Here is a 53,775-nt window from a genome sequence, read left to right on the forward strand (position 1 = left end):
GACCCGTCGGTGCTGCTGCTCGACGAGCCGTCAGCCGGCCTCTCCCCCGTGCGCCAGGACGAGACCTTCCTGCGCGTGCACCAGATCAACCGGGCCGGCGTGTCCGTGATCATGGTGGAGCAGAACGCGCGCCGCTGCCTGCAGATCTGCGACCGCGCCTACGTGCTCGACCAGGGCCGCGACGCCTACACGGGCACCGGCCGCGAGCTGCTCAACGACCCGAAGGTGACGGAGCTGTACCTCGGCACCCTCGCCGCGGACGTCGACGCGGAGACGAAGGCGCGCTCCACCGACACCGGTGCGACGGGAGTCGTCGGCACCGTGGGCACCGGCACCCCGGCCTCGGGCGCGGGAACGGGCTCGGGTCCGGCGACCGGCAGGTCGCACCGCGCCGTGCCGATCGATCCCACCGAGTAGCGAGCAGGACACGACGAAGCGCCCGGACGGCCACCCGCCGCCCGGGCGCTTCCTCGTTCCCGTCGGCTCAGGGCAGGCGCGGGATGGCGTCGATGAGGCGCCGCGTGTACGGGTCCGCAGGAGACCGGAGCACCACGTCCGTCGCCCCCTGCTCGACGACCCGCCCGTCGTGCAGCACGGCGATGTTCTCGCACAGCGCCGCGACGACAGAGAGGTCGTGCGAGACGAGCACGAGGCTCAGCCCGCGCGCCGCCGCCAGGTCGCGCAGGAGGTCGACGATCTGGATCCGCACCGACATGTCGAGCGCGCTGACCGGCTCGTCGGCGATGAGCACGGCGGGATCCGGCGCCAGGGCCCGGGCGATGGCGATGCGCTGCCGCTGACCCCCGGAGAACGCCGACGGGTAGCGCGTGGCGGCGTCGGCGGGCAGGCCGACGGACTCGAGCAGCGCGCCGACGCGGGCACGGCGGTCCTCGGCGCTGCGCTGCGCCGTGCCCAGCGAGACGAGCGGCTCGGCGATGGACCGGCCGACGGTCATGCGCGGGTCGAGCGAGGAGTACGGGTCCTGGAACACCGTCTGCACGGACCGCCGGAACGCGAGGCGCGCGGAGCGGTCGTCAAGCCGAAGCGGCTCGCCGCGGAACAGGATGCGGCCCGCCGTCGGCACGTGCAGCCCGAGGAGCAGCTGCGCGAGCGTCGACTTGCCCGCGCCCGACTCCCCCACCAGACCGAGGCTCGCGCCGGGACCCACGGCAACATCGACGCCGACGAGCACGTCATGGCCCGCGCGCCGGTAGCGGTACGAGACGCTCTCCGCGGCGAGCAGCGCGGGAGCCGATGCGGGCGCCGGAGCGCCGAATGCGGATGCGGGTGCGCTCATGCGGGCCCCTCGCCGGACGGGCTGCCGGCCGGGGCCGGGGGCAGGTGCGCCTCGAGCGCCCGCGCCGACGCGACCAGCTGCTCGGTGTACGGGTCGGCGGGTGCGGTCAGGATGCGCGCGACCGGTCCCTGCTCGATCCCGCGGCCGTTCCTCATCACGAGGACCCTGTCGGTGATGCGCGACACCACGGCGAGGTCGTGGCTGATGAGCACGAGGGCCATGCCGCGCTCCCGCACGGCCGTGTCGAGCAGGTCGAGGATGCCGGCCTGCACGGTCACGTCGAGGGCGGTGGTCGGCTCGTCGGCGAGGAGCACCCGCGGCCGGCAGGCGAGCGCGATCGCGATCGCGACGCGCTGGCGCTGACCGCCGGAGATCTCGTGGATGTAGGAGCGCGCGACGCGCTCTGGGTCGGGCAGCCGCACGTCGCTCAGGGCGTCGAGCACGGCCGTGCGGAGCTCGCGGCCGCGGAGCCCGCGGTGGCGGGTGAGGGGCCAGGCGATCTGGCGTCCCACGCTCATCAGCGGGTCGAGCGAGGTGAGCGGCTCCTGGAACACGGCCGTCACCGTCGAGCCGCGGACGCGGTCTCCGGCGCGTCCCGCCCCGGAGACCATGTCGGTGCCGCCGACCAGAACGGTCCCGCTGGCGCGGAGGGGGTGCGGCAGCAGGCCGAGCATGCTGAGCGCGGTGAGGCTCTTGCCGGATCCGGACTCCCCGATGATGCCGACGCGGTCGCCGGGCTCGACGCGGAGGTCCACCGCCCCGACGAGCTCCCGGTCGCCGTCGTGCACGCGCAGCCCGGACACCTCGACCAGGGGCGCCGCCCCCTGCACCCGGCTCATCGTCCGCTCCGGGACGACGGGTCGACGACGTCGCGCAGGCCGTCGGCCAGCAGGTTGATGCCCACGATCGTGACGACGAGCAGCACGCCGGGCAGCACGGCGCCGAGGGGCGCCACGAGCACCGTGGACTGCGCCTCCTGCAGCAGACGGCCCCAGGAGGCGTTGGGCGGCGGGGAGCCGAGCCCCAGGTAGGAGAGGGAGGCCTCCGCCACGACCGCGCCGCCGAACTGCAGCGCGAACGGCACCACGAGCGTGGGCCATACGTTGGGCAGCACGTGCAGCACGAGCATCCGTGCCGTTGTCGTGCCCGCGGTGCGGGAAGCCGTAATGTACGCCTCCGACAGCACGCGGGTGCCGACGATACGGGTGAGGCGGGCGACGACGGCGGACCCCGCGAGGCCGATGGCGAGGATGGCGGACTCGAGCGACGCACCCCGCCAGGCGACGATGAGCATGGCGAGCAGCACCGTGGGGAACGCGATCGCGATGTCGAGCAGGCTGCTGACGGCGTCGTCCACCCAGCGCGAGGCGAACGCGGCGACGAGGCCGATGGTGACTCCGAGGACGGCTGAGATCGCGACCGACCCGATGCCGACGGCAATGGCCAGCCGGGCGCCGATCATGAGGAAGGTCAGCAGGTCGCGCCCCAGCACGTCCGTGCCCGCGGGGTGCTCCGCGGAGGGCGGTGACAGCCTCCCGCCGGTGGTCTCCGCGGGGTCGTACGGCGTGTAGACGAGGGAGACGAGCGCGGTGAGCACGATGACGCCGAAGAGCACGGCACCGGCGACGAGGTTGATCGACCGGACTCCACGCGGGCGCGGGGGCCGCTGCGCCTCGCGCACGGCCGTGCCCGCGTCGGCGCCGAGGATGCGGGGGTCGCTCATGCGGCCGCCCTCGAGCGGTGGTTGCCGGAGAGGGTGCCGCGGATGCGCGGATCGAGGATGCGCTGCAGCACGTCCGCGACGAAGCCCAGCAGCAGCACGAGCGCGGTCGAGAACAGGAGGACGCCCTGCACGCTCGGGAAGTCCTGCTCCCGGATGCCGACGAGCAGCATGTCGCCGAGGCCCGGCAGGGCGAACACGTTCTCGACGATGACCGCACCGACGAACGTGGTGGACAACTGGATGGCGAGCACGGAGATGACGGGCACGATGCCGTTGCGGAGCCCGTGGCGCAGCAGCGCGCCCGCGAAGCTCTGACCGGTGGCCCGCGCGGTGCGCAGATAGGTCTGGCCGAGCACGTCGAGACTCGCGCTGCGCACGTAGCGCGCGAGCTCGCTGCCGGAGACGATGGCGATGGTCAGCACCGGCAGCACGAGCGCGCGCAGCGCGGCCTGCGGGTCCTCCCAGTCGGTGCGCGGGAAGCCGCCCGCGGGCAGGATGCGCGCGCGCAGCGCGAAGACGGTCACGAGGAGGATGCCGACCCAGAACACGGGGATCGCGCCGGCCAGCTGCGTGAGGGCGGAGAACGCCGTGCCGTACCAGGTGCGCGCCTTCCACGCGGCGAGGAAGCCGGCGGGGATCGCGATCAGCACGGACAGCGCGAACGACAGCAGGGTCAGCGGCAGCGTCACGTTCAGCCGCCGCAGCACCTCGTCCCCGACGGAGAGGTTGCTCGTGAACGACCGGCCGAGGTCGAGGCGCAGCAGCTGTCCGACGTAGTCGAGGAACTGCACGGGAAGGGGCCGGTCCACGCCGAGCCGCGCGGCGGCGGCCGCGATGTCCTCCTCGGTCGCCCCGACGGAAATGAGCGCGTACACGGGGTTGCCGAGCACGCGCAGCACGACGAACAGGACCGTGATCGCGAGCAGCAGGCTCAGGATCAGCAGTCCTGTTCGTCGGACCAGGTATGCGGCTATGAGGCCACCTTTTCGATGCCCGACACGTAGAACAGCGAGTTCAGGCCGTTCTGCGGCACGCCGGTGATCTCCGCCGTGCTGATGCGCAGCTGCGGCTCGAGGTACAGCCACGCGCTCGCGGCGTCCTCGGCGATCTTCTGGTTGGCCTTCTTCACGAGCTCGGTCTGCTCGTCCGTGCTTGCCGCGGCCTCCGCCTCGGCGAGCCAGGTCTGCACGTCCGCGTTGTCGTAGCCCCAGTAGAAGTCGGGGTTGGCGTAGAAGTTGATGTCGCGGTCGTTGACGTGGGTCTGCAGCGTCGCCTGGAAGTCGTGCTCCGTGTACACCTTCTGGTACCACTCGTCGTCGGTGATGATCCGGATGTCCACCGTGATGCCGACCTTCGCGAGCTCGCTCTTCAGGAACTCGGCCACCGTCGACTGCACGCCGCTGTCCGGGGTGTCGATGGTGAAGGAGAAGCCGTCGGCGTAGCCCGCCTCGGCGAGCAGCGACTCGGCGAGCTCGGGATCGTAGGGGTTCTCGTCGACGAGGTCGATGTACCAGGGCTCCGACGGCGGCACCATCGAGCCGACGAGCTCGCCGCGGCCGTCCCAGATCGAGTCGAGGAGCTTCTCGCGGTCGATGGCGGAGTAGATGGCCTTGCGCACGCTCACGTTGTCGAACGGCGCGACGCGGTCGTTGAACGCGAGCAGGTTCTTGGTCGTCGAGGTGCCCTCGATGATGGTGAAGCTGTTCTCGTCCGAGAACTGGGGCAGGGCGTCGGGGGTCGACTGGCCGGTCACGAGGTCGACGGCGCCGGTGAGCAGCGCATTGTCGAGCGCGGTGGGGTCGGCGTAGTACTGGTAGACGACGCCGCCGTTCGCGGGCGCGTCGCCCCAGTAGCCGTCGAAGGGTTCGAGGCTGATGGAGTCGCCCTTGCGGTAGTCCGTCAGCGTGTACGGGCCGGAACCGTCCTCGGCAGCGGTCAGATCGCCCGCGGTGTCGTTGACGATCCAGACGTAGCCGAGGTTGTAGGTGAAGCTGATCGACGGGCTCTTCAGGCGCACGGCGACGGTGCTGTCGTCCACGGCGGTGACCGACTCGATGACGCTCAGCTGGCGCTTGCGCGCCGCGATCGACTGCTCGCTGATGAAGCGATCAAGGCTGTACTTCACGTCCTGGGCGGTGACCGGGTCGCCGGAGTGGAACTCGGCGTCCTGCAGCGTGAACGTGTAGTCCAGGCCGTCCTCGGACACGTCGGTCGTCGCGGCCAGCAGCGGCTCGACCTCGGCGTCGTCGGTGATGCGGAAGAGGCCCTCGTACACGTTGCCGGTGAAGGCCTCGGTCACGCCCGAGCTGCCGCCGAAGATCTGGTCGAGGCTCGTCGGCTCGTTCTCCGAGCCGATCGTGATGACCGCGTCGGGGTCGGCGGAGCCGGCTCCCGCGGATCCCGCCGACGGCGCGGCGGACTGGCCCCCCGCGCACGCGGTGAGCGCGGCGATGGCGATCAGGGAGGGGACGGCGAGGGCGAGTGACCTCGGGGACGTTCGTCGTGGCATGGCGGATCCTGGTTCGTTCGTGATTCGTGAGGGGGAAGCGGTGGTCAGAGGGTGAAGCCGTCGCGGAACACGACCCGCTTCTCGCCGGCCCGCACGGGCTCGGTGAAGCGGTTCTGCCGCGGAGGGAGCGGGCAGTTCATGCCGGTGGAGAATCCACAGGGCGGCACGAAGGCCCGGTTGAAGTCGATGCGGAGCGGGATGACCGTGCCGGGCACGCGGTCCGCCGCATCGCCGGGCAGGTCGACGTAGAGGAAGCGGCCCGCGCCGTAGGTCTCGGAGCCGTTGGTGGGGTCGCCGAATACGAGCTGCAGGCGGCCCGCCGTGTCGAAGGCGCTCATGCGGTACGTGGTGTCGCCCCGGGAGAACACCAGGTCCCCGGACACGGGCAGGGCGCGGGACGCGCCGGCGTCGCGGATGTGCTCGAACGGGATCGTCCGCCCGTCGTCGACGTGCTCGAAGGTGGCGTCGAGCACCCAGGACGGGTCGTAGTCGTAGGACTCGATGCGCTCGAAGGCCTCGTTCGCCGGCGAGTCCTGCAGCCAGATGCGGTAGCCGTGCTCGGTCTCGCCCGAGTCGATGTTCGTGCGGCTGAGACGCGTGAGGGCGGCGTGCGCGGGCCAGCCGACTCGGGCCTCCTCCTCCGGCACCTCGGGGTCGCCGGGGCCGGACCAGACGGTCTGCACCAGCGCGAGGTTCCCGAGGGGGGACGTGACGAAGGCCTCGCGGTCGGCGTGCCAGGCGTCCAGGGCCTGCCGCGCGTCCACGGAGAGGTCCTCCCGGTTCGGCGCCTCTGTCGTCATGGCATTCATCCTCTCGTGGCGGCTTTCCTTCGCCGGTCGGCCGCGACACGCGGCGTAGCAATGCGGTGCACAGGCGATGCCGTGCGTTGCGGAGCTATCCGTGCGCAGCAATTCGTGGCCACAACACCCAAGACCGCGCGGGAGCTCGATATTCCCGTGTTGCTTGTACTTCACCATTGACACAAGCGGTCTCCGCACGCTTGTATTGCTCGCACGGTACAAGCCGTCGAGAAGGGACACCCCGTGGGATCAGCGTCGGGCCTTGTGGCGATCGGCGCCGTGGCGCTCCTGGCGATCGCACTGTGGGCGCTGCTGCGGAGGGCGTTCGGTGAACCTCGACCGGAGGCGCCCACCGGCGCGGACGCCGTCCCGGCCGGGGCCGCGGGTCGGGAGGCGACGCAGCGGGCATTCCGGGCCGAGGCTCGCGCCGCGCTCGTGGCGTTGCTCGTCGGCGTCGCGGTCGCCGGCCTCCTGATCGCCATCGGCGCCACGTGGGGTCGCGGCTACGGCCTCCCCTACGCGCTCGCGGGCAGCGTGGGTGCCGTCGCGGGCCTCGCCGCGTACACACTCCTGCCCCGCCCCTCCTGGCACGTCGGCGGCGACGGTCCCGTTGTCGCCGAGCTGTCCCCGCGCGGGCCGATGTCGTTCGCGCGTCAGTGGGTCTTCGCCCTCCCCGCGGCGGCCGCCTGCGCGCTCGTCGCGGGCCTCCTGCTCGCCGGCGTCTTCTCTGCCACCGACGAGAAGGGCCTGCACCGCGTGTTCCAACGGCGGTCGCTCTCGGGCTGGAGCACCGAGGGGGGCCGAGTCGTCGACGTGCAGTACGGCCTCTCGTCGTCGGGCCCCTTCCCGGGCTGGTACTACGGCGTCCCCGTGATCATCAGCACGGCCCTGCTGGTGGCGGCGGTGTACTGGGCACTGTTCCGCGCGGCCCGCGCCGCCCGGCCGGCGAGCGCCGACCTGTTCGCGGTCGACACCGCGCTGCGCGGGCTGCGCACCCGCTTCATCATGGCCGCGTCGAGCGCCGCCCTGGCCTTTCAGATCGCTGGGCTGGCGCTGATCAGCGGAACCGTGCTCCGGGCGTCGCACCTGGACACCGTGCCGACGGCGGATCCGAACGCCGTGCCGGGCACCGTGCCGGTGGAGCCGGGGCACACCCTCGCCCTGGCGCTGATCCTCCTCGCGCTCGTCGTCGCGGTCGCCGCCGTGGTGCTGCTCGTGAAATCGGTCGCCGTCGTCGGCCGGCTCTCGGCCGCGAGACGGGCGCCGCGCGAGCGTCTCGACCTCGCGCAGGCGCGATGATCAGCGTCGACCCCGCATCCCCGACCTCACCGGTCGAGCAGATCCGCTCGCAGCTGGCGGCGCAGATCCGGGCCGGCCAGCTTCCCGCGGACACGCGCCTGCCGCCCGTGCGACAGCTCGCCGCGGACCTCCGGGTCGCCGCGGGATCGGTCGCGAAGGCGTACAGGGATCTCGAGTCGGCCGGCCTCGTCCGCACGGCACGGGCGGCGGGCACGCGCGTGAATCCCGGCCAGGCGACCACGCGGCCCCTGCTCGGCGCGGCCGAGGAGCTCGCCCGCACCGCCCAGCGGGAGGGGCTGAGCCTGTCCGAGGCGCAGGGCCTCCTGGCCCACGCCTGGCCGCGGGCGCACGCCGGGGGCGGCTCCGCCTGAGGCCGCCGGCCACCTCGGTGCCGCGTCGGCCGCCACCCCGTGTCCACCTTGGTGCCGCGTCCGCCTTGGTGCCGCGTCGGCCGCGGTTCAGCGTCGACTGTGTTCCCGCTTCAGCCGCGACCCCGCGCCCTAGGAGGCGAGTCGCCCCGGGGTGCGGCGGCCGGACGCGCTCTGCTCGGCTGCACCCTCCGCCGGCCGGATCTCGGCCCAGACCTCGTCGAGCGAGAGGCCGAGCACGTCGGCGATCGCGGCGATGGTGGGGAACGCGGGGGTCGCCACTCGCCCCGACTCGATTTTCCGAAGCGTCTCCGGTGAGACGCCGGCGTCGAGCGCCGTATCGAGCATCGAGCGCTCGCCACGGGCGCGGCGCAACAGGGCACCGAGGCGCTGACCGCGCTCGACCTCCGCGGGAGTGAGGGGCAACCGGACCATGCGACCAATAGTAGTACCGGGATGATATGGCCGGTATAGTTATTGGGTAAGCAACGGAAGGTGCAGCATGATCGAGATCCTGGGACCCACCGAGGTAGGCACCGCACGCGAGACGGGCGCGGTCGTCGCCACCATTCTGCAGGCCCTGAAGAGCCGCAGCACGGTCGGCACGAGCCTGCTGGAGATCGACGACTGGGCCCGGAGCATGATCCTCGAGGCCGGTGCGGAGTCCTGCTACGTCGACTACGCGCCCTCCTTCGGGCGCGGTCCGTTCGGCCACTACATCTGCACGGCCGTGAATGACGCCGTGCTGCACGGGCGGCCGAACGACTACCGGCTGGCGGACGGCGACCTGCTCACGCTCGACCTGGCCGTCTCCACGGGCGGGATGGCCGCGGACTCCGCGATCAGCTTCCTCGTCGGAGAGTCGCGGCCCGCGGAGAGCGTCGCGATGATCGACGCGACCGAGCGAGCGCTCGCGGCGGGCATCGCCGCCGCGGGCCCCGGCGCTCGCGTGGGCGATCTCTCGCATGCCATCGGGTCGGTGCTGAGCGAGGCCGGCTACTCCATCAACACCGAGTTCGGCGGCCACGGCATCGGATCGACCATGCACCAGGATCCGCACGTGACCAACACCGGACGGCCCGGTCGCGGGTACAGGCTGCGCCCCGGGCTCCTGCTGGCACTCGAGCCGTGGGTCATGGCGGACACCGCCGAACTCGTCACGGACCCCGACGGCTGGACGCTCCGCAGCGCGACGGGCTGCCGCACGGCGCACAGCGAGCACACGATCGCGATCACGGAGCACGGAGCGGAGATCCTCACCCTCCCCCGGTGATGCGGTGATGCGGCGGTGATGCGGTGAGGTGACGGGGTGCTGCGATGGGCGGATGCGGGGACGGATCGTTCCGAGCGTCCGACAGCCGGCCTCACGGTCGCTGAGCCCGTCGAAGCGACGCGACCCACCCGCCGACACAACCGGAACGTCCCTTCGACAAGCTCAGGGACCGTATGGCGGCCCCGAGCGCGCCGAAGCGACCCCACGGTCGCTGAGCCTGTCGAAGCGACGTGACGCTCCCCGGAAGGCCCTGAGGCACAGCCCGACCGGGAACGTCCCTTCGACAAGCTCAGGGACCGCATGGTCGTGCCGTGCGCGCAGGGGGCGGCCCCACGGTCGCTGAGCCCGTCGAAGCGACGTGCGGTGCCTCCTGAACAGAACCGCGTACTAGAACGGCGGCTCGTCCGGGACCGGTGCCGGACTCCCCTGCCGCAGCTTCCGGTCCCGCTTCGGTGTTGGGATTTGCGTCGCCGATTGCGTCTCGTACTCGTGTCCGCTCGGGGAGAGCCAGCGCACCCTCCCGCCGCTGGCTGACCTCGACGACCAGGCGGTGTGGTGCTTCACCCGGTGGTGCGATCGGCAGAGGTGCACGAGATTGCCGTGGTCGGTCCCTCCTCCGTACTGCCAGTCGGTGACGTGGTCGACGTCCGCCCGACCGGCATTCCGGTTGCAGCCCGGGAAGCGGCACGTCTCATCCCGAACCCGCAACCAGGTCCGCAGGTCCTTCGGCACTGCGTATCGGTCGCGCCCGACGGAGAGCACGGTGCCGGTCTCGGGGTGGGTGAGGATGCGGGTGAAGCTCGGCGCCCTCGCCGCGATTCTCCGGGCGGTGTCCGCGTCGATCGGTCCGTAGCCCTCGAGGGTGCCGGGCTCCTCGCTCTTCCCGAGAAGGGTGAGCACCGGCACCGTCACGAGCACGCGGGGCCGGATGCCGACTCCGATGGGCGCGTCGATTCGGCGGGTCGACTTCTCCTCCACAACGTCGGAGGCTGCAGGGGTGGTGATGCCGCCTAAGAGGAGGTCGGTGAACGCGTCGGCCATCAACTGGGTGCGCGTCCTCTCCTCCCCAGGCTCGGCCTTGAGCTGCTCCGCGATATCGCGCAGCCGGTTGGCGATGCCGAGCACCTCCGGTGCCGGGAGGTAGGCGTTGAGCCAGGCCATCCCGTCCTTTGCCGGGCAGGTTTCGATGTGCCGGTCGGCGACTGACGCGATGTGCCGCTCCTGGATCGACTCGGGGTGCAGCCGCTCCCGTAGCTCCCGGGTCGCCTTGTCCAGCTTCGGCACCGTCAGGTGCTCCGCCTTGGCCAGCACGGCCTCCTCCACGGCGGCCACTCCGGCCGGCGGGAGCGTGGTGGTGTGGTCGATGAGGACCTGGGCCTGCCGGTAGCCGATCCGGCCCTGACGCAGCGCCTCCTGGGTCGCGGGCAGGTCGTGCAGCAGCGCCTCGCTCTCGGCGATGAGACGCTCCGCGGCGCGCTCGGAGATGCGCAGGGCAGCAGCGACCTCGGTCGTCAGGACCCGACGTCCGGCCACCGTGGGCAACCACCGCGGGCCGCCCGTCGTGGGAACGGAGAGGTCCGTGGTTTCGGTCCAGAGGCGGGCGCGGTCGATGGCCTCGGCCCTCAGGGAGTGGCCGAGCCGGATGATGCGCTCGGCCGCGGTGATGGCGTCGATCATCGCCAGGAACGTGTCGGTTGCCACCTGCTGAGGTGGTGGTTCGTCGCGTGGGATCGGGTCGGGGAGAGCGGTTCGTTCGGTCATGCGTCCAGGGAAAACCCGGCCACCGACACCGACCTCCCCGTTCCTGTGGACAATGTGGAGAAATACGGGCGAGCGTCCATGGCGTCCCTTCGACAGGCTCAGGGACCGTGTGGGGACAGCCCGAGGCAGGGCATCTCGCGTCCCTTCGACAAGCTCAGGGACCGTGTCCGGGACGACCCGAGGTGTCTCCCGGTGCGTCCCTTCGACAAGCTCAGGGACCGTGTCGCACCCACTGCATTGTGCGGCGGGCGCGCAAAAGGGGCCCGACCGAAGCCGGGCCCCCTTCGGGTCGCACCTTTCGGACTACTCCGCGAGGCTGCCGAACTCGGCGTTCAGCGGCGCGTACTTGTTGTCCGCGGCGTACTGGTAGATGCCGATGTACGCCTCGGTGGGGTCACCGTTGTCGTCGAACGTGATGGGACCGGAGGGGCCGTCGTAGTCGATGTCCTCCCCGTTCTTCACCAGCTCGAGGCAGTCGGCGAAGGTCTCGCACTTGGTGCCCTCAGCCGAGACGTCCTTGAGGTTGTCGCGGATGGTGGTCGGGTCGTCGGAACCGCCCTGCGCCGCGGCGAGCGCGGACAGGATCACGGCGTCGTACGACTCGGCCGAGTAGCTGAAGTCAGTCAGCGCCGGGTCGACCTCGAGCAGGCGAGCGCGGAACTCCTCCGTGGCGAAGTTGCCGGGAAGGGTTCCCTTCGCGCCCTCGAGCGTTCCGGGCTGGAACTCGTAGGTGTTCGAGAGGTTGCCGTCCACGAAGTAGACGCCGCTGCCCGGGAAGCCCTGGGTGTTGACGAGCTCCGGGATGATCGACGACGTCTCGGCGAACGCGATGACGGCGACGGCGTCGGGGTCGCTCGCGAGCACCTCGTCCACGATGGCCGCGAACTGCGTGTCACCCGTGTTGTAGGGGACCGCGGCGGTGACGGTGCCGCCCGCGTCCTCGATCGCCGTGGTGGCGTTCTCCTGCAGACCGATGCCGTACGGGTCGTTGATGTAGATGATGCCGACGTTCTCAGCACCGTCACCGACCATCAGGTTGCCGAGCACGCGGCCCTGCAGCACGTCGCTCGGAGCGGTGCGCCAGTAGAACCCGTTGTCGTCGTAGTCCGTGAAGTCGGGCGACGTGTTGGCCGGGGAGATCTGCACGACGCCGGCGTCGACCAGCTGGTCGACGAAGGTGAACGAGACACCGGACGACGCTGCTCCGACGACCACGTCGGCGCCCAGGTCGATCAGCTCGCCCGCGGACTGCGTGGCGATGTCGGTGTCCGCGTCACCGGAGTCGCGGTCGACGACATTGACGTCGAACTCGAAGTCGGTGGCGCTGATCTCAGCGGCGGCGAGGTCGACACCCGCGAACTCGGGCGGGCCGAGGAACGAGAGGTTCCCGGTCTGGGGCAGGATCGTGCCGACGGTCAGGACGCCGTCCGCCTCGCGAGCGGGCGACGAGGGGGCCGAGGACTCCTCGGGCTCGGCGCTGTCGTCCGCCGCCGGGCTGCTGGAACAGGACGCCAGCAGCAGCAGTCCGGCCGAAGCGGCGGCGATTTTCGCGATGGTGGATGATTTCGAGCGGGACGGCAGCGAGGCCTTCGGGAATACGCTCACGGTGCTCCTCTGGTAAGGGATGGAGATAGGCGCGGGAGAACCCGCACATGGTGGTTCACCGTATAGAGCGAATGGACCCGGCACAATACAACGTTGTTACGCGCGTGTAACGCGGTCGGATCGTTACCTGGCCGTGACCGAAGCGGCCTCCGGCGGCGCCGCCGCCGTTCGCCTGCGCGACTGCGCCGAGACGAACATGTCGACCGTGAGCAGCAGCAGCGCGAGCCAGACCAGCCCGAAGCCGATCCAGCGCTCCGCCGGCATCTCCTCCCGCACGATGAAGACGCCGAACAGGAACTGCAGCACAGGGGCGAGGTACTGAGTCAGCCCCATGTACGTCAGCGGCAGGCGACGGGCGCCGGATGCGAACAGCAGCAGCGGCACGGCCGTCACGACGCCCGCGCTCAGGATGGCGATCGTGTGCAGCGGGCTCACCGTGCCGAACGTGATGCCCGCCGTTCCTGAGACGATGAACAGCATGAGCACGGCGGCGGGCACGAGCCACGCGGTCTCCAGGGTGAGCCCGGTCAGGGCGTCCACCCGGTCCCCCACCTGCTTCTTGATGAGGCCGTAGAGGCCGAAGCTCGCCGCGAGCACGAGCGCGATCCAGGGCAGGGCCCCGTAGGCGATGGTGAGCACGAGCACCGCGACGGCGCTGAGGCCCACGGCGGCCCACTGCATCGGGCGCAGCCTCTCGCGCAGCAGGACGACCCCGAGCAGCACGGTCACGATCGGGTTGATGAAGTACCCGAGCGCCGTCTCGATGACGTGGCCGCTCAGCGTCCCGTAGACGTAGACGGTCCAGTTGACGAGCACGAGGTGCCCGGCGAGCCCCATGGTCAGCAGCACGCGCGGCTGCCGGACCACGGCGGCGAGCGCCCGCCATGCCCGCGTGACGGTCATCAGGAGGGCGCAGAAGACGAGGGAGAACAGCACGCGCCAGCCGACCACCTCGAATGCCGTGGCGGGCGCCATCAGCAGGAAGTAGCCGGGCAGGATTCCCCAGAGCGTGTATGCGGAGACCGCGTACAGGAGGCCTGTGCGGGTGCGGGTCTGGGTCACCTCACGATGCTAGCCGCGGCCGTCGACGACATCCTGCCGCCGACGGGCGGGCGACCGCCAGAATGCCGCGGCGGTGGACCCGAGCGCCGGGATGCGGGCCGCACGGGCGGGAAGGGCCGGCAGGGCTGCACGGGCCGGAAGAACCGCCGTCCGAGACAACCGGCCGGAACGACGAAGAACCCGGCCGACGAGTCGACCGGGTTCCTCGAGAAGCGTGGAAGCTAGCGCACCACGACCGCGAGCACGTCGCGAGCGGAGAGAACGAGCAGCTCCTCGCCGCCGTACTTCACCTCGGTGCCGCCGTACTTGGAGTAGATCACCTTGTCGCCGACCGAGATGTCGAGCGGGATGCGGTTGCCGTTGTCGTCGATGCGGCCCGGTCCGACTGCCACGACCTCGCCCTCCTGGGGCTTCTCCTTGGCGGTGTCAGGGATGACCAGCCCAGACGCGGTGGTCTGCTCTGCCTCGACCTGCTTGATGACGATGCGATCCTCGAGCGGCTTGATGGAGACCGACACGTTTGACCTCTTCTTTCTTACGACGGAAATCTTGGGTTAGCAGACTCGTATGGAGAGTGCTAACACGAGTGTAGGGGGTGGCCTTGCACTCTTGCAACGCGAGTGCCAGCGGTGGCGCCTTGCTAGCGTGGCCCCATGGACAAGGGTGATCTCGTCGAGCTGCTCTCGCCGGACGGGCTCCGGCTGCTCGACTCCCTCCCCGACTACGGGGACGGGAAGGACGCCCTCTCCACGGTGACGAAGCTGCGCGCCCTCGGACACTCCCCCGGCCTCGTCGCCACCGTACTGACTCAGGCGCGGCTCCGCGCGCGCGCCGTTCCGAAGTTCGGCGCGTTCGCCGCCCGGATGCTCTTCACCGAGGCCGGGCTCGAGCAGGCCACCCGGCTCCCCGTGGCGGCCCTGCATGCCCGGCGTTTCCGGGACGCGGCGGTGCACCGGGTCGCCGATCTGGGCTGCGGACTCGGTGGCGACGCGATGGCGCTCGCCGCGCTCGACCTCGACGTGCTCGCGGTCGACGCGGACGAGGTGACCGCCGTCCTCGCGAGCTACAACCTCGCCCCCTTCCCCAACGCAACCGTCGAGCACGGCCGGGCCGAGGACGTCGACCTGTCCCGCGTCGACGGGCTCTACCTCGACCCCGCGCGGCGCACGAGCGGGCACGGGCAGACGGCACGCCTTACCGATCCAAACTCCTACAGCCCGTCCCTCGACTTCGCGTTCGATCGCGCCCGCGACCGGCCCACCGGCGTGAAGCTCGGGCCGGGCCTCGACCGGGACCTGATCCCGGCGGACGCGGAGGCACAGTGGGTCTCGGTCGACGGTCAGCTCGTCGAGATGGGGCTGTGGTTCGGCGCCGTCGCGCGGCCGGGCGTGCGCCGGGCCGCCCTGGTGCTGGCCGGGGGAACGGCCGCCGAACTCGTGGCCGGCGCGGACAGCGAGGACGCGGACGTGCGCCCGCTCGGCGAGTACGTGTACGAGCCCGACGGCGCGGTCATCCGCTCGCGCCTGATCGGTGACCTCGCCCGCTCGACGGGCGCCGGGATGCTGAGCGAGGGCATCGCCTGGCTCACGTCGGACCAGCCGGTGCGCTCGCCCTTCCTCAGGGGGTTCCGGGTGCGGGAGACCATGCCTTTCGACGAGGCGAAGCTGCGCCGCCTGCTGCGCGACCGCGGCATCGGCACGCTCGAGATCAAGAAGCGCGGGATCGACCTCGACCCGGCCGCCCTGCGCAAGCGGCTCGCCCTCAAGGGCACGGCGAGCGCGACGCTCATCGCCACCCGCGTCGCCGGGCGGCACACCGCGATCCTCGCCGACCGCCTCGACGCGCTCGCGGGCTGAGCACGAGCCGGAGCTCGAGCCCTAGAGCGAACCGGAGCGCGCGCCGGGCGCACCGCCCGAGCCGACGGCCCAAACGCGACGAGCGGGTGACCACCCGAAGGTGATCACCCGCTCGATCCGGTCGCCGATCCGTTACGGATTGACGGTGCTGAACTCCGGGTTGCTCTGGAACGCAGCGATCGCGATGGCGCCGAGGATCACGATCAGCAGCGACAGCGCGATGCCGACGATGCCGGTGATGAGACCGGTGAGCCAGAAGCCCTTGGCGTTGCGTTCCTTCCGCTTCCCGAGCACCGCGAGCACGATGGCGGCGATGCCGAGCGGGATCGAGAGGAACCACAGCACGAGCAGGAAGCTGAGGGCGGTGCTCGCGATGCCGAGCGCCATGGACGTGATGCTCAGAGGCTTCTTGTCCGGTACGCCGGCGGGACCGGAACCGTAGGGCGTCGTGTACGGGGACTGGCCGGGAGCCCCCGCCCCGGCGGAGTAGGAGGGCGCAGGCGGGGCCGGCGGGATGTAGGGCTGGTCGTGCGACGGCCCGCTGGGGTTGTTGGGGTCGGTCATGGGTGTTCCTTTCCTCAGGGCGAATCTACAGTCGCGGAGCCGTCGGCGCGGCTACCCGCTCCGGCCCGGCGCGGCGCACGGCCGCACGAGGGAAGGGCGCGAGGCGCCGCCCGATCACCCGACCGGGATGCCGTTGACGGTGCCGACCGTGCCGAGGATGAAGAGGGGGATGATGATGGCGAGCACGATCATCAGCACGATCAGCGCGGTGAGCACGTACCCGATGATGAGGCCCGCGAGCGCGAGTCCCCTGCCGTTCTCGCCCGTGCGCTTGATCTGGCCGAGCGCGAGGTGCCCGCAGACGATGCCGGCGACGGGGATGAAGAACGCGCTCACGAGGGCGACGATGGCGAGCACGTTGGTGGGGGCGGTCTGCTGCCCGTACGAGTACTGCTGGGCGCCGTAGGACGACGAGGAGTACGGCGACTGCGCGTACGGATCCTGCGAGCCCGAACCGGAGCCCGGCGTCTGCGAGGAGGAGTCCTGCGAGTAGGGGTTCTGCGAGTACGGGTCCGACTGGGACTGCGGGTACGGGGGCTGGCCGGGCTGCTGGGGGTCCTGCGGATCGTAGGGGTGACTCATGGGCGTGCCTCCTGTGGTTGCGGTGCCATAGTGACACCGGCCGGAAAGGGGTGTCAATCGGCCACGACGCCCGCAGGTCCGCGGTCAGGCGACCTGGATGTCCGTGACGGGGAGCGTGGAGTCCGCGCCGAAGTCGAGCCCGGACGGCGCGTGACCGGCCCGGATCAGCTGAGCGCCGAGCGCCGCGATCATGGCGCCGTTGTCCGTGCAGAGCGAGAGCGCCGGCACGCGCAGGGTGATGCCCGCCGAGCGGCACCTGTCCTCGGCGAGCTGTCGCAGCCGCGCGTTCGCGACGACGCCGCCGCCGAGCAGCAGACGGGGCATGCCGTGATCGATGCACGCTGCCACGGCCTTCGCCGTGAGCACGTCGACGACGGACTCGCGGAAGCTTGCGGCGACGTCCGCAACGGGCACGGGCTCGCCCGCGTCCTGGCGCGCCTCGACCCACCGCGCCACCGCGGTCTTCACGCCGGAGAAGGAGAAGTCGTAGCGGTGCCTCGCGAGATCCTTCGGCTGGGTGAGGCCGCGGGGGAACCGGATGGCGCGCGGATCGCCCTGCGCGGCCGCCCGGTCGATCTCCGGTCCGCCGGGATAGGGCAGGCCGAGCACCCGCGCGACCTTGTCAAACGCCTCGCCCGCGGCATCGTCGATCGTCTCGCCCAGGAGCTCGACGTCCGACACGAGGTCGCGCACGAGCAGCAGGGACGTGTGTCCGCCCGACACGAGCAGCGCGATGGTGGGCAGCTCGAGCTCCGCGCCCTCGGTTCCGTCGGCCCGGAGCAGGTCGGCGCCCACGTGGCCCACGAGGTGGTTCACGGCGTACAGCGGCCGGTCGAGGGCCACGGCGAGCGCCTTCGCGGCCCCGACGCCGACCATGAGCGCACCCGCGAGCCCGGGTCCGCTCGTCACGGCGACGGCGTCGATGTCCTCGAGTCGCACGTCGGCCTCGGCGAGGGCCGCGCGGATGGTGGGCTCGATGGCCTCGAGGTGCGCCCGCGCCGCGACCTCGGGCACGACCCCGCCGTACCGGGCGTGCTCGTCCATGGACGACGAGATGACGTTGGCCAGAAGGGCGGTGCCGCGCACGATGCCGACCCCGGTCTCGTCGCACGAGGTCTCGATGCCGAGCACGAGCGGGTCGCGCGGGGCGGCGTCCGGTGTACCCGGAGCTTCCGGGGACGGGACGGCGTCCGCCGGGAGCCCAAGGCGCATCACGAGGGCGTCGACGCCGTCCGGCTGGTAGTACCGGGGCCGCGTCGCGATCTGTTCGAAGCCGAGCGAGCGGTAGAGGCCCTGCGCGGCGGGGTTGTCCGCGCGCACCTCGAGGAAGACCTCGGTCGCCCCGCGGCGGTCCGCCTCGGCGATGAGGTCGCGCATCAGCGCCCGGCCCAGACCGGTGCCGCGCGCCTCCTCCACGACGGCGATGGTCTGGATGTCGGCCTCGGACGCGCCCTGCGGCGCGAGCAGGCCGGCGTAGGCGACCACGGCATCCGGGCGGGCGTCGTCCTCGACGACCAGGTAGTGGGTGTGCGGGCTGTCGAGCTCGCCCGCCATGGTGGCGGCGGACCACGCGTCGGTGGCGAAGGTGGCGCGCTCGATGGCCATGATCGCGGCGAGGTCGGCGCTGGTCGCGCGGCGGAACCGCGCGCTCACGCCGTCACCCGCTTCGGGCCCTTGGCCGGGGTGACGTCGGGGGTGCGCAGGTAGAGCGCCTGATCCGCGGGGAAGGCGGCGCCCGCGGCGCGCATCCGCTCGGCGAGGCGCCCCAGGGCGGCGGCGGAGACCCGGGCCGCGTCGATGCGGGTGGTCCCGCTCGCGCCCGGAGGAACGTCCGCCGGCACCGCGAGCCCCGGACCGTCGACGAGGGCGGGGACGCCCGTCGCACCCGGGGCGTCGAAGATCGACCAGTACAGCTCGCGGCGGCGCGCATCCGTCACGACGAGCACGGGCCCGCCGGTCCCGCCGGCGCTCGCCCCGCTGCCGGCGTAGTGGTCGAGGGCGATCGCGGCGGAGCTGATCACCGGCAGCAGCGGGACTCCCCGGGCGAAGGCGAAGACGCGGGCGGCGGCGATGCCGACGCGGAGCCCGGTGAAGGGTCCGGGGCCCATGCCCGCCACCACGGCGTCGAGGTCGCCCGGCCTCACGCCCGCCTCCTGCAGGCAGTCGCGGACGAGTGCGCCGATCACCTCGGCGTGCCGCATGGTGTCGTCGACGCTCCGCTCGACGGCGATGCCCGTCGCGACGTCCACGACGGCGACACTCGTGCCAGCGGAGGTGTCGATGGCGAGGAGCACCGGTCAAGTTTACGGCCCGGCCGCGCGTGGTCCGTTCAGCCCCCGGACGAGGCCCCGAGCGCCGACGCGATCCCCGCCCAGCGCTCCCCAACGGCGGCGATCAGCACGGTGCGCTGCTCGACGAGGTCGTCGCCCTCCTCGCTCAGCGGCGTCTCCGCGTGCGCGCCCTCGGGACGCTCGATGCGGATATCCAGCCAGGAGTCCGCGAGGCCCTCCACGAGCCCGGCGCCCCACTCCATGACCACGACGGACCGGGCGAAGTCGATGTCGAGGTCGTCGAGCTCGACGGCGCTGCCGAGCCGGTAGGCGTCCACGTGCACGAGCGGCGGGCCACCGGCGGTGCTCGGGTGCGTGCGGGCGAGCACGAAGGTGGGGCTCGTCACCGGCCCGCGCACGCCGAGCCCCTCACCGATGCCGCGGGTCAGCGTGGTCTTGCCCGCGCCGAGCCGGCCGGTCAGCAGGATCAGGTCTCCGGGGCGCAGGACGGCGGCCAGACGGCGCCCCAGGTCCTCCATGTCGTCCGGGGTGGGCACCGCGAGGCGGAGGTCGACCGGCTCGGTCACGACGGCAGCTCGTTCCGGTAGACGCGCTGGACGCGGTGGCCGACACGGGCGATGATCTCGTCGCCGATCGTCTTCGCCCAGTCCGCCCACTCCTCCGCGGTCGGCTCGCCCGCCGTGCCGGGGCCGAACATGACGACCCGGTCACCGACCGCGACCGGGTGGTCGCCGACGTCGAGCACGACCTGATCCATGGCGACGCGGCCCGCGATCGGGAAGCGGCGCCCGTTCAGCAACAGGGAGGCGCGGGGGCCGGCGACACGCGGCACGCCGTCCGCGTAGCCGAGCGGCACGAGGGCGAGCGTGCTCTCCCCCTCGGTGCGGTAGGTGAGCCCGTAGGAGACGCCGTGACCGGCGGGCACCCGCTTGATCGACGCCACCTCGCTCTCCACCGTCATGGCGGGGACGAGGCCGAGGTCCGCACCCGTCGCGTCGTCGAAGGGCGAGATGCCGTACGCGGCGATGCCGAAGCGCACCATGCCGAAGCGCGCCGCCGGCATGCGCAGCCCGGCCGAGCTGGCGGCGAGGTGCAGCAGCGGGAAGCGCGCGCCCTCGTCCTCGGCGACCGCCACGGCCTCGAGGAATCGCGCGAGGGCGGCCTCGTCGTCCTCCACCGACGCATCGGCGAGGTGGGACCATGCGGCGTGCAGGTGCAGCTCGCCGGCGGCATCCGCCTCGACGGCGCGTCGCACGAGCCCGGGCCAGTCCTGGACGCTCGCGCCGTTGCGGCTGAGGCCGGTGTCCACCTTGAGGTGCACCCGCGGCCGGGCACTGCCGCGCGCGGCGAGGATCGCCTCGAGCTGCCAGAGCGCGGAGACACCGAGGTCGACCCGCGCGGCGACGGCCGCCGCGAAGTCGCTGTCCGGGCCGTGCAGCCAGGCGAACAGCGGCGCCTCGATCCCCGCGTCGCGCAGCGTGAGCGCCGCCGGGATGTCGAGCACCGCGAGAGAGGTCGCCCCGCCCTGCAGCGCGGCGCGGGCCATGGGCACCATCCCGTGCCCGTAGGCGTCGGCCTTGACGGCGATCATCGTCTCGGCCGGGGCCGCCGCCTCGGCGAGGGTCCGCACGTTGCTGCGGAATGCCTCGAGGTCGATGACCGCGCGTCTCGCCGGGGACAGGGCGCTCACGACACGTACCTCCGCTCGATGCGCCCACCCAGCCGGGTGACGATCTCGTAGTTGATGGTCTCCGCCGCCTCCGCCCACTCGTCCGCGGAGGGCACGCCCGTCTCCGGGTCGCCGAACAGCACGACGTCGTCGCCGACCTCGCAGGTGTCCGCGCCCATGTCGACGACGAACTGGTCCATGGCGATCCGGCCGGTGACCGTGTACCGCCGGCCGTTGATGCTCACGGGAGCGCGGTTCGAGGCGAGCCGCGGGATGCCGTCGGCGTAGCCGAGGGACACGAGCGCGAGGTTCGCCTCCGCGGTCGTGCGGTAGCTGTAGCCGTAGGAGACGCCGGTGCCCGCGGGCACCCGCTTGACGGACACGACGCCGCCGACGAGGGTGAGGGCCGGCGTCAGTCCGAGGTTCGCGCTCGTCGCGTCGTCGAAGGGCGACAGCCCGTAGACGCCGATGCCGAGGCGCACCATGTCGTAGCGGCTCTCGGGCACGCGCACGGCGCCCGCCGTGGACGCCAGGTGGCGGAGCTCGGGGCGCACGCCCGCGACCTCGGCCGTGGCCAGGGCGAGCTCGAACGCGGCCACCTGCCGGGCGTCCTCCTCCGCTCCGGCGTTCGCGAGGTGGCTGAAGAGGCCGCGGATGCGCACGACCCCCTCCAGCTCGAGGGCGGCGGCGTGCTCGAAGACCGCGCGCCACTCGTTCTCGGCGACGCCGTTGCGGCCGAGGCCCGTGTCCACCTTGACGTGCACGGCGCCGACGAGGCCCCGGTCGCGGGCAGCGGCGGCGACCGCGCGCAGCTGCTCCGCCGAGCTCACCCCGACGTCGATGCGGGCGTCGAGCGCCGACCCGAAGTCGGCGTCGGCGGCGTGCAGCCAGCAGAGCAGGGGCGCCTCGATGCCGGCGTCGCGCAGCTGGAGCGCCTCCGCGATGTCGACGACCCCCAGCCAGGTGGCGCCGCCGGCGAGCGCGGCGCGGGCGACCGGCACGCTGCCGTGCCCGTAGCCGTTCGCCTTCACGACCACCATGGCGTCGGGCGTGCCCGCGATCTCCCGGAGGCGCCGGACGTTGCCGCTGATGGCGGCGAGGTCGATGCGCGCCTCGCGGCGCAGCATGGCGGGCGGCCCCCCTGCCCCGTCGCCCAGGGGCTCGGCGTCGGCCACGGCATCACCGAGCGTCATGGTGCGCTCCTCTCCGTGACGACGAACGCGAACGCGACCCCGCCGTCGTGACTCATGGACAGGTGCACGGTCGTGATCCCGCGGGCGGCCACGAGGTCGGCGATCGCGTTGCGCAACGTGAACGACGGGTCCCCGTGCTCGTCCCGCACCACCTCGACGTCGAGCCAGCGGAAGCCGGGCACGTCGCCGAGGGACTTGATGAGCGCCTCCTTGGCGGCGAAACGCGCGGCGAGCGAGTGGGCGCCGAGGGCGCGCTCCTCGGGCGCGAAGAGGCGCTCGCGCAGCGCGGGCGTGCGCTCGAGCGCGCGCTCAAACCGCGCGAGGTCGACCACGTCGACGCCGATTCCGGCGATCATCCTGTACCCGCGTCCTGGCGGCGTCCGCCGCTACTCGACCGTGACCGACTTGGCGAGGTTCCGCGGCTGGTCGACGTCGAGGCCCTTGGCCGTCGCGAGCTCCATGGCGAAGATCTGCAGCGGCGCCACGGCCAGCAGCGGCTCGAAGAATGGCGCGGCCAGCGGGATGGGGAGCACGACGTCGGCGAGCGGCGGGACGAACGCGTCGCCCGCCTCGGCGATCGCGAGCACGCGGGCGCCGCGGGCCTCGATCTCCTTGATGTTGGAGATGACCTTCTTGTGCAGCTCGGGCTGCCCGATGGGGCTGGGCACGATGACGAAGACGGGCTGGCCCGGCTCGATGAGCGCGATCGGGCCGTGCTTGAGCTCGCCCGCGGCGAATCCCTCGGCGTGGATGTAGGCCAGCTCCTTGAGCTTCAGCGCGCCCTCGAGCGCGACCGGGTAGCCGACGTGCCGACCGAGGAACAGCACGGCGCGCGTGTCGGCCATCCAGCCGGCCAGCTGGGCGATCGAGTCGGTGGACTCGAGCACGCGGGTGAGCTTCTCGGGGATCGCGACGAGCTCGGCGCAGTTCTCGGCGATGACCTGGTCCGAGAGCGTGCCGCGCACGCGGGCGAGGTGCAGGCCGAAGAGGTAGAGCGCCGCGACCTGCGCCAGGAAGGCCTTGGTCGACGCGACGGCGACCTCCGGTCCGGCGTGCGTGTAGATGACCGCCTCGGACTCCCGGGGGATGGTCGCACCCTGCGTGTTGCAGATGGAGAGGACGCGGGCGCCGTGCTCGCTGGCGTACTGCACCGCCATGCGCGTGTCCATGGTCTCGCCGGACTGGCTGATCGAGATGACGAGCGTCGTGGAGTCCAGCACCGGCTCGCGGTACCGGAACTCGTGCGCGAGCTCCACCTCGACCGGGACGCGCGACCAGCTCTCGATCGCGTACTTGCCGAGGATGCCGGAGTACGACGCCGTGCCGCAGGCGACGATGACGATGCGGGTGATGCCGGCGAGCGCCGCGTCCCCGATGCCGTCGAGGTCCGGCAGCTGCACGAGGCCGTCGACGATGCGCCCGCGGATGGTGTTGGCCACCGCATCCGGGCCCTCGGTGATCTCCTTGGCCATGAAGCTGGACCAGCCGCCCTTCTCGGACGCCGACGCGTCCCAGGCGACCTCGAACTCGTCGGCCTGCACGGGGGCGCCGAGGAAGTCGGTGACCGTGACGGAGTCGGGGCGGATGGCGACCATCTGGTCCTGCCCGATCGCGACCGCACGGCGGGTGAACTCGACGAAGGCGGCGACGTCCGAGCCGAGGAAGTTCTCGCCGTCGCCGAGGCCGATGACCAGCGGCGAGTTGCGGCGGGCCCCGACGACGAGCCCGGGCTCGTCGCGGTGCACCGCGAGCAGGGTGAACGCGCCCTCGAGGCGCTGCACGGTGTTGCGGAACGCCTGCTCGAGGCTCTTCGTGCGGCCGTACTCGCGGCCGAGCAACTTCGCGGCGACCTCGGTGTCGGTCTCGCTGTCGAAGACGTAGCCGTCGGAGAGCAGCTCCTGCTTCAGCTCCGAGAAGTTCTCGATGATGCCGTTGTGAATGAGGGCGAGCTTGCCGTCGTCGCCCAGGTGCGGGTGCGCGTTCCCGTCCGTCGGGCCACCGTGGGTGGCCCAGCGGGTGTGCCCGATGCCGGTGGCGCCGTTGGCCAGCGGGTTGCTCTCGAGGTCGCCGAGGAGGGTGGCGAGCTTGCCCGCGCGCTTACGGGTCTGCAGGTCGCCGTTCTCGTCGATCACCGCGATGCCCGCGGAGTCGTACCCCCGGTACTCGAGGCGACGCAGCCCGCCCAGGAGCACCTCGATGCTCTTGCTCGTTCCGACGTAGCCCACGATTCCACACATGGGCTCGATTTTAGTTCACGGCCGCTGGGCGACCGACGCGCTACTAGGCTGTGTCTCTATGTCTCAGGCCGGGTCCTCCGCACCGTCGACCGGATCCCGCCAGAACGGGGAGTCGCACGGCGCCTCGCCGTTCGTCGAGATCGACCGGGCGGACTGGGCCGCCCTCGCCGCGACCACGCCGCTCCCCCTGCGCGAGACGGAGGTCGTGCAGCTGCGCGGCCTCGGGGATCCGCTCGACATGCGCGAGGTGCAGGAGGTCTACCTGCCGCTCAGCCGCCTGCTCATGCTCTACGCGACGGGCAAGCGCCAGCTGCACGCGAGCACGAGCGCGTTCCTCGGCGAGCGGGCCCGCAGCACGCCGTTCGTCATCGGCGTCGCGGGATCCGTCGCCGTGGGCAAGTCAACGATCGCGCGCCTGCTGCGCGAGCTGCTCGCGCGGTGGGAGGACACCCCCCGGGTCGAGCTGCTCACGACCGATGGCTTCCTCTACCCCAACGCCGAGCTGGAGCGCCGCGGGCTGATGCAGCGCAAGGGCTTCCCCGAGTCGTACGACCGGCGCTCGCTGCTGCGCTTCGTGAGCAACGTGAAGGGCGGCGCCGAGGAGGTGCGCGCCCCGTTCTACTCGCACCTGAGCTACGACATCGTGCCCGGCGCCGAGATCGTGGTGCGCCAGCCGGACGTGCTCATCGTCGAGGGCCTGAACGTGCTGCAGCCGCCCGCCCCGGGCCACCGCCTGGCTGTGAGCGACCTGTTCGACTTCACGATCTACGTCGACGCCCGGACGAGCGACATCGCCCGCTGGTACGAGGAGCGCTTCCTCACCCTCCAGCGCGGCGCGTTCGCGAACCCGCGGTCGTACTTCCACCGGTTCGCGAGCCTCACCGAGGACGAGGCCCGGACGCGGGCGAGAGACATCTGGACCGCGATCAACGAGCCGAACCTGCGGCAGAACGTGCGGCCGACCCGGTCCCGCGCGACCCTCGTGCTGCGCAAGGACGCGGACCACTCCGTCGCGAAGGTGCTCCTCCGCAAGCTGTGACGCGTGCCGCGAGTGAGCCTGCCTGAGCGGGGCGGGCGGCGATCGGGGCAGGATGCGGCGCCGGGCGCGCGGTGGGAACATGGGCGGATGGCCCCGACACTGTCGATCACCGGCGACGCCGCCGCGGACGAGCTGCTCTCCACCGATCCCCTCGCGCTGCTCCTCGGCATGCTGCTCGATCAGCAGGTTGCGATGGAGACCGCGTTCGCCGGGCCCGAGAAGCTCCGCCAGCGCCTCGGGAAGCTCGACGCCGGCGAGATCGCCCACCACGACGCGGACGCCCTCGTCGAGGTCTTCAAGCAGACGCCGGCCGTGCACCGCTTCCCGGGCTCGATGGCCGCGCGGGCGCAGGCGCTCTGTGCCGCGATCGAGCAGGACTGGGGCGGGGACGCCGCCGCGATCTGGACCCGCGACGCGCCGACCGGCGCGGAGGTCCTGCGCAGGCTGAAGGGGCTGCCCGGCTTCGGCGAGCAGAAGGCGAAGATCTTCCTCGCCCTCCTCGGCAAGCAGTACGGGCTGGATGCGGAGGGCTGGCGCGAGGCCGCCGGCGCCTACGGGGCCGAGGGGACCTACCTCTCGGTCGCGGACATCGTCGACCCGGAGTCGCTCACCCGCGTGCGCGAGGCCAAGCGCGCCGCGAAGGCGGCCGCGAAGAAGGCCTGACCCGAGCGGACACGACGGGGCTGGCTCCCCCTGCAGGTTCCGTCGCTTCGACAGGCTCAGCGACCGTACGGGACGACCCGCAGGAACGACTCACCCACACGGTCCCTGAGCTCGTCGAAGGGATGCAGCCGAAGGGACGCAGTCGAACGGAGGCGATCGATCGGCGGGGCGAGCCCTAGACGGCGAGGCGCTGCTTCACGACGTCGGCGAGCGAGTGCGCCATGCGGTGCGCCGTGGGGTGGTCCGCGGCCTCGACCATGACCCGCACCATCGGTTCGGTGCCGGAGGCGCGCAGCAGGATGCGGCCCGTGTCCCCCAGCTCGTGCTCGAGCTCGGCGACGGCGGCCGCGACCACCTCGTCGTCGTTCACGCGGTGCTGGTCGACGCCGCGCACGTTGACCATGATCTGCGGGAAGACCGTCATCACGCTCACGAGCTCCTTGAGCGACTTGCCCGTGCCCGCCATCTCGGCGAGGAGCTGCAGCCCGGTGAGGATGCCGTCGCCGGTCGTGGCGTAGTCCGCCATGATCAGGTGGCCCGACTGCTCGCCGCCGAGGGAGTATCCCGCCTCGTTCATGGCCTCGAGCACGTACCGGTCCCCCACGCGCGTCTGCAGCACGTGGATGTCGTTCGCCGCCATGGCGAGGCGCAGGCCGAGGTTGCTCATCACGGTCGCGACGAGAGTTCGCCGGTTCAGCATGCCGCGCTTCGCCATCGAGAGGGCGAGGACGGCCATGATCTGGTCGCCGTCGACGATGGTGCCCTCGTGATCCACCGCGAGGCAGCGGTCGGCGTCGCCGTCGTGGGCGATGCCGACGTCCGCGCCGTGCTCAAGCACGGCCTTGGCGAGCAGGTCGAGATGCGTCGAGCCGACTCCGTCGTTGATGTTGATGCCGTTGGGGTCGTTGCCGATGACGGTGACCGTGGCGCCCGCGTCGGTGAAGACCTCGGGCGAGATGCCCGCGGCGGCGCCGTGGGCGCAGTCCAGCACGACGTGGATGCCCTCGAGGCGGTGCGGGAGCGTGCCGAGGAGGTGCACGATGTAGCGGTCCTCAGCGTCGGCGAAGCGGCGCACGCGGCCGACGTCGGATCCGGTCGGGGCGAGCTTCTCACCGTTGAGAAGGGCCTCGATGCGGTCCTCGAGATCGTCGGCGAGCTTCTTGCCGCCCGCCGCGAAGAACTTGATGCCGTTGTCCGGCGCCGGGTTGTGCGACGCCGAGATCATCACGCCGAAGTCGGCGCCGATGTCCGCGATGAGGAACGCGGCAGCCGGCGTCGGGATGACTCCGGCGTCGAGCACGTCGACGCCGGAGCTCGCCAGCCCGGCCGCAACGGCGGCCGCAATGAATTCGCCCGAGATGCGGGGGTCGCGGGCGACGACCGCAGTCGGTCGTCGCCCCGCTTCCCACGCATCCGAGCCGAGTACCTGCGCGGCGGCCTGCGCGAGCCCGAGCGCCAACTCGACCGTGAGGTCGCGATTGGCGAGGCCGCGCACGCCGTCCGTGCCGAACAAGCGAGGCATGGAGCCCGGTGCTCTAGCGCTTTAGCGCTTCGAGAACTGGGGCGCCTTGCGGGCCTTCTTGAGACCGGCCTTCTTGCGCTCCTTGACGCGCGCGTCGCGGCTGAGGAAGCCCGCCTTCTTGAGCGTCGCGCGGTTGTTCTCCTCGTCCACCTGGTTCAGCGAGCGGGCGATGCCGAGGCGCAGGGCGCCGGCCTGGCCGGAGGGGCCACCGCCGGTGATGCGCGCGATCACGTCGTAGCTGCCGAGCAGGTCGAGCACCTTGAACGGGTCGTTGATCAGCTGCTGGTGCAGCTTGTTCGGGAAGTAGTCCGCGAGCTCGCGCCCGTTGACCGTGATGGTGCCGGAGCCCGGAACGATGCGCACGCGCGCGATCGCCTGCTTGCGGCGGCCGACAGCGGCGCCGGGGACGCTGAGGACGGCGCGGGGTGCGCGGGCCGCCTCGGCGGGGGTTTCGGTCGAGTAGCTCTCAGGAGCCGCGTCGATGGAGTCTGCGATCTTCGCCACGATGTAAGTGATTCCTTCTATTTGAGTCTGGAAGAGGTGTCAGCGCCGTCGCGGCGTTACTGAGCGACCTGGTCGAGGGTGTAGGTCTTGGGCTGCTGAGCGGCGTGCGGGTGCTCGGAGCCGGTGTAGACCTTGAGCTTGGTCAGCTGGGCGCGGCCGATGGAGTTCTTCGGCAGCATGCCACGGATGGCCTTCTCGACGGTGCGGGTCGGGTGCTTCTCCAGCATCTCGGAGTAGCTGGTGGCCGTGAGGCCGCCCGGGTAACCGGAGTGGCGGTACGCCTTCTTCTGCTCGAGCTTGGATCCCGTCAGCGCCACCTTGTCGGCGTTGATGATGATCACGAAGTCGCCGGTGTCCAGGTGGGGGGCGAAGGTCGGCTTGTGCTTGCCGCGGAGCAGGGCGGCGGCGTGGCTGGCCAGACGGCCGAGCACGACGTCGGTGGCGTCGATGATGAGCCACTCGCGCTTGATCTCGCTGGCCTTGGGTGAATACGTGCGCGTCACAGGGAAGCTACTTTCTCGTTCGAAATGAGTTGTTCGTGAATCCCGCTCCGTGATGCGTTCCGTCCGCGCGTCAGCGCGGTTTCCGACGATGTCGGGGAACTCACCGGTGGAGGGCTCAATCTCGCGTGCCGCGCGCAGGGGCGCAAACACCAACACCCCAGACTAGACCAGGGCGCGCCCCCGGGTCAAACCGCGCTCGCGCCCGCTACGCTGTCCGGCTCGCGCTTGGCCCGGGTGAGCAGCGTGCGCGCCAGAAGCTGATCGACCGGCGGGTAGCCGACGCGCATGAGGGTGAGCCCCCGAGCGGGCAGCACGACGAATTCGTTCGTGCGGGCCCGGACCGCGAGCAGCTCGGCGAGGCGGTCCGGCTCGAGCTTGCCCTCCCCCACCGCGACGCAGCCGCCGGCGAGGGCGCGCACCATGCTGTGGCAGAAGGCGTCCGCCCGGATGCGCCCGACGAGCACGCCGTCCGCGTCGCGCGTCCAGCGGAACTCCTGGAGCGTGCGGATGGTCGTGGCGCCCTCCCGCGGCTTGCAGTACGCGGCGAAGTCGTGGAGGCCGAGCAGGCCGAGCGCCGCGGTGTCCATCGCCCGGTTGTCGAGCGTGCCGGGCAGCCAGAGGGTGCGGTGCCGCTGCAGCGGATCCTTGAGCGCCGCGGAGTCGGCGATGCGGTACTCGTAGCTCCGCCACTCCGCCGCGAACCGCGCGTCGAAGCCCTCGGGCGCGTCGGCGCACGCGGTCACGACCACGTCGGACGACGCGCCGAGGATGCCGTTCACGCGGCGGGCGAGCGCCTCCGCGGGTGCCGGCTCCACGTAGGAGGCGGGTCGCTTGCCGCGCGTCGGCCGGGTCAGCCTGGCCACCTGCTGCGCCGTGAGGTCCAGGTGCGCGACCTGGCCTACAGCGTGCACCCCGGCGTCGGTCCGCCCGGCGACCGCCAGCATCGGCGGGGGCGGCGTGCTCTTGAAGATGCTCGCCAGCGCCGCCTCGAGCTCGCCCTGCACCGTGCGCTGCCCCGGCTGCCTGCTCCAGCCGTTGAAGCGGGTGCCGTCGTAGGCGATGTCGAGGCGGAACCGTCGCGATCCCGCGTCCGGCGTCTCGTTCTCCCCGCTCACCCCGAAAGTCTAGGGGAGCCGGTCAGAACGCCTTGAGCAGGGCCACCGACTGGGTCGCCCGCCGGAATCCCATGCTCGTGTACAGGCCGAGCGCCCCGGACGGGTTGTCGGAGTCGACGTCGAGGTTCACGCGCTCGTAACCCAGGTCCTTGCTGGCGGCGAGCACCCGGGACAGCAGGGCCTGGGCGATCCGGCGCCCCCGCCACTCCCGCACGACGCCCACGAGCCCCACGTAGGCGTGCGGGTAGCCCTGGGCGGCCCAGTCCTGCTCGTTCACGTCCGTGCGCACGAGCCCCACCACCCGTTCGGTCCCGTCCTCGCCCGTGGCGAGCGCGAGGTAGCTGAGGTCGGCCCGGAAGATCGCGAGCCGCTGGTGGTTCTCCCAGTGCTCGCGCGACTCGGGCTGCGAGCCCCAGTGGTCCCGGAACGACGCGTTCTTCGCCTCGAGCGCGCCGGCCGACCAGTCGCCGTGCCACGGCACGATGCGCACGCCGTCGCCGGGGACCACCTCGGGGATGGGCTCGCCAAGGTCCCTGCGCAGTTCGAGGAAGTAGCGCTCCCGGTCGAAGCCACGGCGCTCGAAGAGCCGGATGGCTGCGCCGCCGTGCTCGGTGTCGGCGTAGATGAGCAGCCAGCCGGGCAATGCCTCCTCGGCGGCGGCCAGCTGCTGCGTGCCGCGCGCCTCCTGCCACGCCGCGATTCGGCGGCCGAGTCCCTCGCCCCGGCGGTCCGGGCGCACGCCGCCGAGGAACACGACACGCACGATCGACTCCCGGCTCTCCAGCGGCAGGGCCATCCCGTACGCGGCGATGCCCTTCTCGTCCTCGGCAAGAAGCGAGTCCGCAACGGGGTCGAAGCGTGGCTCGGCGAAGTCCTCGGCGATCTCCTCCTCGTTCACCACGAAGTGCGGGTGGTCGAGGGGGTCCATCGCGCTGTGCAGCCGCGCGAGGCCGGCGGCATCGGCCCGGGTCGCGGGGCGCCAGCGCAGCCCGTCGGCGTCGACGGGGACGGGCAGGGTCGCGGGTGCGTCTACTCGAGTCCGGAGCGGCTGATCCACCATCGGACCAGCATAGGGACACGCGAAGGAGCCCCGGCAGCCGAGTGGCTGCCGGGGCTCCTGTCGTGAAGGGGTGTTACGCGTCGTCCGACTTCTTGGCGGCGTCCGCCTCGACCTCGGCCGCGACCTCGTCCGTGGACTCGGCGGGCGTGGGCTCCGACTGCTCGATCGTGTCGGTCGACTCGACGGGGACCTCGGACTCGGCCGCAGCCTGGTCCGCGGTGGACTCGTCGGCGGTCGACTCGTCGGCGACGGGCGCCTCAGCAACAGCAGCCTCGGCCACGGGTGCCTCGGCGACGGGGGCCGCAGCGGTCGAGGCACCGGCGGTCGCCGTGGCGGCGGACGCGCTGCGCTTGACCTTCGGGGTCACGGGCTCGAGCACGAGCTCGATCTGCACCATCGAGGCGTTGTCGCCCTTGCGGAAGCCGAGCTTCGTGATGCGGGTGTAGCCGCCGTCGCGCTCGGCGACGAGGGGCGCGATCTCCGTGAAGAGCTCGTGCACGACCGTCTTGTCCGAGATGACGCCGAGCACGCGACGACGCGCGTGCAGGTCGCCGCGCTTCGCGAACGTGATGAGGCGCTCGGCAACGGGACGCAGGCGCTTGGCCTTCGTCTCGGTGGTCTTGATCGAGCGGTGCGTGAACAGCGCGGCGGCGAGGTTCGCGAGAAGCAGGCGCTCGTGCGACGGTCCGCCGCCGAGACGCGGGCCCTTGGTTGGCTTAGGCATGGTGTTGTGTCTCCAGGTGAATCAGAAAGGGTGGTGGTCGAGTGAACGAGCGCTGTTAGCTGTACTCGTCGTCGTCGGAACCGCTGTAGAAGTGGGCGCCGTCGAAGCCGGGAACGGCATCCTTCAGCGACAGCCCCATCTCGACGAGCTTGTCCTTGACCTCATCCACCGACTTCTGACCGAAGTTGCGGATGTTCATGAGCTGCGTCTCCGAGAGCGCGACCAGTTCGCTCACGTTGTTGATGCCCTCGCGCTTGAGGCAGTTGTAGGAGCGGACCGAGAGGTCCAGGTCCTCGATCGGCATCGACAGCTCGGAGCTGAGGACGGCGTCGACCGGCGCGGGGCCGATCTCGATGCCCTCGGCGGAGCTGTTGAGCTCGCGGGCGAGCCCGAACAGCTCGGTCAGCGTGCGACCGGCGGACGCGATGGCGTCGCGCGGCGTGATGGCCGGCTTCGACTCGACGTCGACGACAAGGCGGTCGAAGTCGGTGCGCTCACCGGCACGCGTCGCCTCGACGCGGTAGGTGACCTTGAGCACGGGCGAGTAGATCGAGTCGACCGGGATCTGGCCAGCCTCGCTGAACTCGCTGCGGTTCTGGGTCGCCGACACGTAGCCGCGGCCGCGCTCGATCGTCAGCTCGAGCTCGAACTTCGCCTTCTCGTTGAGCGTGGCGATGACGAGCTCGGGGTTGTGGATCTCGACGCCGGCGGGGGCGGAGATGTCGGCGGCGGTGACCTCACCGGCACCCGTCTTGCGCAGGTACGCCGTGATGGGCTCGTCGTGCTCGCTGGAGACGACGAGGCCCTTGATGTTCAGGATGATCTCGGTGACGTCTTCCTTCACACCGGGGATCGTGCTGAACTCGTGCAGCACGCCGTCGATGCGGATGCTCGTGACCGCTGCGCCCGGGATCGAGGAGAGAAGGGTGCGGCGCAGGGAGTTGCCGAGGGTGTAACCGAACCCCGGCTCAAGGGGCTCGATCACGAAACGTGACCGGAACTCCGAGATGTTCTCTTCGGTGAGCGTTGGACGCTGTGCAATGAGCACTATTGATTCCTTTCGGCGAAGTGTCCGCTATATGACACTCGGCAATGAACCGGGCGGAGGACCCGGCAAGTATGGAGTTGTGCGCGACGCGAAAACGCGCGGGTCTCGCGTCGGTCTCGATCAGCCGGACCGAGACCCCCGTCGCCCGCGGGTGACAGGGGTCTCGATTCGAGCGGCGGCGACAGCCTTAGACGCGGCGGCGCTTCGGCGGACGGCAGCCGTTGTGGGCCTGCGGTGTCACGTCGTTGATCGAGCCGACCTCGAGGCCGGCGGCCTGCAGCGAGCGGATCGCGGTCTCGCGGCCCGAGCCCGGGCCCTTCACGAAGACGTCGACCTTCTTCATACCGTGCTCCTGCGCCTGGCGCGCAGCGGACTCCGCGGCGAGCTGGGCAGCGAACGGGGTGGACTTGCGCGAGCCCTTGAAGCCCACGCCGCCCGACGACGCCCAGCTGATGACCGCACCGGTGGTGTCGGTGATCGAGACGATCGTGTTGTTGAACGTGCTCTTGATGTGGGCCTGGCCCACGGCGATGTTCTTCTTCTCCTTGCGACGCGGCTTGCGCGCGGCAGTCTTGGGTGTTGCCATGATTTCTCCTAAATCCTATGAAGGCGAGAGGCCGCTGGCCGGGGCCTAGCGAGCCTTCTTCTTGCCGGCCACGGTGCGCTTCGGGCCCTTGCGGGTGCGAGCGTTGGTCTTGGTGCGCTGACCGCGGACCGGGAGGCCGCGACGGTGACGGATGCCCTCGTAGCTGCCGATCTCGACCTTGCGGCGGATGTCGGCCGCCACCTCGCGGCGGAGGTCACCCTCCACCTTGAAGTTGCCTTCGATGTGATCGCGGAGTGCGACGAGCTGGTCGTCGGTGAGGTCCTTGACCCGGATGTTGCCGTCGATAGCGGTGTCGGCGAGGGTCTTGAGGGCCCTCGTGCGGCCGACGCCGTAGATGTACGTGAGTGCTACTTCCACGCGCTTGTCGCGGGGAATGTCTACGCCTGCGAGACGTGCCATTGCGGCTTCTCCTAGAGATGAGTGGAGGTGTGAAGCAGCACCGGTGCACCGGCCTCCAACCGGTGGTGTCCCCCTGAGCCGTCTACCGGCTCGGGTTCTGGTGCTGCTGGTTCTGTTTTCAGTTGTGCTGCACGGCGCGGACCCGAGGGTCCGTGCCGACTAACCCTGGCGCTGCTTGTGGCGCGGGTTCTCGCAGATCACCATGACGCGTCCGTTGCGACGGATGACCTTGCACTTGTCGCAGATTCGCTTGACGCTGGGGTTGACCTTCATGTCCTTGATTCCTTTTGTTCGCTGGCCTCGTACCCGTTCCCCAGCCGGATGACCGGGGAGGGCCGTTCCTTACAGCGGACTTACTTGTAGCGGTAGACGATCCGACCACGGGTCAGGTCGTAAGGGCTCAGCTCCACGATCACGCGGTCCTCGGGGAGGATGCGGATGTAGTGCTGACGCATCTTGCCCGAGATGTGGGCGAGCACCTTGTGTCCATTGGTCAACTCGACGCGGAACATCGCGTTGGGAAGAGCTTCGACTACTGCGCCTTCGATCTCGATGACACCGTCTTTTTTGGCCATACACTCACTGTCGCTAAAAGGTTGTCCGCTGGTCGTGCGGCGGGGGATTGTGGTGAGAAAATTGGCGCCCGAAACGGGCCCAAAACACCAAAGATCAAGCGTATGCCATCTTCGCGCGTGTCGCAATTCTTGACGCCGAATCGGCCTGGTATAGGTGCGCCCCAGGCGAACACGCCCGGCTGACGGGCCCGACGAGCGGCCGGACGGGCAGGGGCGCGGTCCGCGAGCCGGACGAACACGGTCCCCGAGTCTGTCGAAGGGACGCAACCTGTGAGGCAGGTCGCGTCCCTTCTACAAGCTCAGGGACCGTAGACGTCGTCCGTGCTGTGCCGCGGCTCAGGCGCCTTCGGGATGCATGAGGCCGGAGCGGCGGGACTGCTCTCCGGTCACGGCGGCGACGAGCGGCGACGTCAGCGGGTGGGAGTCCTCCAGGCCGGTGACCTCGCGCACGAAGTCGGCGGCCGAGAGCGACGCGAGCTTCTCGCCGAGCTCGACGCTCTGCGGGTCCTCCGGCACGTCGAACCGCAGCGCGGCGGTCACGGCGCGCACGAGGGCGTCGTGCGGAAGCCCGCGCTCGGCGAGCTCCGCGGCGGGGCCGATGAAGCGCTCGTGCCTGCTCAGCTTGCGCAGCGGCTGCCGGCCGACGCGGGCGACCGTGTCGGCGAGGTCCGGGTTGGCGAAGCGCTTGAGGTTCTTCTCGAGGTACCGCTGCTGCTCGTCCTCGCCGAGGCCGTGCTTGGCGACGAGCAGCTGCTTGGTCTCACCGAGCACGGCGCGCACCTCCTCGGCGACCTCGGTGATGGCCATCGCATCCGCCTGGCTCTCCGCGCCCGCGGCGAACCCGTGGTACGCGAGTGTCGCGTGTCCGGTGTTGACCGTGAAGAGCTTGCGCTCGATGTAGGGGGCGAGGTCGTCGACGAAGGTCGCCTCGGGGATCTCCGGCACCGCGTCGCCGAACGGCGTGCGGTCGATGACCCACTCGAAGAAGTCCTCCACGGTGACGTCGAGCCCCTGGCCCGGCTCCTGGTTCGGCACGATGCGGTCGACGGCGGTGTTCGCGAACACCGCGCGGTCCAGCGCGTCCGTGCGGTCGCCGAGCGCCTTCTCCACCTCGGCCCGCAGCAGGTCCGTCGCGTTGATCGCGTTCTCGCACGCCATCACCTGCAGCGGGGCCGCGCCCTCGGGGCGGGCGAGCAGCCCGGCCGCGATGCTCGGGGCGACGAAGCGCAGCACGGTGGGTCCGACGGCCGTTGTGGCGACGTCAGCCGAGGCCAGCTCGGCCACGAGCCCGTCCGGGTCCTCCGCGCTGTTGATGGCGCGGAAGCCGCTGACGGTCCACTCGCGGGCGTCGGGCCCGACCTCGCGCACGCGGTACTCGTCCGCGGCGGCGAGCTGTGAGATCAGCTCGCCGTTGACGTCGGAGAAGAGGACCTCGTAGCCGGCGTTGTGCAGGATGAGCCCGACGAATCCCCGGCCGATGTTGCCGGCGCCGAAGTGGACGGCCTTCATCCCTCGTTGACCTCGGACAGGATCTCGTACACGGCCTCCGCCGAGGGGGCGTCGAGCAGCTGCTGCACCTGGTCCTCGTCGCTGAAGATGATCGCGATCTTGGTGAGGATCTCGAGGTGGCCGTTCTCCTTGCCGGCGATGCCGACGACGAAGCGCACCTCGTTGCCGCCCCAGTCGATCGGCTGGTCGTACCGCACGAACGAGAGCGCGGACTCGAGGATCGTGTCCTTGCCCTCGTTCGTGCCGTGCGGAATGGCCAGGAAGTTGCCCATGTAGGTCGAGACCGACTTCTCCCGCTCGAGCATGTAGCCGAGGTACTCCGGCGTCACGGCGCCGGCGGAGACGAGGAGCTCCGCCGCCTGGGCGATCGCGTCCTCCATGCCGCTGGCGTGCGCGCCGACGCGCACCCGGTCGAGTTCAAGCACCTTGTCGGTCATCGATTCCTCTTCCTGTTGCTCGCGAGTCGCGGTGCGGTCTCCCGCGCCGTCACTCGCCCTTCTGGGACTGGACGAGGTCGACGACCTCGTCGTACTTGGGGCTGTTCATGAAGTTGTCGACCGACACGTGCGTGGCGTGGTCGTTCTTCTGGCGGGCGCGGTCGGTGAGGTCCTTGTGCGTGATGATCAGGTCCTCGTGACCGTCGAGGTTCGCGATGGACTTGTTGACCACCGTGACCCCCTCGACGCCGGCCTTCTTGAGCTTGTTGCGCAGCACGCTCGCGCCCATGGCGCTCGACCCCATGCCCGCGTCGCAGGCGAACACGATGTTGTCGATGCGCACCTCGGTGGCGGTGTTGGCGCCGGACTCCTGGCGGAGGGCCGCGGTGACCGAGCTCTTCTTGCCCTTGAGGTCGTCCATGCGCGCAGCGGCGTCGGCGAGGGCGTTGGTGCCCGCCGCCTCGGCCTCGAGGTCGCGCTTGCGGCTGGCCCGCAGGATGACGGAGGCCACCGCGAAGGACACGGCCGCGGACAGCAGCACCGACAGGATGACACCGGGGTAGCTGTCACGGGCGGTGACCGCGAGGATCGCGAAGATGCTGCCCGGCGAGGCGACGCTCACGAGGCCGGAGCCGAAGAGCACGTTCGTGAACACGCCGGTCGCGCCGCCGGAGATGACGGCGAGCAGCAGGATCGGCTTCGACAGCACGTACGGGAAGTAGATCTCGTGGATGCCGCCCAGGAACTGGATGATGATCGCGCCGGGGGCGGTGGCACGCGAGACGCCGACGCCGAAGACGGTGAAGGCGAGCAGCAGTCCGAGACCCGGGCCGGGGTTGGCCTCGAGCAGGAACAGGATCGACTTGCCGGTGTCGGCCGACTGGGCCGCGCCGAGCGGCGTGAGCACGCCCTGGTTGATGGCGTTGTTGAGGAACAGCACCTTGGCCGGCTCGATCACGATGCTCGCGAGCGGCAGGAGGCCGTTCTCGGTGAGCCAGCCCACCGCGCCGCCCAGCGCGTTGCTGAAGGCGGAGAGCAGCGGCGCGAGCCCGAAGAACGCGACGAGCGCGAGGAGCATGGCGAGGATGCCGGCGGAGAAGTTGTTGACGAGCATCTCGAAGCCGGCGCGGATCTTGCCGTCCCAGATCTTGTCGATCTTCTTCATGATGAGGGCCGCGAGCGGGCCGACGATGAGGGCACCGAGGAACATCGGGGCGCTCGAGCCGGCGATGACACCCATGGTCGCCGCCGCTCCGACCACGCCACCGCGCACGTCGTAGACCATGCGGCCACCCGTGTAGGCGATGAGCAGCGGGAGGAGGTAGGTGATCATCGGGCCGACGATGCCGGTGTACGGCGTGCCGTCCGGGGCCTCGCCGAAGCCGCCGAGTTGCGGCACGGGCAGCCAGCCGGTCTGGATGAACAGCGCGGTGATGAGCCCCCAGGCGATGAACGCGGGGATGTTCGGCATGACCATGCCGGAGAGGAATGCACCGAACCGCTGAATGCGGACGCGGGCGCCGCCCTTCTGCGTCCTGGTGGCGGGTGACGCCGTCGTCATGATCGTGCTCCGTTCGATTCGGATTCGGTAGGGGATGGTGCGGTGAGGATCGCGTCGCTCGCGGCGTGCACGGCGGCACGGGCTTCGGCGGCGCTGCTCGCGGCGAGCGCGACGGTGGCGAACGCGCGCGCCTGGTCCAGGGTGAACTTCAGCAGCTCGGCGCGCACGTCGGCGAGCGCGGCGGGGGACATCGACAGGGTCGTCGCGCCGAGGCCGACGAGCACCACGGCGAGCTGGGGGTCGGCCGCGGCCTCACCGCAGATGCCGACCGGCTTGCCGAGGGCGGCACCCGCGGCGCCCACCTCGCCGACCAGCCGCAGCACCGAGGGGTGCCACGGGTCCTGGAACGGCGCGACGGAGCCGAGGAGGCGGTCGGCGGCGAGCGTGTACTGGGTGAGGTCGTTCGTGCCGATGCTCGCGAAGTCGGCGTCCGCGAGGATGCGGTCGGCCAGCAGCGCGGACGAGGGCACCTCGACCATGACGCCGGCGGTCTTCAGCCCGAGCTCGTGCGCAAGGTTCGTGAAGTAGCGGGACTCCTCCACCGTCGACACCATGGGCGCCATGACCCACAGGTCGCTCTCGGTCTCGGCGTCCGCCTGGGCGAGCGCGGTCAGCTGGTCCCGCAGGATCTGCTCGTGGGCGCGCAGCGCGCGCAGCCCGCGCAGGCCGAGGGCGGGGTTCTCCTCCGGCGCGTCGTTCAGGAAGGTGAGCGGCTTGTCCGCCCCGGCGTCGAGCACGCGCACGACGACCTTCTTGCCCGGGAACGCCTGGAGCACGGCGACGTAGTGCGCCTTCTGCTCCTCGACCGTCGGGGCGCTCTTGGCGTCGAGGAAGAGGAACTCGGTGCGGAACAGGCCGACGCCCTCCGCGCCCTTCTCCACGGCGCCCGCGGCCGCGGCAGCGGATCCGAGGTTGGCGAGCAGCGGGATCATGGTGCCGTCGGCGAGCGCCCCGGGACCCGTGGGAGCGGCGATCGCCGATCCGCGGGCCTCGATCGCGGCGTTCGCGGCGGCCAGCTCCTCGTCCGAGGGCGAGAGCGTCACGGTGCCGGTCGCCGCGTCCACGATGACGGGGTCGCCGTCCTTCAGGTTCACGGCCGGCTCGACGCCGACGACGGCGACGATGCCCTTGTCGCGGGCGAGGATTGCGGTGTGGGAGGTCGGGCCGCCCTCGCTCGTGATGAGCGCGAGCACCTTGTCGAGGTCGAGGAGCGCGGTGTCGGCGGGCGCGAGGTCGCGGGCGACGAGCACGAACGGGCTGTCGGGCGACGGAACGCCGGGCGCGGGCACGCCGAGCAGGTGGGCGACGACGCGCTGCGAGACGTCGTCGAGGTCGGTGGCACGCTCCCCCATGTATCCGCCCATGCCGATCAGCATGTCGCGGAAGCCGGCGAAGGCCTCGAAGACCGCGCGCTCGGCGGTCTTGCCCGTGGCGAGGCGGCCGGTGACGTCCTCGCTCAGCGTGGGGTCCTCCGCCATGAAGGCCTGCGCCTCGAGCACGTCCTTGGCCGGTCCGCCCGCGCGCTCTCCGCGCGCCCGGATGTCGGCCGCGACGGCGGCGAGGGAGGCCGCTGCTCGCGCGCCCTCCTCCTCGGCGGAGAGGGTGCTCGGCGAGTCCGCGGGCTCGGGCAGCGGGTCGGGCATGCGGATGACACTGCCGACCGCGGATCCGCGGCCGATGCCGACACCGGTCAGCTGGGTGCTCACGCCTGGTCCATATCGGCCTCGAGCATGCCGGCGAGCTCCTCGAGCACGACCTCGGCGTTCTCGCCGTCCGCGGACAGGACGACCTCGTCGCCGTGGTCGATGCCGAGGGAGATGACGCCGAGGATGCTCGCGGCGTTCGCCTTCTTGGCGCCCTTCGTGATCTGCACGGGCATGCCGGCCTGCGACGCCGCCTGCGTGAACAGCGCTGCGGGGCGGGCGTGCAGACCGTGCGAGGATCCGATGCTGACGGTGCGTTCTGCCATGGGGTCTCCTTCAGATGCTGTTCGTCGGGGACGGTCCGTGCCGGCCCGATCGGTCGCGGTGTTCCTCAATCTACGCGCCCCGCCATTTCGGTGAGCGCTGCCTCGAGGGCCGCTGTCGCACCGGCCGGTGTGAACACCGCGGGAGGAAGGAGAACGGCCGCGGCCCCCTCGGACGTGATCGTCCGGGAGAGCTGGTCGAACCGATCGTGGAGATGGTGGCCCACAAGCACGACGTCGACGCCCGCCGCGAGCACCGCGAGGTCGCTTTCCGCCGCCGCCTCGACCACGACCGGGATGCCGCGCTCTGCCGCGAGCGCGCGAATCCGGTGGGCCAGGAACGTGCTTGAGGCACCGGCTCCACAGACGATGAGGATGCGCGCCATGGGTGCACCTCCTCCTCGCTCCGTTGCCAGTACCTCCTCATGCTGCCCGGGCCGCCCGTCCCCCGCCAGCAGACCGCGTTCCGCCCCCCAGGAAAGCCGGTCGCGACGCGGCCGGATCAGTCCCCTGTTCACGGCGGGGGATGGTTGACTACCTGCGTGCTGAGCGACCGCCACGAGAGGGTGCTGGACTACCTGTCCAGCACGTCGCGCTGGGTCGCCGCGAGCGAGATCGCGGACCGGCTCGGCGTCACCCCGCGCAGCGTCCGCAACTACGTCACCGCGATCCGCGACCGGACACTGCCGAGCGTGACCATCGAGTCCTCCGGCGACGGATACCGACTCGACCCGGCAAGCTACGCCGCCTACCTCCGGGCGAACCGCGCCAGGGGCTCGGAGCCGGAGACGCCGCGTGACCGGCTGTACCACCTCGTCCGGCGCCTCGGCGACGCGTCCGAACCGCTCGACGTGTACGACCTCGCCGAGTCGCTCTTCGTCAGCGAGTCGACGATCGAGTCCGACCTGCGCCGCATGCGGCCCCTCCTCCAGGATGCGGGGCTCGCCCTCACCAGGCAGGGCAGCGCGGTGCGGCTGACCGGGTCGGAGCGCGACGTGCGCCTTCTCCTCAGCCGGATGTTCCGGGAGGAGCACGCGCAGGACTTCTTCGAGCTGGAGAGCGTGCAGCGCGAGTTCGCGGCACACGACCTCGGGAGCTTCAAGACCGAGTTGCTCGCCATGGTGGCCGAGCACGGCTACTACGTGAACGAGTACGGCATCAACGACGTGCTGCTGCACGTGGCAATCGCCGTCGACCGGGTGTCGCACGACGACGGCGACCCGGCCGGGGACGCCGAGCGCACGGTGACCGGCCAGGCCGCCCGGCTGTCCGACGACCTCGCGAAGCTGCTGCGGCGGCACTTCGGGGTCGAGCTCACCCTGGCGAACGTCGACTACCTCACCCTGCTGCTCACCACCCGCGTCGTCACGCCCGGGCAGAACGAGTCCCTCGCGACCGTGCTGGAGAACCACGTCGAGCAGACGAACCTCGATGTCGTGCGCGCGATCGTGCGGCGCGTGCATCAGGAATACCTCGTCGACCTCGAGGACGACGCGTTCATGGTCCGCTTCTCGCTGCACCTCGCCAACCTCATCGCGCGGGCCAAGGGGCGCAGTTATGCGCCGAACCCGCTTGCCCGGTCCATCAAGACCTCGTACCCCATGACGTTCGAGCTCGCGGTCTTCATCGCCAACGAGATCAACCGGCGCCTCGACGTGCCCATCAACGACGACGAGATCGGCTACATCGCGCTGCACGTCGGCTCGCACCTCGAGCGCCAGGCCCGCCGCGAGGACCGGCTGACCTGCGCCATCGTCTGCGCCAACTACTACGACCTGCACACCCTGCTGCGGGCGCGCATCGAGTCCGCCCTCGGCGACGAGCTGCAGGTGGAGAACGTCATCACCCGCACGGACGTCGACCTCGCCACCCTGTCGGTCGACCTCGTCATCAGCGCGACGGGTGCCCCGGCGGGCGCCGACAACGTCGTGACCGTGTCCCCGCTGCCGACCGCGGACGACCTCGAGGCCGTGCGTCGGGCAATCGCGAGGGTGCGCAGGCACCGCAGGCGCGACGAACTGAAGAACGAGCTGCTCACCTACTTCGACGAGGCGCTGTTCGTGCGGAACCTCGCGGCGTCGTCCGAGGAGGATGCGATCCGCGCCCTGGGCGAGCGGATGGTGGAGCAGGGCGTGATCGACCGGGCCTACGTCGAGGGGGCCGTGCTGCGCGAGCGGATGTCGTCCACGGCATTCACCGACGACCTCGCCGTGCCGCACGCGCTCGAGATGACGGCCGCGCGCACCTCCATCGCCATCGCGATCAACGACTCGCCCATCCCCTGGGGTGGCAGCCGCGTGCACGTCGTCGCCCTCATCGCCTTCAGCGCGAGCGGACGGGCCAACTTCCAGCGGGTGTTCGACCAGTTCGTCGAGGTGTTCTCCGCGCCGGACGACGTGCGCCGCATCCTGCGCAACTCCCCCGACTTCGCCTCGTTCATCGAGGAGCTCGTGCGGGTGATGGACTCCTGACCTCTATTCCCCCGGGGTAGGAGCAGACTCGTCGGAAGCGCGGCCGGGTGCGGAAGCACGCCCGGGCGCCGTTGCACGAGGAGGAGCCATGGCGGAGCGCACGGTGTCGGATCTGATGGTGGAGCGCCTGCGGGCGTGGGGCGTCGAGCGGATCTACGGTTACAGCGGGGACGGCATCAACGGCTTCCTCGAGGCGCTGAACCGCGCCGAGGACGGGCCGCGGTTCGTGCAGGCGCGGCACGAGGAGAACGCCGCGTTCATGGCCGTGGGGCACGCCAAGTACGGCGGCGGGGTCGGTGTCGTCACGTCGACCCAGGGCCCCGGCGCGGTGCACCTGCTGAACGGGCTCTACGACGCGAAGCTCGACGGCGTGCCCGTGGTCGCCATCGTGGGCCAGCAGAACCGGAGCGTGCTCGGCTCGGGCTACATGCAGGAGATCAACCTGCTCACCCTCTTCGCGGACGTCGCGGCGCAGTACGCCGTGCAGGTGTCCGCGCCCGAGCAGCTGCCCATGGCGCTCGACCGGGCGTTCCGGACCGCGCTCGCCACGCGCTCCCCCGCCGTCGTGATCGTGCCGCACGACGTGCAGAAGGCGGCGGCGCCGGAGCTCAAAGCCGAGCACGGCATCGTGGTCACCGCGCCCGGCTACCGTCCCGGCGAGGTCCAGCCGCAGGCGGACGACCTGCAGGTGGCGGCGGACATTCTCAATTCGGGCGAGCGCGTCGCCCTGCTCGTGGGGCAGGGTGCCCGGCACGCCCGCGACGAGGTCGTGGCCGTGGCCGAGCGGCTCGGCGCGGGCATCACCACGAGCCTCCTCGGCAAGCCCTACGTCGACGAGACGCTGCCCTACGCCGCGGGCACCATGGGGCACCTCGGCACCACCGCGAGCGCCCACCTGCTCGGTACCTGCGACACCCTGCTGATCGTGGGCTCGAACGACCCGTGGACGGAGTTCTACCCGCAGCCCGGCCAGGCGCGGGCGGTGCAGATCGACCTCGACGGCCGCTACCTCGGCAACCGGTACCCGGTCGAGGTCGGCCTGGTCGGGGACGCGGCCCGGACCCTCTCGTCCCTGCTCGGCCTCCTCGCCGAACGTGCCGAGACGCCCTGGCGGGACGAGGTCGAGCGGCACGTGACCGAGTGGCGCGAGATCGCCGAGAGGCGGGCGATGGTGCCGGCCGATCCGGTGAACCCGGAGCGCGTGCTGCGCGAGCTCGACCGCCAGTTGCCGCCGAACGCGCGAGTGGCCGTCGACGTGGGCAGCGTCGTCTACTGGTACGCCCGGCAGGTGCGGGTGCCGCAGGGCGTGCCCGTGCACCTGTCCAGCACCCTGGCCAGCATGGGCTGCGGCGTGCCCTACGGGATCGCGGCGAAGCTCGGCGCGCCCGATCGCCCCGTCATCGTGCTCTCCGGCGATGGCGGGTTCCAGATGACCGGCATCGCCGAGCTCGTCACCGTCAGCAGACTGTGGCGGGAATGGGCCGATCCGCGCTTCGTCGTGTGCGTGCTCAACAACGGCGACCTCGCCGAGGTGACGTGGGAGCAGCGGGAGATGGAGGGCGAGCCCCGATTCCCCGCGAGCCAGGCCCTGCCCGAGTTCCCGTACGCCGAGTACGCGGAGCTGCTCGGTCTGCGGGGCGAGCGGGTCGAGGATCCCGACCAGTTGGCGGCCGCGTGGGAGCGCGCCCTCGGCGCGGACCGCCCGGTGCTGCTCGAGGTGCGCACGGACGCGTCGATCCCGCTGCTGCCGCCCTTCCCGGGCGGGGCGGCGAAGCTGGACACGATGCGCGGGGCGCTCGACGAGGAGGGCACCCCGGACAGCGACCGCGCCCGCCGCCTCCTGGACGAGTACGCCTCCCACGAGGAGTAGCCCGCCGGCGGGTGCGGGTGCGGGTGCGGGTGCGTGCCGCCCACACGGTCCCTGAGCTTGTCGAAGGGACGCAGGCCGTCGCTCCGAGTTGCCCCAAGGTAGTTCTCCACCGGAGCGAAAGTTCCTCATCGAAGAAACTTTCGACGTGGTAGAATGTGTGCTATGAGAACCCCGGCAGCGACGCTCCTCCGCACAGCGGATGCGGTCGCACGCCTGGGCTCCTCGCCCGCTTCTTACGCCGCGCTCCCGAAGCAGGATCTGCTCGACGCGCTGCAGGTTATCTCCGACGCCCGACGCTGCTGCGACACCATGACCGCCGCGATCGCCGCGGAACTGAGCCGTCGCTCGGCGCCGGACCTCGGCTCGGCCGGGCTGGCTCAGCAGGAGGGCTACCGCACGCCTCAAGCGATGGTGGAAGCCATCACCGGAACGACCAAGGGCGGCGCTGTCTCGATAGTCGAGGTGGGCAAGATGCTCGCCGAGACGGACGCGGTGGAGACGCTGAAGCGAGAGCACCCTGAGCTGCCTGCCCCACCGACTCCATGGCAGGCCCCGATAGCCCACGCGGTCAGAGACGGGAAGGTGTCGATCGCGCAGGCAGACGCGATCCGAGCCGGACTGGGACTCCCGACCGACTCGGTACCGCCCGAGGCACTGTCCGAGGCCGCGATCGAGTTGATCGAAGATGCGATTACCCTCACGGCCGGTCAATTGCACCGCCGGGCAAGGCAACTGCGCGACGACCTGAACGACACCGAGGTCGCGGACCGCGAGAAGGCGCAGCTGGACCAGCAGCATCTGAAGGCCTGGAAGCGGCCCGATGGGATGGTCGAGGGCAAGTTCCTTTACGCCCCTGAACCCGGAGCATTCCTCCTCTCAGTACTCGACGAGCTGACTAACCCCCGCCGAGGCGGCCCGCGCTTCGTCAAGGAAGAGGACCGGGCGCGCATCGACGCGATCGTCAACGACGCGCGGTCAACCGAGCGCCTGGCCGCCGACGGGTTCCTCGAGCTGCTTCGCATCGGCGCGGACGCCGATCCCGGACAGGTCTTCGGATCGCGGCGGCCGGCGGTCCGGGTGATTGTCACGAAGGAGACGCTGGAATCCGGCGACGGCCACGGCTCGATCCAGGACACCGGCGAAGCCGTGAGCATCGGCACCATTCGCCGCGAGATCTGCAGTACGGGAACGGTGGCGGTGGTCCTCGACGATGACGGGCAGTGCGTCAACGTCGGTCGCGAGCAGCGGCTCTTCACGGCACGCCAGCGCATCGGACTCGCGGTCCGGGATGGCGGCTGCATGTGGCCTGGGTGCGACCGACCACCGTCCTGGTGTGAGGCGCACCACATCAATCAGTGGAAACGCGACCACGGCAAGACGGACATCGCCGATGGAGTGCTGCTGTGCAAGCACCACCACCTGCTGCTCCACAACAACGGGTGGGACATCACCAGAACAGGTGGGAAGTACCTGCTGTTCCCGCCGAGGTCGATCAGCCCGAACCGTGAGCCGCGGCACCTGGGGACGAAGAGCAGGACGGTCCAGGACTGGAACGCCCGCCGACACCGCCTCCGTGACCTACACCCGGCCCCTCCACCCGAGCCAGCCCGACTCGGAGACTGATCCGTATGGTCCCTGAGTCCGTCAAAGGGACGCACGCACCTTGCGCCGCTTCGACAAGCTCAGCGATCGTGTCCGGAACGCCCACGAACCTCGGGAGTGGGCCATTCGCATTCCGTCCCTGCTAGCGAAGTTCTCGGGAACGACCAGCGCCGATCGACAGCACCACTTCGGTCCCTGAGCCCGTCGAAGGGACGCGACGTCGCCGCACGTCGCTTCGACAAGCTCAGCGACCGTGTGCGGAACGCCCACAGATCTCGGGAGTCAGCCATCCGCATTCCGTCGCTGCTCGCGAAGCTCTCGGGAACGACCAAGCAGCGCCAGTATGTACCGGACGGTCCCTGAGCCCGTCGAAGGGGCGCCGAACCACGCGCGGGGGGGGTTACCGAGCGGGGGGGACCCTACGGGGCGACCGGGGTGATGCCCAGGGGGGCCAGCTGGGCCGCTCCCCCGTCGGGTGCGGTCAGCACCCAGATGCCGTTCTCGTGCACCGCGACCGAGTGCTCCCAGTGGGCGGCCATGCTGCCGTCGACAGTCGAGACGGTCCAGTCGTCGTCGCCGACCTCGGTCTCCGCGTCACCGGCCGTGACCATGGGCTCGATGGCCACAACCAGGCCCGGGCGCACGGCCGGGCCCTTGCCGCGCACGCGGTAGTTGAAGACGGGCGGCTCCTCGTGCATGGAGCGGCCGATGCCGTGACCCACGTAGTCGGTGAGGATGCCGTAGTCGCCCTGCGACACGATGTAGTCCTCGACCGCCTCGCCCACCTCGTTGAGGTGCCGGGCGGTCGCGAGCCGGGCGATGCCGCGCCACAGCGACTGCTCCGTCACGTCGGAGAGACGCTGGCGAGCGGCCACCTCGTCGGGGCGGGCCGGGTCGGGCAGGACGAGGGTCATGGCGGAGTCGCCGTTCCAGCCGTCGATCTCCGCGCCGCTATCGATCGAGACGATGTCGCCGGCCGCGAGCACGCGGGCACCGGGGATGCCGTGCACGACCTCGTCGTTCACCGACGAGCAGATCGTGTGCCGGTAGCCGGGGACGAGCTGGAAGTTCGAGTGACCGCCGGCCGCGCGGATGGCCTCGTCCGCCGCCGCGTCGAGCTCGAGCGTCGTGACGCCGGGCGCCACGAGCGCGCGCACCGCGGCGAGCGAAGCCGCCGTGGCGAGCCCCGGAGCCACCATCCGCCGGATCTCGTCCGGCGTCTTGTAGATGCCTCGGGCGGTTCTCACTGAACGGGTACGGCCAGCCCGCGGGCGGAGAGCGCCGCGATAATGCGGTCCGTGACCTCGTCGATGCTGCCGTGCCCGTCGATCTTCACGACGCCGCCACGGGCCTCGTACAGCGAGATGATCGGCGCGGTCTCGCGTGCGTAGACCTCGAGGCGGTGACGCACGACCTCGTCGGTGTCGTCGCTTCGGCCCTGCTCGGTCGCGCGGAGGCGCAGGCGGGCGACGGTCTCCTCGGCGTCCGCCACGATCTCGACAACGGCGTCGAGCGCCGTGTCGTCGCTGGCGAGGAACTCGTCGAGCTCGCGCACCTGGTCGACCGTGCGCGGGTAGCCGTCGAGCAGGAAGCCGCGCTGCGCGTCGTCCTCGGCGAGGCGGGCACGCACGAGGGCGTTCGTCACCGAGTCGGGCACGTTGTCGCCGGCGTCCATGTAGCTCTTGGCGAGCTTGCCGAGGTCGGTCTCGTTCTTCACGTTCGAGCGGAAGATGTCGCCGGTGGAGATGGCGGGGATGCCGTAGGCCTCGGAGAGGCGCACGGCCTGGGTGCCTTTGCCCGCGCCGGGCGGGCCGATCAGAAGAAGCCGGGTCATCGCAGGAGTCCCTCGTAGTGACGCTGTTGCAGTTGGGAGTCGATCTGCTTGACCGTCTCGAGGCCGACACCGACGATGATCAGGATGCTCGCGCCGCCGAACGGGAAGTTGGCGTTCGCGCCCACGAGGGCGAGGGCGATGAGCGGGATCAGGGCGATGAGGCCGAGGTAGATGGAGCCGGGCAGCGTGACGCGGGTGAGCACGTAGTCGAGGTACTCGGCGGTCGGGCGGCCGGCGCGGATGCCCGGGATGAAGCCGCCGTACTTCTTCATGTTGTCCGCGACCTCCTCCGGATTGAAGGTGATGGCGACGTAGAAGTACGTGAACCCGACGATGAGCGCGAAGTACAGCGCCATGTAGAGCGGGTTGTCGCCGCTCGTCAAGTTGTTGGTGATCCACTCGACCCACGGTGCGGGCGTCTCGCCCACGGCGGGCTGGTTGAACTGCGCGATCAGCGCGGGCAGGTACAGCAGCGACGACGCGAAAATGACGGGCACGACGCCGGCCATGTTCACCTTGATCGGGATGTAGGTGTTGTTGCCGCCGTAGGTGCGGCGCCCGACCATGCGCTTGGCGTACTGCACGGGGATGCGGCGCTGGGACTGCTCGACGAAGACGACGAGCGCCACGATGACGAGGCCTACCGCGAGCACGAGCAGGAAGACGTCGAAGCCCTGGCTCTGGGCGATGGCCCAGAGGGAGGTGGGGAACGTCGCGGCGATGGACGTGAAGATCAGCAGGGACATGCCGTTGCCGATGCCGCGCTCGGTCACGAGCTCGCCGAGCCACATGATGAGGCCGGTGCCCGCGGTCATGGTGATGACCATGAGCAGGATGGCGTACCACGCGTCGTTCGTGATGAGCTGCGTGCACTCGGTGACGCCGGTGTTACCGAACAGCGCGCCACTGCGGGCGACGGTGATCAGGGTGGTGGACTGCAGGACGCCGAGCGCGATCGTGAGGTAGCGCGTGTACTGCGTCAGCGTCGCCTGGCCGGACTGGCCCTCCTTGTGAAGGGTCTCGAACCGCGGGATGACCACGCGCAGCAGCTGCACGATGATCGACGCCGTGATGTACGGCATGATGCCGAGCGCGAAGACCGACAGCTGGAGCAGGGCTCCACCGCTGAAGAGGTTCACCAGCTCGTACAGGCCGCTCGTCCCCTGGTTCGCCGCGAGGCAGCTCTGCACGTTGCCGAAGTCGACGAACGGTGCGGGGATGAACGAGCCCAGCCGGAACAGCGCGATGATCCCGAGCGTGAATCCGATCTTCCTGCGAAGGTCGGGCGTTCGGAAGATCCTCGCAATGGCGCTAAACAAATGCGTCCTGCTTTCCATTCGGGAAGAGCCCCGGGCTACGGCGAACCGTGAGCCCGGGGCCTCCCAGTGCTTAAAAGACCATCGGATGGCCGGCGGTGCCGACCATCCGATGAACCCTAGTTGACGGAGCCGCCTGCGGCCACGATCTTCTGCTCAGCGGAAGCCGAGACCTTGTCGACCGCAACGCTCAGCTTAACCGCAATGTCGCCCTCGCCGAGAACCTTGACCTTCTCGTTCTTGCGGACGGCGCCCTTGGCCACGAGGTCGGCGACGGTCACGTCGCCACCCTGCGGGTAGAGGTCCGCGAGCTTGGCCAGGTTGACCACCTGGTACTCGACGCGGAACGGGTTCTTGAACCCGCGCAGCTTCGGCGTGCGCATGTGCAGCGGCATCTGGCCACCCTCGAAGCCGATGCGCACCTGGTAGCGGGCCTTGGAGCCCTTGGTGCCACGGCCGGCGGTCTTGCCCTTCGAGCCCTCACCGCGACCGACACGCGTGCGTGCGGTCTTGGCGCCCTTGGCGGGGCGGAGGTGGTGGACCTTCAGCACCTGCTCGCGAGCGGTGGTCTCGGGAGCGGAGGCCGCGCCCGTCTTCGCCTCGGTGGAGGCTGTCTCGTTGATCTCAGCCATTAGTCAATCTCCTCGACCTTGACCAGGTGAGCGACAGTCTTCACGTAGCCACGGTTCTGCTTGTTGTCCTCACGGACGACCGTCTGGCCGATCCGCTTGAGGCCCAGGCTGCGCAGCGTGTCGCGCTGGTTCTGCTTCTCGCTGATCCTGGACTTGATCTGGGTCACCTTGAGCTGGGCCATCAGGCACCTGCCTTCGCTTCGGTCTCGGCGCGCAGGAGGCGGGCCGGGATGACGTGGTCGGCCTCGAGGCCGCGACGCGCGGCGACCGCGCGGGGCTCCTCGAGCCGCTTCAGGGCGGCGACGGTCGCGTGCACGATGTTGATCGTGTTCGACGAGCCGAGCGACTTGCTGAGGACGTCGTGGATGCCGGCGCACTCGAGCACGGCGCGAACGGGGCCACCGGCGATAACACCGGTACCACCCGACGCGGGGCGCAGGAGGACGACACCGGCAGCGGCCTCACCCTGCACGGGGTGCGGGATGGTGTTGCCGGAGCGCGGGACGCGGAAGAAGTTCTTCTTCGCCTCCTCGACGCCCTTGGAGATGGCGGTCGGGACCTCGCGGGCCTTGCCGTAGCCGACGCCGACCAGTCCGTTGCCGTCGCCGACGACCACGAGGGCGGTGAAGCTGAAGCGACGACCACCCTTGACCACCTTGGACACGCGGTTGATGGTGACGACGCGCTCCAGGAACTGGCTCTTGTCGGCATCACGCGCACCGCGGTCGCGGTTTGGGTTGCGCTCGCGCCCGCCGCGGCGGCCCTCGCGGGGCTCACCCGATCCGGCGGAGCTCGACGCGGCGGTCTCGACCGGCGTCTCGGACACGGCAGCCACGTCGGGCTCCCGCGTTTCGGTCACGGCAGCCACGACGGGCTCCGTCTCGGGTACTACGTTCTCAGTGCTCACAGCTTCAATCCGCCCTCTCGAGCTCCCTCGGCGATAGCCGCGACGCGTCCTGCGTAACGGTTACCACCACGGTCAAATACGACGGCCTCGATACCGGCCTGCTTGGCGCGCTCGGCGACCAGCTCACCCACACGGTGGGCCTTGGCGGTCTTGTCACCGTCGAACGTGCGCATGTCGGCCTCGAGGGTCGACGCGGACGCAACGGTGTGGCCCTTGCTGTCGTCGACGACCTGCACGAAGACGTGGCGGGCCGAACGGGTGACAACGAGACGGGGACGCTCGGCGCTGCCGACGACCTTCTTGCGAAGACGCAGGTGCCTGCGGCCGCGGGCGGCGGACTTGCTCTTGCCTCTAACTCCGAGAGCCATTACTTACCACTCTTTCCGGCCTTGCGGCGAACGATCTCGCCTGCGTAGCGCACACCCTTGCCCTTGTAGGGCTCGGGCTTACGAATCTTGCGAATGTTTGCGGCGACCTCACCGACGGCCTGCTTGTCGATGCCGGAGACCGTCATGCGATTGTTGCCTTCGACGGTGAACGAGATGCCGGCCGGCGGCTCGACCACGACGGGGTGGGAGAAGCCGAGCGCGAACTCGACGGCCGTGCCGCGAGCGGTCACGCGGTAACCGGTTCCGACGACCTCGAGGCCCTTGGAGTAGCCCTGGGTGACGCCGAGGACCTGGTTCGCGATGAGCGTGCGGGTGAGACCGTGCAGCGAACGCGACTCGCGCTCGTCGTTCGGGCGGGTGACCACGACCTGGTTCTCCGCGATCTCGACCGTGATGGGCTCCTTGACGGTGAGCGAGAGCTCGCCCTTCGGGCCCTTGACGGTGACGTCAGAGCCGTTCACCGTGATGTCGACACCGGCGGGGATGTCGATGGGAAGTCTTCCAATACGTGACATGACGAGTTACCACACGTAGGCGAGGACTTCCCCACCCACGCCCTTCTTCGCAGCCTGCCGGTCGGTCAGCAGACCGGAGGAGGTGGACAGGATCGCGACGCCGAGGCCGCCGAGGACGCTGGGGATCTCGGTCGACTTCGCGTAGACGCGGAGGCCGGGCTTGGACACCCGCTTGATTCCGGAGATCGAGCGCTCACGGTTGGGGCCGTACTTGAGGTTCATCGTCAGGGTGGTTCCGACGCGCGCGTCGTCGACCTTCCAGTCCGAGATGTAACCCTCGGCCTTAAGGATCTCTGCGATGTTGGTCTTGAGCTTGCTGTTCGGCAGCGACACGGAGTCGTGGAACGCCGAGTTAGCGTTGCGCAGTCTGGTCAGCATGTCTGCGACCGGATCTGTCATCGTCATGATGGGTCTTGCCTTTCTGGCCTGGTTTCGTCATCCGTTACACGAATGCCGACCTGTGGTCGTCATGGTGCCCGGCCGAATTGCCGGGCACCTCAGGGTGGTGCTTGGTGGTGCTGGTGAAGCGGGGTGGAACTAGTTGCCGGCCGTCTCGGACTGGAACGGGAAGCCGAGCTGACGAAGCAGCGCGCGACCCTCCTCGTCCGTCTTGGCGGTGGTCACGACCGTGATGTCCATACCGCGGACGCGGTCGATGCGGTCCTGGTCGATCTCGTGGAACATCGACTGCTCCGTGAGGCCGAACGTGTAGTTGCCGCTGCCGTCGAACTGCTTCGGGCTGAGTCCGCGGAAGTCGCGGATACGGGGCAGTGAGAGCGAGAGCAGGCGGTCCAGGAACTCCCACATGCGGTCGCCGCGCAGCGTGACGTGCGCGCCGATCGGCTGACCCTCGCGCAGCTTGAACTGAGCGATGGACTTGCGGGCCTTGGTGACCTGGGGCTTCTGGCCGGTGATCTTGGTGAGGTCGGCGACCGCACCCTCGATGATCTTGCCGTCGCGGGCAGCCTCGCCGACGCCCATGTTCACGACGATCTTTACCAGGTTCGGCACCTGGTGGACGTTCGTGAAGCCGAGGTCAGCCTTCAGCTTGTCCGAGATCTCGGACTTGTACTTCCGCTTCAGGCGCGGCTGCACCTTGACAGCCGACGCGGCAGTAGTGGTGTCAGTCATTACAGGTCCTTACCTGACTTCTTGGCGTAGCGCACGCGGATGGTCTTGCGCTTGCCGTCCTTCTCGATCGTCTCCGTGCGGAAACCGACGCGGGTCGGCTTCTTCGACTCGGGGTCGACCAGGGCCACGTTGGAGACGTGGACGGGGGCCTCGTGCGTCTCGATGCCACCGGTCTTGCTGCCGCGCTGCGTCTGTCCGACGCGCACGTGCTTGGTGACGAAGTTGACGCCCTCGACGACGACGCGGTTCTTCTCGACCAGGACATCGATCACGCGCCCCTGCTTGCCGCGGTCTCCGCCGCGGGCCTGGGTGCGACCGCTGATGACCTGGACGAGGTCACCCTTCTTGATGTTTGCCATGACTAGATAACCTCCGGCGCCAGCGAGATGATCTTCATGAACTTCTTGTCGCGGAGCTCGCGACCGACCGGCCCGAAGATGCGGGTGCCGCGGGGCTCCCCGTCATTCTTCAAGATCACCGCGGCGTTCTCGTCGAACTTGATGTAGGAGCCGTCGTCGCGACGGGTCTCCTTCTTGGTGCGAACGATGACCGCCTTGACGACGTCACCCTTCTTGACGTTGCCGCCCGGGATCGCGTCCTTCACCGTGGCGACGATGACGTCACCGAGACCGGCGTAACGACGGCCGGAGCCACCGAGAACGCGGATGGTGAGGATCTCCTTGGCACCGGTGTTGTCGGCGATCTTCAGGCGGGATTCCTGCTGAATCACTGTCTATTCCTCCTTCAAGCAAGCCCGGGGGCTTACTTGGCCTTCTCTAGGATCTCGACGAGCCGCCAGCGCTTGGAGGCGCTGAGCGGACGGGTCTCGCTGATCAGGACGAGGTCGCCGACGCCGGCGGTGTTCGCCTCGTCGTGCGCCTTGACCTTGGAGGTGCGGCGGATGACCTTGCCGTACAGCGGGTGCTTCACGCGGTCCTCGACCTCTACGACGATGGTCTTCTCCATCTTGTCGCTGGTCACGTAGCCACGACGGGTCTTGCGGTAACCGCGAGCGCCCGCCTCCTTGACGTCGTGAACGGCCGACTCGTGGCCGGCGTTTTCTACCTGTGCCATTACTTGCTCTCCTCGGCGGTCTCGGCGGTCGGCGCCTCAGCGGTCGCGGCCGGGGCCACGGCCTCCGTGCTCACCTGCTCCGAGTCCTTGGCCTTCTTGGACTTCTTCTTCGGGGCCTCGGCCGGAGCCTCGACCGGAGCGGGGGTCGCCCGGATGCCGAGCTCGCGCTCGCGGATGACCGTGTAGAGACGGGCGATGTCGCGCTTCACGGAGCGGATGCGCCCGTGGCCCTCGAGCTGACCGGTGGCGGACTGGAAGCGCAGGTTGAACAGCTCCTCCTTGGCCTTCTTCAGCTCTTCGACGAGTCGCTCGTCCTCAAAAGTGTCGAGCTCGGTGGGAGCGAGCTCCTTGGATCCGATCGCCATTACGCGTCGCCCTCCTCGCGCTTGATGATGCGTGCCTTGAGCGGCAGCTTGTGAATGGCCCGGGTGAGGGCTTCGCGGGCGATCGTCTCGTCGACGCCGCTGAGCTCGAAGAGCACGCGACCCGGCTTGACGTTCGCGACCCACCACTCGGGTGAACCCTTACCGGAACCCATGCGGGTCTCGGCGGGCTTCTTGGTGAGCGGGCGGTCGGGGTAGATGTTGATCCACACCTTTCCACCACGCTTGATGTGACGCGTCATGGCGATACGAGCGGACTCGATCTGACGGTTGGTGACGTACGCCGGCGTGAGCGCCTGGATGCCGTACTCACCGAAGCTGACCTCGGTG

Annotated in this window: 61 protein-coding genes and 1 pseudogene (2 of these 62 running past the window's edge); 10 read left to right on the forward strand and 52 right to left on the reverse strand. The window is 70.4% G+C overall.

The window, feature by feature from the left end; translation table 11 throughout:
• Positions 1–264, forward strand: a pseudogene (locus tag DAI20_RS01510) (ABC transporter ATP-binding protein); its annotated part reaches 516 nt to the left of the window's first position; the annotation flags it as partial.
• A 220-nt stretch (positions 265–484) separates the two neighbouring features.
• On the opposite strand, the gene DAI20_RS01515 reads toward DAI20_RS01510, so the two are convergent.
• The 6 genes from DAI20_RS01515 to DAI20_RS01540 all read right to left on the reverse strand — a co-directional run bounded on the left by DAI20_RS01515 (position 485) and on the right by DAI20_RS01540 (position 6,329).
• Positions 485–1,297, reverse strand: coding sequence for an ABC transporter ATP-binding protein (locus tag DAI20_RS01515; protein ID WP_108248817.1), 813 nt, complete (start codon positions 1,295–1,297; stop codon positions 485–487).
• Positions 1,294–2,136, reverse strand: a complete 843-nt coding sequence (locus tag DAI20_RS01520) for an ATP-binding cassette domain-containing protein (protein WP_108248818.1) — start codon at positions 2,134–2,136, stop codon at positions 1,294–1,296. Before DAI20_RS01520 ends, DAI20_RS01515 begins: the two co-directional genes overlap by 4 nt.
• Complete coding sequence (locus DAI20_RS01525) at positions 2,133–3,020, reverse strand: ABC transporter permease (RefSeq protein WP_108248819.1); 888 nt, start codon at positions 3,018–3,020, stop codon at positions 2,133–2,135. The genes DAI20_RS01520 and DAI20_RS01525 overlap by 4 nt, the downstream gene beginning before the upstream one ends.
• The gene (locus DAI20_RS01530) at positions 3,017–3,919 is read right to left on the reverse strand and encodes an ABC transporter permease (RefSeq protein WP_306766448.1); all 903 of its coding nucleotides are present in this window, start codon (positions 3,917–3,919) and stop codon (positions 3,017–3,019) included. The genes DAI20_RS01525 and DAI20_RS01530 overlap by 4 nt, the downstream gene beginning before the upstream one ends.
• A 71-nt stretch (positions 3,920–3,990) precedes the next feature.
• Positions 3,991–5,529 (reverse strand): ABC transporter substrate-binding protein, encoded by a 1,539-nt coding sequence (locus DAI20_RS01535; protein WP_108248820.1) that lies wholly within the window; start codon positions 5,527–5,529, stop codon positions 3,991–3,993.
• Between the two features lie 44 nt (positions 5,530–5,573).
• On the reverse strand, positions 5,574–6,329 hold the full coding sequence (locus DAI20_RS01540) for a DUF1684 domain-containing protein (protein ID WP_108248821.1): 756 nt from the start codon (positions 6,327–6,329) through the stop codon (positions 5,574–5,576).
• Between the two features lie 243 nt (positions 6,330–6,572).
• Between DAI20_RS01540 and DAI20_RS01545 the strand changes: the two genes are divergently transcribed.
• Together DAI20_RS01545 and DAI20_RS01550 are read left to right on the forward strand one after the other, a co-directional pair.
• Positions 6,573–7,628: a hypothetical protein gene (locus DAI20_RS01545; protein WP_159084873.1), complete on the forward strand. Its 1,056-nt coding sequence runs from the start codon at positions 6,573–6,575 to the stop codon at positions 7,626–7,628.
• Positions 7,625–7,999, forward strand: coding sequence for a GntR family transcriptional regulator (locus DAI20_RS01550; protein WP_108248823.1), 375 nt, complete (start codon positions 7,625–7,627; stop codon positions 7,997–7,999). Before DAI20_RS01545 ends, DAI20_RS01550 begins: the two co-directional genes overlap by 4 nt.
• Positions 8,000–8,128: 129 nt before the next feature.
• Here the strand turns inward: DAI20_RS01550 and DAI20_RS01555 are convergent, their stop codons facing one another.
• On the reverse strand, positions 8,129–8,431 hold the full coding sequence (locus tag DAI20_RS01555) for a helix-turn-helix transcriptional regulator (RefSeq protein WP_108248824.1): 303 nt from the start codon (positions 8,429–8,431) through the stop codon (positions 8,129–8,131).
• Between the two features lie 67 nt (positions 8,432–8,498).
• Between DAI20_RS01555 and map (DAI20_RS01560) the strand changes: the two genes are divergently transcribed.
• Entirely contained in the window at positions 8,499–9,269 is a 771-nt protein-coding gene (gene map / locus DAI20_RS01560; protein ID WP_108248825.1) for a type I methionyl aminopeptidase, read from the forward strand.
• Positions 9,270–9,656: 387 nt separating this feature from the next.
• On the opposite strand, the gene DAI20_RS01565 is transcribed toward map (DAI20_RS01560), so the two are convergent.
• The 4 genes from DAI20_RS01565 to groES form a co-directional block, all read right to left on the reverse strand.
• Positions 9,657–11,030 carry an HNH endonuclease signature motif containing protein gene (locus DAI20_RS01565; protein WP_108248826.1) on the reverse strand — a complete coding sequence of 458 codons (1,374 nt, stop codon included), beginning with the start codon at positions 11,028–11,030 and terminating at the stop codon, positions 9,657–9,659.
• Between the two features lie 303 nt (positions 11,031–11,333).
• Entirely contained in the window at positions 11,334–12,635 is a 1,302-nt protein-coding gene (locus tag DAI20_RS01570; RefSeq protein WP_108248827.1) for an ABC transporter substrate-binding protein, read from the reverse strand.
• A gap of 123 nt (positions 12,636–12,758) precedes the next feature.
• Positions 12,759–13,697, reverse strand: coding sequence for an EamA family transporter RarD (rarD, locus tag DAI20_RS01575; RefSeq protein ID WP_108248828.1), 939 nt, complete (start codon positions 13,695–13,697; stop codon positions 12,759–12,761).
• A gap of 221 nt (positions 13,698–13,918) precedes the next feature.
• Positions 13,919–14,215, reverse strand: a complete 297-nt coding sequence (groES, locus tag DAI20_RS01580) for a co-chaperone GroES (RefSeq protein ID WP_108248829.1) — start codon at positions 14,213–14,215, stop codon at positions 13,919–13,921.
• 135 nt (positions 14,216–14,350) lie between these two features.
• On the opposite strand from groES, the gene DAI20_RS01585 reads away from it, so the two are divergent.
• The gene (locus DAI20_RS01585) at positions 14,351–15,553 is read left to right on the forward strand and encodes a class I SAM-dependent methyltransferase (RefSeq protein ID WP_108248830.1); all 1,203 of its coding nucleotides are present in this window, start codon (positions 14,351–14,353) and stop codon (positions 15,551–15,553) included.
• Positions 15,554–15,685: 132 nt separating this feature from the next.
• On the opposite strand, the gene DAI20_RS01590 is transcribed toward DAI20_RS01585, so the two are convergent.
• The 9 genes from DAI20_RS01590 to glmS all read right to left on the reverse strand — a co-directional run bounded on the left by DAI20_RS01590 (position 15,686) and on the right by glmS (position 24,089).
• Positions 15,686–16,117 carry a DUF4190 domain-containing protein gene (locus DAI20_RS01590; protein ID WP_108248831.1) on the reverse strand — a complete coding sequence of 144 codons (432 nt, stop codon included), beginning with the start codon at positions 16,115–16,117 and terminating at the stop codon, positions 15,686–15,688.
• A gap of 114 nt (positions 16,118–16,231) precedes the next feature.
• Complete coding sequence (locus DAI20_RS01595; RefSeq protein ID WP_108248832.1) at positions 16,232–16,699, reverse strand: DUF4190 domain-containing protein; 468 nt, start codon at positions 16,697–16,699, stop codon at positions 16,232–16,234.
• A gap of 84 nt (positions 16,700–16,783) precedes the next feature.
• Positions 16,784–18,352 carry a tRNA (adenosine(37)-N6)-threonylcarbamoyltransferase complex transferase subunit TsaD gene (tsaD, locus tag DAI20_RS01600; RefSeq protein ID WP_108248833.1) on the reverse strand — a complete coding sequence of 523 codons (1,569 nt, stop codon included), beginning with the start codon at positions 18,350–18,352 and terminating at the stop codon, positions 16,784–16,786.
• Entirely contained in the window at positions 18,349–18,993 is a 645-nt protein-coding gene (gene tsaB, locus DAI20_RS01605; protein WP_108248834.1) for a tRNA (adenosine(37)-N6)-threonylcarbamoyltransferase complex dimerization subunit type 1 TsaB, read from the reverse strand. Before tsaB ends, tsaD begins: the two co-directional genes overlap by 4 nt.
• 35 nt (positions 18,994–19,028) lie before the next feature.
• Positions 19,029–19,508, reverse strand: a complete 480-nt coding sequence (tsaE, locus tag DAI20_RS01610) for a tRNA (adenosine(37)-N6)-threonylcarbamoyltransferase complex ATPase subunit type 1 TsaE (protein WP_108249672.1) — start codon at positions 19,506–19,508, stop codon at positions 19,029–19,031.
• A 44-nt stretch (positions 19,509–19,552) separates the two neighbouring features.
• Entirely contained in the window at positions 19,553–20,680 is a 1,128-nt protein-coding gene (alr, locus tag DAI20_RS01615; RefSeq protein ID WP_240605815.1) for an alanine racemase, read from the reverse strand.
• Positions 20,677–21,852 carry an alanine racemase gene (gene alr / locus DAI20_RS01620; protein ID WP_240605816.1) on the reverse strand — a complete coding sequence of 392 codons (1,176 nt, stop codon included), beginning with the start codon at positions 21,850–21,852 and terminating at the stop codon, positions 20,677–20,679. Before alr (DAI20_RS01620) ends, alr (DAI20_RS01615) begins: the two co-directional genes overlap by 4 nt.
• Positions 21,849–22,208, reverse strand: coding sequence for a holo-ACP synthase (locus DAI20_RS01625; RefSeq protein ID WP_108248836.1), 360 nt, complete (start codon positions 22,206–22,208; stop codon positions 21,849–21,851). Before DAI20_RS01625 ends, alr (DAI20_RS01620) begins: the two co-directional genes overlap by 4 nt.
• Before the next feature lie 30 nt (positions 22,209–22,238).
• Positions 22,239–24,089: a glutamine--fructose-6-phosphate transaminase (isomerizing) gene (gene glmS, locus DAI20_RS01630; protein WP_108248837.1), complete on the reverse strand. Its 1,851-nt coding sequence runs from the start codon at positions 24,087–24,089 to the stop codon at positions 22,239–22,241.
• Positions 24,090–24,147: 58 nt separating this feature from the next.
• Between glmS and coaA the strand changes: the two genes are divergently transcribed.
• Positions 24,148–25,128, forward strand: a complete 981-nt coding sequence (gene coaA / locus DAI20_RS01635; protein ID WP_108248838.1) for a type I pantothenate kinase — start codon at positions 24,148–24,150, stop codon at positions 25,126–25,128.
• An 87-nt stretch (positions 25,129–25,215) separates the two neighbouring features.
• Complete coding sequence (locus DAI20_RS01640; protein WP_108248839.1) at positions 25,216–25,791, forward strand: HhH-GPD-type base excision DNA repair protein; 576 nt, start codon at positions 25,216–25,218, stop codon at positions 25,789–25,791.
• A 175-nt stretch (positions 25,792–25,966) separates the two neighbouring features.
• Here the strand turns inward: DAI20_RS01640 and glmM are convergent, their stop codons facing one another.
• From glmM to DAI20_RS01725, 17 genes are all read right to left on the reverse strand, one after another.
• Positions 25,967–27,313 (reverse strand): phosphoglucosamine mutase, encoded by a 1,347-nt coding sequence (glmM, locus tag DAI20_RS01645; protein ID WP_108248840.1) that lies wholly within the window; start codon positions 27,311–27,313, stop codon positions 25,967–25,969.
• Between the two features lie 21 nt (positions 27,314–27,334).
• On the reverse strand, positions 27,335–27,817 hold the full coding sequence (rpsI, locus tag DAI20_RS01650) for a 30S ribosomal protein S9 (RefSeq protein WP_108248841.1): 483 nt from the start codon (positions 27,815–27,817) through the stop codon (positions 27,335–27,337).
• 56 nt (positions 27,818–27,873) lie between these two features.
• Positions 27,874–28,320, reverse strand: a complete 447-nt coding sequence (gene rplM / locus DAI20_RS01655; RefSeq protein WP_108248842.1) for a 50S ribosomal protein L13 — start codon at positions 28,318–28,320, stop codon at positions 27,874–27,876.
• Between the two features lie 185 nt (positions 28,321–28,505).
• Entirely contained in the window at positions 28,506–29,435 is a 930-nt protein-coding gene (locus DAI20_RS01660) for a tRNA pseudouridine synthase A (protein ID WP_108248843.1), read from the reverse strand.
• Positions 29,436–29,457: 22 nt separating this feature from the next.
• Positions 29,458–30,495 (reverse strand): GNAT family N-acetyltransferase, encoded by a 1,038-nt coding sequence (locus DAI20_RS01665; protein ID WP_108248844.1) that lies wholly within the window; start codon positions 30,493–30,495, stop codon positions 29,458–29,460.
• Positions 30,496–30,568: 73 nt separating this feature from the next.
• Positions 30,569–31,219: a 50S ribosomal protein L17 gene (gene rplQ, locus DAI20_RS01670; protein WP_108248845.1), complete on the reverse strand. Its 651-nt coding sequence runs from the start codon at positions 31,217–31,219 to the stop codon at positions 30,569–30,571.
• Positions 31,220–31,274: 55 nt separating this feature from the next.
• On the reverse strand, positions 31,275–32,267 hold the full coding sequence (locus DAI20_RS01675; protein WP_108248846.1) for a DNA-directed RNA polymerase subunit alpha: 993 nt from the start codon (positions 32,265–32,267) through the stop codon (positions 31,275–31,277).
• A 187-nt stretch (positions 32,268–32,454) separates the two neighbouring features.
• On the reverse strand, positions 32,455–32,853 hold the full coding sequence (gene rpsK, locus DAI20_RS01680) for a 30S ribosomal protein S11 (RefSeq protein ID WP_108248847.1): 399 nt from the start codon (positions 32,851–32,853) through the stop codon (positions 32,455–32,457).
• A 45-nt stretch (positions 32,854–32,898) separates the two neighbouring features.
• On the reverse strand, positions 32,899–33,273 hold the full coding sequence (gene rpsM, locus DAI20_RS01685; RefSeq protein WP_108248848.1) for a 30S ribosomal protein S13: 375 nt from the start codon (positions 33,271–33,273) through the stop codon (positions 32,899–32,901).
• Between the two features lie 159 nt (positions 33,274–33,432).
• Positions 33,433–33,546 (reverse strand): 50S ribosomal protein L36, encoded by a 114-nt coding sequence (gene rpmJ / locus DAI20_RS01690; protein WP_018191946.1) that lies wholly within the window; start codon positions 33,544–33,546, stop codon positions 33,433–33,435.
• A gap of 80 nt (positions 33,547–33,626) precedes the next feature.
• Positions 33,627–33,848 carry a translation initiation factor IF-1 gene (gene infA, locus DAI20_RS01695; protein WP_022883252.1) on the reverse strand — a complete coding sequence of 74 codons (222 nt, stop codon included), beginning with the start codon at positions 33,846–33,848 and terminating at the stop codon, positions 33,627–33,629.
• 336 nt (positions 33,849–34,184) lie between these two features.
• Positions 34,185–35,357, reverse strand: a complete 1,173-nt coding sequence (locus DAI20_RS01700) for a mannitol-1-phosphate 5-dehydrogenase (RefSeq protein ID WP_108248849.1) — start codon at positions 35,355–35,357, stop codon at positions 34,185–34,187.
• Positions 35,354–35,794, reverse strand: coding sequence for a PTS mannitol transporter subunit IIA (locus DAI20_RS01705; RefSeq protein ID WP_108248850.1), 441 nt, complete (start codon positions 35,792–35,794; stop codon positions 35,354–35,356). Before DAI20_RS01705 ends, DAI20_RS01700 begins: the two co-directional genes overlap by 4 nt.
• A gap of 49 nt (positions 35,795–35,843) precedes the next feature.
• Positions 35,844–37,355 (reverse strand): PTS mannitol transporter subunit IIBC, encoded by a 1,512-nt coding sequence (locus tag DAI20_RS01710; RefSeq protein WP_108248851.1) that lies wholly within the window; start codon positions 37,353–37,355, stop codon positions 35,844–35,846.
• Complete coding sequence (gene ptsP / locus DAI20_RS01715) at positions 37,352–38,998, reverse strand: phosphoenolpyruvate--protein phosphotransferase (protein WP_240605917.1); 1,647 nt, start codon at positions 38,996–38,998, stop codon at positions 37,352–37,354. Before ptsP ends, DAI20_RS01710 begins: the two co-directional genes overlap by 4 nt.
• 59 nt (positions 38,999–39,057) lie before the next feature.
• Positions 39,058–39,324 (reverse strand): HPr family phosphocarrier protein, encoded by a 267-nt coding sequence (locus DAI20_RS01720; RefSeq protein WP_108248853.1) that lies wholly within the window; start codon positions 39,322–39,324, stop codon positions 39,058–39,060.
• 65 nt (positions 39,325–39,389) lie between these two features.
• On the reverse strand, positions 39,390–39,707 hold the full coding sequence (locus tag DAI20_RS01725) for a PTS sugar transporter subunit IIB (RefSeq protein WP_108248854.1): 318 nt from the start codon (positions 39,705–39,707) through the stop codon (positions 39,390–39,392).
• Between the two features lie 156 nt (positions 39,708–39,863).
• Here DAI20_RS01725 and DAI20_RS01730 point away from each other — a divergent pair, with 156 nt between their 5' ends.
• The 3 genes from DAI20_RS01730 to DAI20_RS01740 all read left to right on the forward strand — a co-directional run bounded on the left by DAI20_RS01730 (position 39,864) and on the right by DAI20_RS01740 (position 45,285).
• Positions 39,864–41,792 carry a BglG family transcription antiterminator gene (locus DAI20_RS01730; protein ID WP_205781320.1) on the forward strand — a complete coding sequence of 643 codons (1,929 nt, stop codon included), beginning with the start codon at positions 39,864–39,866 and terminating at the stop codon, positions 41,790–41,792.
• Positions 41,793–41,880: 88 nt separating this feature from the next.
• Complete coding sequence (locus DAI20_RS01735) at positions 41,881–43,662, forward strand: thiamine pyrophosphate-requiring protein (RefSeq protein ID WP_108248856.1); 1,782 nt, start codon at positions 41,881–41,883, stop codon at positions 43,660–43,662.
• Positions 43,663–43,824: 162 nt separating this feature from the next.
• Positions 43,825–45,285 carry an HNH endonuclease signature motif containing protein gene (locus DAI20_RS01740; protein WP_159084874.1) on the forward strand — a complete coding sequence of 487 codons (1,461 nt, stop codon included), beginning with the start codon at positions 43,825–43,827 and terminating at the stop codon, positions 45,283–45,285.
• Between the two features lie 398 nt (positions 45,286–45,683).
• On the opposite strand, the gene map (DAI20_RS01745) is transcribed toward DAI20_RS01740, so the two are convergent.
• From map (DAI20_RS01745) to rplP, 15 genes are all read right to left on the reverse strand, one after another.
• Positions 45,684–46,511, reverse strand: coding sequence for a type I methionyl aminopeptidase (gene map, locus DAI20_RS01745; RefSeq protein WP_108248858.1), 828 nt, complete (start codon positions 46,509–46,511; stop codon positions 45,684–45,686).
• The gene (locus tag DAI20_RS01750) at positions 46,508–47,098 is read right to left on the reverse strand and encodes an adenylate kinase (RefSeq protein WP_108248859.1); all 591 of its coding nucleotides are present in this window, start codon (positions 47,096–47,098) and stop codon (positions 46,508–46,510) included. The genes map (DAI20_RS01745) and DAI20_RS01750 overlap by 4 nt, the downstream gene beginning before the upstream one ends.
• A complete protein-coding gene (secY, locus tag DAI20_RS01755) occupies positions 47,095–48,417 on the reverse strand; it encodes a preprotein translocase subunit SecY (RefSeq protein ID WP_108248860.1) in 1,323 nt (440 codons plus the stop codon). The genes DAI20_RS01750 and secY overlap by 4 nt, the downstream gene beginning before the upstream one ends.
• 116 nt (positions 48,418–48,533) lie before the next feature.
• Positions 48,534–49,046 carry a 50S ribosomal protein L15 gene (gene rplO, locus DAI20_RS01760; protein WP_108248861.1) on the reverse strand — a complete coding sequence of 171 codons (513 nt, stop codon included), beginning with the start codon at positions 49,044–49,046 and terminating at the stop codon, positions 48,534–48,536.
• Positions 49,046–49,228, reverse strand: coding sequence for a 50S ribosomal protein L30 (rpmD, locus tag DAI20_RS01765; protein WP_205781321.1), 183 nt, complete (start codon positions 49,226–49,228; stop codon positions 49,046–49,048). The genes rplO and rpmD overlap by 1 nt, the downstream gene beginning before the upstream one ends.
• A complete protein-coding gene (gene rpsE, locus DAI20_RS01770; RefSeq protein ID WP_306766459.1) occupies positions 49,228–49,872 on the reverse strand; it encodes a 30S ribosomal protein S5 in 645 nt (214 codons plus the stop codon). Before rpsE ends, rpmD begins: the two co-directional genes overlap by 1 nt.
• Positions 49,873–49,949: 77 nt before the next feature.
• Positions 49,950–50,321 (reverse strand): 50S ribosomal protein L18, encoded by a 372-nt coding sequence (gene rplR, locus DAI20_RS01775; protein WP_108248862.1) that lies wholly within the window; start codon positions 50,319–50,321, stop codon positions 49,950–49,952.
• Positions 50,321–50,857: a 50S ribosomal protein L6 gene (rplF, locus tag DAI20_RS01780; RefSeq protein WP_108248863.1), complete on the reverse strand. Its 537-nt coding sequence runs from the start codon at positions 50,855–50,857 to the stop codon at positions 50,321–50,323. Before rplF ends, rplR begins: the two co-directional genes overlap by 1 nt.
• A 6-nt stretch (positions 50,858–50,863) precedes the next feature.
• The gene (gene rpsH, locus DAI20_RS01785; RefSeq protein ID WP_108248864.1) at positions 50,864–51,262 is read right to left on the reverse strand and encodes a 30S ribosomal protein S8; all 399 of its coding nucleotides are present in this window, start codon (positions 51,260–51,262) and stop codon (positions 50,864–50,866) included.
• Between the two features lie 132 nt (positions 51,263–51,394).
• Complete coding sequence (gene rplE, locus DAI20_RS01790; RefSeq protein WP_108248865.1) at positions 51,395–51,988, reverse strand: 50S ribosomal protein L5; 594 nt, start codon at positions 51,986–51,988, stop codon at positions 51,395–51,397.
• The gene (rplX, locus tag DAI20_RS01795) at positions 51,988–52,347 is read right to left on the reverse strand and encodes a 50S ribosomal protein L24 (protein ID WP_108248866.1); all 360 of its coding nucleotides are present in this window, start codon (positions 52,345–52,347) and stop codon (positions 51,988–51,990) included. Before rplX ends, rplE begins: the two co-directional genes overlap by 1 nt.
• A 2-nt stretch (positions 52,348–52,349) precedes the next feature.
• A complete protein-coding gene (rplN, locus tag DAI20_RS01800) occupies positions 52,350–52,718 on the reverse strand; it encodes a 50S ribosomal protein L14 (RefSeq protein WP_108248867.1) in 369 nt (122 codons plus the stop codon).
• A 32-nt stretch (positions 52,719–52,750) separates the two neighbouring features.
• Entirely contained in the window at positions 52,751–53,062 is a 312-nt protein-coding gene (gene rpsQ, locus DAI20_RS01805) for a 30S ribosomal protein S17 (RefSeq protein ID WP_108248868.1), read from the reverse strand.
• The gene (rpmC, locus tag DAI20_RS19035) at positions 53,062–53,427 is read right to left on the reverse strand and encodes a 50S ribosomal protein L29 (protein WP_108248869.1); all 366 of its coding nucleotides are present in this window, start codon (positions 53,425–53,427) and stop codon (positions 53,062–53,064) included. The genes rpsQ and rpmC overlap by 1 nt, the downstream gene beginning before the upstream one ends.
• A protein-coding gene (rplP, locus tag DAI20_RS01815; RefSeq protein ID WP_108248870.1) for a 50S ribosomal protein L16 crosses the window boundary here: on the reverse strand, positions 53,427–53,775 show its 3' portion. The gene runs 71 nt beyond the window's last position; only the last 349 of its 420 coding nucleotides appear in the window; its start codon lies off the right edge, out of view — the gene reads right to left on this strand; its stop codon occupies positions 53,427–53,429. Before rplP ends, rpmC begins: the two co-directional genes overlap by 1 nt.

This window comes from Planctomonas deserti, from assembly GCF_003067705.1.
GTDB lineage: Bacteria > Actinomycetota > Actinomycetes > Actinomycetales > Microbacteriaceae > Planctomonas > Planctomonas deserti.

What these genes read in the sequence shown, in the direction of transcription:
- DAI20_RS01515 (WP_108248817.1), bottom strand. Translation starts at nt 1,297, where the DNA reads ATGAGCGCACCCGCATCCGCATTCGGCGCTCCGGCGCCCGCATCGGCT.
- DAI20_RS01520 (WP_108248818.1), bottom strand. Translation starts at nt 2,136, where the DNA reads ATGAGCCGGGTGCAGGGGGCGGCGCCCCTGGTCGAGGTGTCCGGGCTG.
- DAI20_RS01525 (WP_108248819.1), bottom strand. Translation starts at nt 3,020, where the DNA reads ATGAGCGACCCCCGCATCCTCGGCGCCGACGCGGGCACGGCCGTGCGC.
- DAI20_RS01535 (WP_108248820.1), bottom strand. Translation starts at nt 5,529, where the DNA reads ATGCCACGACGAACGTCCCCGAGGTCACTCGCCCTCGCCGTCCCCTCC.
- DAI20_RS01540 (WP_108248821.1), bottom strand. Translation starts at nt 6,329, where the DNA reads ATGACGACAGAGGCGCCGAACCGGGAGGACCTCTCCGTGGACGCGCGG.
- DAI20_RS01550 (WP_108248823.1), top strand. Translation starts at nt 7,625, where the DNA reads ATGATCAGCGTCGACCCCGCATCCCCGACCTCACCGGTCGAGCAGATC.
- DAI20_RS01555 (WP_108248824.1), bottom strand. Translation starts at nt 8,431, where the DNA reads ATGGTCCGGTTGCCCCTCACTCCCGCGGAGGTCGAGCGCGGTCAGCGC.
- map (WP_108248825.1), top strand. Translation starts at nt 8,499, where the DNA reads ATGATCGAGATCCTGGGACCCACCGAGGTAGGCACCGCACGCGAGACG.
- DAI20_RS01565 (WP_108248826.1), bottom strand. Translation starts at nt 11,030, where the DNA reads ATGACCGAACGAACCGCTCTCCCCGACCCGATCCCACGCGACGAACCA.
- DAI20_RS01585 (WP_108248830.1), top strand. Translation starts at nt 14,351, where the DNA reads ATGGACAAGGGTGATCTCGTCGAGCTGCTCTCGCCGGACGGGCTCCGG.
- DAI20_RS01590 (WP_108248831.1), bottom strand. Translation starts at nt 16,117, where the DNA reads ATGACCGACCCCAACAACCCCAGCGGGCCGTCGCACGACCAGCCCTAC.
- DAI20_RS01595 (WP_108248832.1), bottom strand. Translation starts at nt 16,699, where the DNA reads ATGAGTCACCCCTACGATCCGCAGGACCCCCAGCAGCCCGGCCAGCCC.
- tsaE (WP_108249672.1), bottom strand. Translation starts at nt 19,508, where the DNA reads ATGGAGGACCTGGGGCGCCGTCTGGCCGCCGTCCTGCGCCCCGGAGAC.
- alr (WP_240605816.1), bottom strand. Translation starts at nt 21,852, where the DNA reads ATGACGCTCGGTGATGCCGTGGCCGACGCCGAGCCCCTGGGCGACGGG.
- DAI20_RS01625 (WP_108248836.1), bottom strand. Translation starts at nt 22,208, where the DNA reads ATGATCGCCGGAATCGGCGTCGACGTGGTCGACCTCGCGCGGTTTGAG.
- glmS (WP_108248837.1), bottom strand. Translation starts at nt 24,089, where the DNA reads ATGTGTGGAATCGTGGGCTACGTCGGAACGAGCAAGAGCATCGAGGTG.
- coaA (WP_108248838.1), top strand. Translation starts at nt 24,148, where the DNA reads ATGTCTCAGGCCGGGTCCTCCGCACCGTCGACCGGATCCCGCCAGAAC.
- DAI20_RS01640 (WP_108248839.1), top strand. Translation starts at nt 25,216, where the DNA reads ATGGCCCCGACACTGTCGATCACCGGCGACGCCGCCGCGGACGAGCTG.
- glmM (WP_108248840.1), bottom strand. Translation starts at nt 27,313, where the DNA reads ATGCCTCGCTTGTTCGGCACGGACGGCGTGCGCGGCCTCGCCAATCGC.
- DAI20_RS01665 (WP_108248844.1), bottom strand. Translation starts at nt 30,495, where the DNA reads ATGGTGGATCAGCCGCTCCGGACTCGAGTAGACGCACCCGCGACCCTG.
- rplQ (WP_108248845.1), bottom strand. Translation starts at nt 31,219, where the DNA reads ATGCCTAAGCCAACCAAGGGCCCGCGTCTCGGCGGCGGACCGTCGCAC.
- rpsK (WP_108248847.1), bottom strand. Translation starts at nt 32,853, where the DNA reads ATGGCAACACCCAAGACTGCCGCGCGCAAGCCGCGTCGCAAGGAGAAG.
- rpsM (WP_108248848.1), bottom strand. Translation starts at nt 33,273, where the DNA reads ATGGCACGTCTCGCAGGCGTAGACATTCCCCGCGACAAGCGCGTGGAA.
- rpmJ (WP_018191946.1), bottom strand. Translation starts at nt 33,546, where the DNA reads ATGAAGGTCAACCCCAGCGTCAAGCGAATCTGCGACAAGTGCAAGGTC.
- infA (WP_022883252.1), bottom strand. Translation starts at nt 33,848, where the DNA reads ATGGCCAAAAAAGACGGTGTCATCGAGATCGAAGGCGCAGTAGTCGAA.
- DAI20_RS01700 (WP_108248849.1), bottom strand. Translation starts at nt 35,357, where the DNA reads ATGAAGGCCGTCCACTTCGGCGCCGGCAACATCGGCCGGGGATTCGTC.
- DAI20_RS01705 (WP_108248850.1), bottom strand. Translation starts at nt 35,794, where the DNA reads ATGACCGACAAGGTGCTTGAACTCGACCGGGTGCGCGTCGGCGCGCAC.
- DAI20_RS01710 (WP_108248851.1), bottom strand. Translation starts at nt 37,355, where the DNA reads ATGACGACGGCGTCACCCGCCACCAGGACGCAGAAGGGCGGCGCCCGC.
- ptsP (WP_240605917.1), bottom strand. Translation starts at nt 38,998, where the DNA reads ATGCCCGACCCGCTGCCCGAGCCCGCGGACTCGCCGAGCACCCTCTCC.
- DAI20_RS01720 (WP_108248853.1), bottom strand. Translation starts at nt 39,324, where the DNA reads ATGGCAGAACGCACCGTCAGCATCGGATCCTCGCACGGTCTGCACGCC.
- DAI20_RS01725 (WP_108248854.1), bottom strand. Translation starts at nt 39,707, where the DNA reads ATGGCGCGCATCCTCATCGTCTGTGGAGCCGGTGCCTCAAGCACGTTC.
- DAI20_RS01735 (WP_108248856.1), top strand. Translation starts at nt 41,881, where the DNA reads ATGGCGGAGCGCACGGTGTCGGATCTGATGGTGGAGCGCCTGCGGGCG.
- DAI20_RS01740 (WP_159084874.1), top strand. Translation starts at nt 43,825, where the DNA reads ATGAGAACCCCGGCAGCGACGCTCCTCCGCACAGCGGATGCGGTCGCA.
- DAI20_RS01750 (WP_108248859.1), bottom strand. Translation starts at nt 47,098, where the DNA reads ATGACCCGGCTTCTTCTGATCGGCCCGCCCGGCGCGGGCAAAGGCACC.
- rplO (WP_108248861.1), bottom strand. Translation starts at nt 49,046, where the DNA reads ATGGCTGAGATCAACGAGACAGCCTCCACCGAGGCGAAGACGGGCGCG.
- rpmD (WP_205781321.1), bottom strand. Translation starts at nt 49,228, where the DNA reads ATGGCCCAGCTCAAGGTGACCCAGATCAAGTCCAGGATCAGCGAGAAG.
- rplR (WP_108248862.1), bottom strand. Translation starts at nt 50,321, where the DNA reads ATGGCTCTCGGAGTTAGAGGCAAGAGCAAGTCCGCCGCCCGCGGCCGC.
- rplF (WP_108248863.1), bottom strand. Translation starts at nt 50,857, where the DNA reads ATGTCACGTATTGGAAGACTTCCCATCGACATCCCCGCCGGTGTCGAC.
- rpsH (WP_108248864.1), bottom strand. Translation starts at nt 51,262, where the DNA reads ATGACGATGACAGATCCGGTCGCAGACATGCTGACCAGACTGCGCAAC.
- rplE (WP_108248865.1), bottom strand. Translation starts at nt 51,988, where the DNA reads ATGACTGACACCACTACTGCCGCGTCGGCTGTCAAGGTGCAGCCGCGC.
- rplX (WP_108248866.1), bottom strand. Translation starts at nt 52,347, where the DNA reads ATGGCAAACATCAAGAAGGGTGACCTCGTCCAGGTCATCAGCGGTCGC.
- rpsQ (WP_108248868.1), bottom strand. Translation starts at nt 53,062, where the DNA reads ATGGCACAGGTAGAAAACGCCGGCCACGAGTCGGCCGTTCACGACGTC.
- rpmC (WP_108248869.1), bottom strand. Translation starts at nt 53,427, where the DNA reads ATGGCGATCGGATCCAAGGAGCTCGCTCCCACCGAGCTCGACACTTTT.